The organism is Nitrosovibrio sp. Nv4 (assembly GCF_900215485.1).
Classification (GTDB): Bacteria; Pseudomonadota; Gammaproteobacteria; order Burkholderiales; family Nitrosomonadaceae; genus Nitrosospira.
This window is the reverse complement of record NZ_OCMZ01000001.1, coordinates 288,358-346,028: the sequence shown is the minus strand read 5'-3', so window position 1 is coordinate 346,028 and position 57,671 is coordinate 288,358. Positions and strand designations below refer to the sequence as shown.

General features: G+C 53.4%; 45 protein-coding genes (1 of these 45 running past the window's edge). 37 read left to right on the top strand and 8 right to left on the bottom strand.

What is annotated here, in order from left to right:
* Together CRO05_RS01445 and CRO05_RS01440 are read right to left on the bottom strand one after the other, a co-directional pair.
* On the bottom strand, positions 1-583 hold the beginning of the coding sequence (locus CRO05_RS01445) for a hypothetical protein (protein WP_097065515.1). Its footprint begins 686 nt before the window's first position; the window shows 583 of its 1,269 coding nt (coding positions 1-583); the start codon lies at positions 581-583; its stop codon lies beyond the left edge, outside the window.
* Positions 584-609: 26 nt separating this feature from the next.
* The gene (locus CRO05_RS01440) at positions 610-2,205 is read right to left on the bottom strand and encodes an MBOAT family protein (protein WP_304528812.1); all 1,596 of its coding nucleotides are present in this window, start codon (positions 2,203-2,205) and stop codon (positions 610-612) included.
* A gap of 520 nt (positions 2,206-2,725) precedes the next feature.
* Here CRO05_RS01440 and CRO05_RS01435 point away from each other — a divergent pair.
* The 13 genes from CRO05_RS01435 to CRO05_RS01380 all read left to right on the top strand — a co-directional run bounded on the left by CRO05_RS01435 (position 2,726) and on the right by CRO05_RS01380 (position 17,500).
* Positions 2,726-3,448, top strand: coding sequence for a WbqC family protein (locus CRO05_RS01435; RefSeq protein WP_097065513.1), 723 nt, complete (start codon positions 2,726-2,728; stop codon positions 3,446-3,448).
* Between the two features lie 239 nt (positions 3,449-3,687).
* On the top strand, positions 3,688-4,809 hold the full coding sequence (gene rffA / locus CRO05_RS01430; protein WP_097065512.1) for a dTDP-4-amino-4,6-dideoxygalactose transaminase: 1,122 nt from the start codon (positions 3,688-3,690) through the stop codon (positions 4,807-4,809).
* Between the two features lie 4 nt (positions 4,810-4,813).
* Positions 4,814-6,505, top strand: a complete 1,692-nt coding sequence (locus CRO05_RS01425; protein WP_097065511.1) for a glycosyltransferase family 39 protein — start codon at positions 4,814-4,816, stop codon at positions 6,503-6,505.
* Positions 6,505-7,722: a TIGR04063 family PEP-CTERM/XrtA system glycosyltransferase gene (locus CRO05_RS01420; RefSeq protein ID WP_097065510.1), complete on the top strand. Its 1,218-nt coding sequence runs from the start codon at positions 6,505-6,507 to the stop codon at positions 7,720-7,722. The genes CRO05_RS01425 and CRO05_RS01420 overlap by 1 nt, the downstream gene beginning before the upstream one ends.
* Positions 7,719-8,837 (top strand): glycosyltransferase family 4 protein, encoded by a 1,119-nt coding sequence (locus CRO05_RS01415; RefSeq protein WP_235001241.1) that lies wholly within the window; start codon positions 7,719-7,721, stop codon positions 8,835-8,837. The genes CRO05_RS01420 and CRO05_RS01415 overlap by 4 nt, the downstream gene beginning before the upstream one ends.
* On the top strand, positions 8,834-10,210 hold the full coding sequence (locus CRO05_RS01410) for a phenylacetate--CoA ligase family protein (RefSeq protein WP_097065508.1): 1,377 nt from the start codon (positions 8,834-8,836) through the stop codon (positions 10,208-10,210). The genes CRO05_RS01415 and CRO05_RS01410 overlap by 4 nt, the downstream gene beginning before the upstream one ends.
* A gap of 293 nt (positions 10,211-10,503) precedes the next feature.
* Positions 10,504-11,979: a lipopolysaccharide biosynthesis protein gene (locus CRO05_RS01405; RefSeq protein ID WP_097065507.1), complete on the top strand. Its 1,476-nt coding sequence runs from the start codon at positions 10,504-10,506 to the stop codon at positions 11,977-11,979.
* 763 nt (positions 11,980-12,742) lie between these two features.
* Positions 12,743-13,714, top strand: a complete 972-nt coding sequence (locus tag CRO05_RS01400) for a glycosyltransferase family 2 protein (protein ID WP_097065506.1) — start codon at positions 12,743-12,745, stop codon at positions 13,712-13,714.
* 17 nt (positions 13,715-13,731) lie between these two features.
* Positions 13,732-14,904, top strand: coding sequence for an ATP-grasp domain-containing protein (locus CRO05_RS01395; protein ID WP_143860877.1), 1,173 nt, complete (start codon positions 13,732-13,734; stop codon positions 14,902-14,904).
* Positions 14,905-14,943: 39 nt separating this feature from the next.
* On the top strand, positions 14,944-15,693 hold the full coding sequence (locus CRO05_RS01390; RefSeq protein WP_097065504.1) for a bifunctional 2-polyprenyl-6-hydroxyphenol methylase/3-demethylubiquinol 3-O-methyltransferase UbiG: 750 nt from the start codon (positions 14,944-14,946) through the stop codon (positions 15,691-15,693).
* A 396-nt stretch (positions 15,694-16,089) separates the two neighbouring features.
* Positions 16,090-16,467, top strand: coding sequence for a CapA family protein (locus tag CRO05_RS16075; RefSeq protein ID WP_097065503.1), 378 nt, complete (start codon positions 16,090-16,092; stop codon positions 16,465-16,467).
* Entirely contained in the window at positions 16,410-16,544 is a 135-nt protein-coding gene (locus tag CRO05_RS15985) for a hypothetical protein (RefSeq protein WP_255405849.1), read from the top strand. Before CRO05_RS16075 ends, CRO05_RS15985 begins: the two co-directional genes overlap by 58 nt.
* Positions 16,541-17,500 carry a lysylphosphatidylglycerol synthase transmembrane domain-containing protein gene (locus CRO05_RS01380; protein ID WP_097065502.1) on the top strand — a complete coding sequence of 320 codons (960 nt, stop codon included), beginning with the start codon at positions 16,541-16,543 and terminating at the stop codon, positions 17,498-17,500. The genes CRO05_RS15985 and CRO05_RS01380 overlap by 4 nt, the downstream gene beginning before the upstream one ends.
* Positions 17,501-17,571: 71 nt before the next feature.
* Here the strand turns inward: CRO05_RS01380 and CRO05_RS01375 are convergent, their stop codons facing one another.
* The 3 genes from CRO05_RS01375 to CRO05_RS01365 all read right to left on the bottom strand — a co-directional run bounded on the left by CRO05_RS01375 (position 17,572) and on the right by CRO05_RS01365 (position 20,498).
* Positions 17,572-18,447, bottom strand: coding sequence for a hypothetical protein (locus CRO05_RS01375; protein ID WP_097065501.1), 876 nt, complete (start codon positions 18,445-18,447; stop codon positions 17,572-17,574).
* A 55-nt stretch (positions 18,448-18,502) separates the two neighbouring features.
* Entirely contained in the window at positions 18,503-19,396 is an 894-nt protein-coding gene (locus CRO05_RS01370; RefSeq protein ID WP_097065500.1) for an FkbM family methyltransferase, read from the bottom strand.
* A 73-nt stretch (positions 19,397-19,469) separates the two neighbouring features.
* The gene (locus tag CRO05_RS01365; protein WP_097065499.1) at positions 19,470-20,498 is read right to left on the bottom strand and encodes a glycosyltransferase family 1 protein; all 1,029 of its coding nucleotides are present in this window, start codon (positions 20,496-20,498) and stop codon (positions 19,470-19,472) included.
* Between the two features lie 545 nt (positions 20,499-21,043).
* Between CRO05_RS01365 and CRO05_RS01360 the strand changes: the two genes are divergently transcribed.
* Complete coding sequence (locus tag CRO05_RS01360) at positions 21,044-22,018, top strand: glycosyltransferase (protein ID WP_235001240.1); 975 nt, start codon at positions 21,044-21,046, stop codon at positions 22,016-22,018.
* A 93-nt stretch (positions 22,019-22,111) separates the two neighbouring features.
* On the opposite strand, the gene CRO05_RS01355 is transcribed toward CRO05_RS01360, so the two are convergent.
* Positions 22,112-23,095, bottom strand: a complete 984-nt coding sequence (locus CRO05_RS01355; protein WP_097065497.1) for a sulfotransferase family protein — start codon at positions 23,093-23,095, stop codon at positions 22,112-22,114.
* 691 nt (positions 23,096-23,786) lie between these two features.
* Here CRO05_RS01355 and cysC point away from each other — a divergent pair.
* The 4 genes from cysC to CRO05_RS01335 all read left to right on the top strand — a co-directional run bounded on the left by cysC (position 23,787) and on the right by CRO05_RS01335 (position 27,581).
* Positions 23,787-24,461: an adenylyl-sulfate kinase gene (cysC, locus tag CRO05_RS01350; protein ID WP_097065496.1), complete on the top strand. Its 675-nt coding sequence runs from the start codon at positions 23,787-23,789 to the stop codon at positions 24,459-24,461.
* 125 nt (positions 24,462-24,586) lie between these two features.
* Entirely contained in the window at positions 24,587-25,945 is a 1,359-nt protein-coding gene (locus CRO05_RS01345) for a putative O-glycosylation ligase, exosortase A system-associated (protein WP_097065495.1), read from the top strand.
* A 42-nt stretch (positions 25,946-25,987) separates the two neighbouring features.
* Positions 25,988-27,055 carry a polysaccharide deacetylase family protein gene (locus tag CRO05_RS01340; RefSeq protein WP_235001239.1) on the top strand — a complete coding sequence of 356 codons (1,068 nt, stop codon included), beginning with the start codon at positions 25,988-25,990 and terminating at the stop codon, positions 27,053-27,055.
* 55 nt (positions 27,056-27,110) lie between these two features.
* A complete protein-coding gene (locus tag CRO05_RS01335; protein ID WP_097065493.1) occupies positions 27,111-27,581 on the top strand; it encodes a DUF3565 domain-containing protein in 471 nt (156 codons plus the stop codon).
* Positions 27,582-27,734: 153 nt separating this feature from the next.
* Here the strand turns inward: CRO05_RS01335 and CRO05_RS01330 are convergent, their stop codons facing one another.
* Positions 27,735-28,673: a PEP-CTERM sorting domain-containing protein gene (locus tag CRO05_RS01330; protein WP_097065492.1), complete on the bottom strand. Its 939-nt coding sequence runs from the start codon at positions 28,671-28,673 to the stop codon at positions 27,735-27,737.
* Positions 28,674-28,995: 322 nt separating this feature from the next.
* On the opposite strand from CRO05_RS01330, the gene CRO05_RS01325 reads away from it, so the two are divergent.
* The 15 genes from CRO05_RS01325 (at position 28,996) to CRO05_RS01255 (ending at position 51,671) form a co-directional block, all read left to right on the top strand.
* The gene (locus tag CRO05_RS01325; protein ID WP_097065491.1) at positions 28,996-29,385 is read left to right on the top strand and encodes an ATP synthase subunit I; all 390 of its coding nucleotides are present in this window, start codon (positions 28,996-28,998) and stop codon (positions 29,383-29,385) included.
* Positions 29,386-29,401: 16 nt separating this feature from the next.
* Complete coding sequence (gene atpB / locus CRO05_RS01320) at positions 29,402-30,208, top strand: F0F1 ATP synthase subunit A (RefSeq protein ID WP_097065490.1); 807 nt, start codon at positions 29,402-29,404, stop codon at positions 30,206-30,208.
* A 58-nt stretch (positions 30,209-30,266) separates the two neighbouring features.
* Positions 30,267-30,539: a F0F1 ATP synthase subunit C gene (gene atpE, locus CRO05_RS01315; protein ID WP_074796793.1), complete on the top strand. Its 273-nt coding sequence runs from the start codon at positions 30,267-30,269 to the stop codon at positions 30,537-30,539.
* Positions 30,540-30,576: 37 nt separating this feature from the next.
* A complete protein-coding gene (locus CRO05_RS01310) occupies positions 30,577-31,047 on the top strand; it encodes a F0F1 ATP synthase subunit B (RefSeq protein ID WP_097065489.1) in 471 nt (156 codons plus the stop codon).
* A gap of 3 nt (positions 31,048-31,050) precedes the next feature.
* Positions 31,051-31,587 (top strand): F0F1 ATP synthase subunit delta, encoded by a 537-nt coding sequence (locus tag CRO05_RS01305; RefSeq protein ID WP_097065488.1) that lies wholly within the window; start codon positions 31,051-31,053, stop codon positions 31,585-31,587.
* A 12-nt stretch (positions 31,588-31,599) separates the two neighbouring features.
* On the top strand, positions 31,600-33,141 hold the full coding sequence (gene atpA, locus CRO05_RS01300) for a F0F1 ATP synthase subunit alpha (RefSeq protein ID WP_090882726.1): 1,542 nt from the start codon (positions 31,600-31,602) through the stop codon (positions 33,139-33,141).
* A 3-nt stretch (positions 33,142-33,144) separates the two neighbouring features.
* On the top strand, positions 33,145-34,026 hold the full coding sequence (gene atpG / locus CRO05_RS01295; protein ID WP_090882728.1) for a F0F1 ATP synthase subunit gamma: 882 nt from the start codon (positions 33,145-33,147) through the stop codon (positions 34,024-34,026).
* A gap of 30 nt (positions 34,027-34,056) precedes the next feature.
* The gene (atpD, locus tag CRO05_RS01290) at positions 34,057-35,436 is read left to right on the top strand and encodes a F0F1 ATP synthase subunit beta (protein ID WP_090882730.1); all 1,380 of its coding nucleotides are present in this window, start codon (positions 34,057-34,059) and stop codon (positions 35,434-35,436) included.
* An 88-nt stretch (positions 35,437-35,524) separates the two neighbouring features.
* Positions 35,525-35,944 carry a F0F1 ATP synthase subunit epsilon gene (locus CRO05_RS01285; RefSeq protein ID WP_097065487.1) on the top strand — a complete coding sequence of 140 codons (420 nt, stop codon included), beginning with the start codon at positions 35,525-35,527 and terminating at the stop codon, positions 35,942-35,944.
* Between the two features lie 777 nt (positions 35,945-36,721).
* The gene (glmU, locus tag CRO05_RS01280) at positions 36,722-38,056 is read left to right on the top strand and encodes a bifunctional UDP-N-acetylglucosamine diphosphorylase/glucosamine-1-phosphate N-acetyltransferase GlmU (RefSeq protein ID WP_235001333.1); all 1,335 of its coding nucleotides are present in this window, start codon (positions 36,722-36,724) and stop codon (positions 38,054-38,056) included.
* A 67-nt stretch (positions 38,057-38,123) separates the two neighbouring features.
* Positions 38,124-39,971: a glutamine--fructose-6-phosphate transaminase (isomerizing) gene (glmS, locus tag CRO05_RS01275; RefSeq protein ID WP_090882734.1), complete on the top strand. Its 1,848-nt coding sequence runs from the start codon at positions 38,124-38,126 to the stop codon at positions 39,969-39,971.
* Between the two features lie 406 nt (positions 39,972-40,377).
* Entirely contained in the window at positions 40,378-40,683 is a 306-nt protein-coding gene (locus CRO05_RS15280) for a hypothetical protein (protein WP_143860876.1), read from the top strand.
* A 581-nt stretch (positions 40,684-41,264) separates the two neighbouring features.
* Positions 41,265-44,567: a maltose alpha-D-glucosyltransferase gene (treS, locus tag CRO05_RS01265; protein ID WP_097065485.1), complete on the top strand. Its 3,303-nt coding sequence runs from the start codon at positions 41,265-41,267 to the stop codon at positions 44,565-44,567.
* Between the two features lie 9 nt (positions 44,568-44,576).
* The gene (treZ, locus tag CRO05_RS01260; RefSeq protein ID WP_235001238.1) at positions 44,577-46,472 is read left to right on the top strand and encodes a malto-oligosyltrehalose trehalohydrolase; all 1,896 of its coding nucleotides are present in this window, start codon (positions 44,577-44,579) and stop codon (positions 46,470-46,472) included.
* A 15-nt stretch (positions 46,473-46,487) separates the two neighbouring features.
* Positions 46,488-51,671, top strand: coding sequence for a malto-oligosyltrehalose synthase (locus tag CRO05_RS01255; RefSeq protein ID WP_097065483.1), 5,184 nt, complete (start codon positions 46,488-46,490; stop codon positions 51,669-51,671).
* 105 nt (positions 51,672-51,776) lie between these two features.
* Here CRO05_RS01255 and glgX read toward each other — a convergent pair whose 3' ends face one another.
* Complete coding sequence (glgX, locus tag CRO05_RS01250) at positions 51,777-53,900, bottom strand: glycogen debranching protein GlgX (protein ID WP_235001237.1); 2,124 nt, start codon at positions 53,898-53,900, stop codon at positions 51,777-51,779.
* Between the two features lie 538 nt (positions 53,901-54,438).
* Between glgX and CRO05_RS15980 the strand changes: the two genes are divergently transcribed.
* From CRO05_RS15980 to CRO05_RS01235, 4 genes are all read left to right on the top strand, one after another.
* Positions 54,439-54,570 (top strand): hypothetical protein, encoded by a 132-nt coding sequence (locus tag CRO05_RS15980; RefSeq protein WP_255405848.1) that lies wholly within the window; start codon positions 54,439-54,441, stop codon positions 54,568-54,570.
* 789 nt (positions 54,571-55,359) lie between these two features.
* Positions 55,360-55,599: a hypothetical protein gene (locus tag CRO05_RS01245; protein ID WP_097065482.1), complete on the top strand. Its 240-nt coding sequence runs from the start codon at positions 55,360-55,362 to the stop codon at positions 55,597-55,599.
* Positions 55,600-56,151: 552 nt separating this feature from the next.
* Positions 56,152-57,036 (top strand): choice-of-anchor L family PEP-CTERM protein, encoded by an 885-nt coding sequence (locus tag CRO05_RS01240; protein WP_097065481.1) that lies wholly within the window; start codon positions 56,152-56,154, stop codon positions 57,034-57,036.
* Positions 57,037-57,394: 358 nt separating this feature from the next.
* Entirely contained in the window at positions 57,395-57,643 is a 249-nt protein-coding gene (locus CRO05_RS01235) for a type II toxin-antitoxin system RelE/ParE family toxin (RefSeq protein ID WP_097065480.1), read from the top strand.
* Positions 57,644-57,671: the final 28 nt, after the last annotated feature.

The window sequence follows — 57,671 nt, the reverse complement described above, 5'->3', positions numbered from 1 at the left end:
TCATGATTTCCGCTTCATTATCATTTTGAACGAACAATGTGCGAATGGCGTCCTTTACAGACGCTAGCGAAAAGAGGCTATCAAAATGCCAGAACCAGTGGGTAATCGGATGTCGATCATTGATCGGACGCGGATGCGAGATGGCGGAAGCCGTTTTTTGGGGTGCCTCCATGAAATCCAGGAACTCGACGCCAAGTACCACCACTTTCGGCTTGATGCCGATTTGATCCAGATATTCCACTTGTGCGCGAGCAGTACCGATGCCAGTCCCAGGGATGGCGAGGTTATACGCCGATAAACCCTGCCGGACAAATACCGGCGCCTCCGGATCGAAGCCCACCTCGGCGCGAGAGTGACCCAGGATCAGCGCATCTGCCCGCATTTCAGCAGCCTGGGTAAGCTTGATCTCACTTTGATAGCGTGTTAGCCGAGGCTTGATGAGATTGAACCCGGGGCGAACCACGACGCGGTACTGATTATAAGGGTCCACTATCACGACCAGAGCCACGACGAGCGCAACTCCAGTCAGAATGGAAATCGTGAACCAGCGCATAAAACGCGAGGGCTCGAGCGGTTTCGTCATGGTGGCATCACGGGCTCGTGCGGGTATCAGAACTGGAAGTAAAGAAATTCATTTGGACGATTCAACGACAGCAAACTGATCACTGTCAGAGAACCGAGGAAAACAGCCCAGAGGCGCGATGGCATCCAGGTCAGTCTATATGCCATTCCCCCTTTCGGTGTTTGTGCAGGGGGGGTGAAATCGAGCGCCGGCTCAAAGCGGTGAACAAGCTCTTGCGTATTGGGCAGTAAAAAAGCAATCGCTGCAGCAAATGCAATCCACCCCCACGTTTCAACAAAAAGCGAACCTCCGCCCAGGTAAAAGTTTACGCCCAGGTTCTGGAGAGCCGGTACCAGTATTGCGACCCGATTACCGATGGCATCGGGCAATCCGATACCAAAGCCGCCGGTCATGCCTCGAACGATTTCCCATGAGGTGGCAAGGTCGGGCGAACGAAAAAATACCCAGGCGAAACACACTGCAACAAAGGTTGTTATGGTGGCGGTCAATTTCCATATCGCCAACCCCGAGGGAAAGCCCAGGCGTTTCGATATCACAGCCCAAGCGTGGTGAATTACCAGATAGCAACCATGCAGCCCGCCCCAAATGATAAAATTCCAGCCAGCACCGTGCCACATTCCACCCAATAGCATAACAGACATCAGATTGCGGTAGCGATTGAACAGGCCGGACCGGTTCCCACCCAGCGGAAAATACAGATAGTCACGAAGAAATCGAGACAGAGTCATATGCCATCTTCGCCAGAACTCGCTGATGTTTTCCGCTTTATATGGAGAATTGAAGTTAAGGGGAAGCCGGATCCCAAACAAACGGGACAATCCGATAGCCATATCCGAATAAGCTGAAAAATCGAAATAAAGTTGAAAGCTGTAAGCAAGAACGCCACCCCAGGCGATAAACAGCGAAGGCGAATCCGTATTTTCGAACAATGGACTTGCGTATGGAGACAGGTTGTCCGCAATCAATACTTTCTTGGCGAGGCCAATGGAGAATATGGTGACGCCGACAGCAAAGTTGGTTGCTGAAAGCCTGTACATTCTCCCATCGGCGAACTGGGGCATCATTTCCTTGTGATGGAGAACGGGGCCTGCGATGAGATGCGGAAAATAAGTAACGAATAGAAGGTAATGAACAAAACGGTATTCGCGCACCTTGTCCTGGTACGTATCGACGAGGAAAGCGATTTGCGTGAATGTATAAAATGATATGCCGATTGGCAGAATGATATCCAGCGTCGAAAAGTCTTCATTACTGATGAAGCTCGCTGTATCCAGGAAGAAATTGGCGTATTTGAAATAGGCGAGCAGACTTAAATTGGCTGCTATGGCCAAGACCAGCCAGTGCTTCCGGGAAGGGCGGGCTGCCTGCGAAATATGCAGCCCGCACCAGTAATTAAATCCGATTGAAGCAAGCAGTAGCGGAACGTAGCGATAATCCCAGTACCCATAGAAAAATAGAGACGCGAAAGCAAGCCATCCCGATGCCCATGTGTGGTTCCGGCGGCCCAGCCAGAAAAAGCCTCCAAGTACGACTGGCAGATAGGCAAAAAGGAAAATAAAGGAATTAAACAGCATGCGCCCAGGTAAGACCTGATAGAGGTGACGATTGCGACGGTAAGGCATTATAAAATGCAAAAATGCTTTCGTAGTCGCTTAATCACTATTGAGATAGTGCTCGTCTGGCTTTGGCCCAACAGATCATGCGCATCCAGGCCCTGAGAAATAAAGTAATTTAAATAATTGAACGTGGCGATCAATTGAAGGCAAAGAATAGAGAATATGACAGAGCCAGAAGTAAGATAATGAAGGAATCCGAGGCCAACAAGATGCCCCTGAAGTCAGCATCATCCCTATAATATATCTATCGAAACCACTCGTTGGATGCAAGCCCATTGCCGTCCCTGGCGTAATATTGGGTGAGGACCCGGCATGATTACGGAGTTAACAGAGAGCCAGGGTCTGTGTATTTTGGAATTCCCGCAAAAATAAAGAGCAGGACGCAACGTTTTGGATTGGAGTACGAGCTTCATGCTGCCGGAAGCAAGTAGCTCAGAATGAGGGAGATTAAAAAACTGTTCAAATCAGGAAATATGTCGTTATCGACACATATAAGTCTTATTCGCCCATGAGGCATTAAAGCATAATGAATAAAGATGGGGTAAAAGCGAACTTATCAAAAGTGGATCATTGCGTCGCCATACTGCAGTCCAATTATCTGCCTTGGAGGGGCTACTTCGATCTCATCCATGACGTTGATCTTTTCATTTTTTATGACGACGTGCAATATACCCATTCGGATTGGCGCCACCGAAACAAATTGATGACCCGTGATGGGCCTCGATGGCTGTCGATCCCGGCAGGTCACGATTTGAAGCGTCTGATATGTGAAGTGGAAATTCCCGATCAAAGCTGGAAGCAGCAGCATAGACGCATAATTGAGCAGAATTACCGCAACGCACCTTTTTTTAAGGAATCGGAACCCTTGCTGGATTTCCTCTATGAGAACGCCCTGACAAATCTTTCTGATTACAATCAGCGCGCAATTAAGTATCTCTCCGGTATTCTAGGGATCCACACAAAGTTTAGCGACAGTCGGCTTCTCGCAGTTGATGGCCGGAAAACAGAGAGATTAGTTGGCATTCTTGAGAAGGTTGGTGCGACCAAATACATCAGCGGGCCATCAGCCAGAAGTTATATCGAGGAGCCCATGTTTGCCGAGGCCGGTATTGAATTGGCGTATAAGGAATACCCTGTTTATCCAGCTTATCAGCAATGCTTTTCGCCATTCTCGCCCCTTGTCACAGTGCTCGATCTGCTACTGTGTGTGGGACCGCAAGCGCCTGCTCATATCTGGGGCAAGCCCTAGTGCGATGAAAAGCCGAGGTAAGAAGTAGCAGAGATGCCTACCCTGACTGGCTTTGAATCCCGTTACGCTTATCCTGAGCCCGGCTTTTACCGTTGTCCTGTTTTTCTCTGTACTTTACCTGAACGAGTCACTGACCGGCAGGGCATAATCGAGTACTGTAATGGTAACGAATGTCAACGTGCTTGCTCGCCGATGATATGCCATTTTTTCCGTAGCTCAAATCCAGGCAGATCTCAGCCATGATCCCATTTAATAAACCTTACATGACTGGAAAAGAGCTTTGGTATGTCAGCCAGGCTCATGCCAGCGGACATCTTGCGGGCGACGGAATTTTTACTAAAAAGTGCAATGCATGGCTGGAACAGCGGATTGGATGCCAAAAGGCTCTGCTGACGCATTCCTGTACCGCTGCCCTGGAGATGGCGGCAATTCTTGCTAATATCCAGCCGGGTGATGAAATTATCATGCCTTCATACACTTTCGTCTCGACTGCGAATGCCTTCGCCTTGAGGGGAGGCACGCCAGTATTCGTTGATATCCGGCCTGACACGTTCAATATTGACGAGACGCTGATTGAAGCAGCAATCACGCCAAAAACCAGAGCAATTGTGGCAGTTCACTACGCGGGGGTGAGTTGCGAGATGGATGCCATCATGTCCATTGCGGAAAGGCACAACCTGCTGGTAATCGAAGATGCCGCGCAAGGCATTATGTCCAGCTATAAGGGGCGGCCGCTGGGAAGTATAGGACACCTCGCCGCATTGAGCTTCCACGAGACCAAGAACATCATATCTGGAGAAGGCGGAGCTTTATTAATAAATACCCCTCGTTTTGCCGAACAAGCGGAAATAATCAGGGAAAAAGGCACCAACCGAAGTCTTTTTTTCCGCGGCCAGGTGGATAAGTATACCTGGGTGGATTTTGGCTCATCCTATCTTCCCAGCGAACTCATCGCGGCATTTCTATGGGCTCAAATGGAAGAGGCGGATGCCATCACCAAACGCCGGCTTGATATCTGGGAAGCATACCATGATAGTTTTGAAGCTCTGGAAATGGGGGGGGAAATTCGTCGTCCCATTATCCCTTTAGACTGCACTCACAATGCTCACATGTATTACCTCTTATTATCAGGCCTGGACAAACGTACATCCTTTATCGATGCCCTCCGGCAGAGGGGAATAGGGACAGTGTTTCACTACGTGCCGCTTGACAGTTCCCCGATGGGCGTAAAGTGTGGCCGCAAGTCCGGAGCATTAACCCAAACAAAGCTGCTGAGCGAGCGATTGGTGAGGCTGCCCCTGTGGCTTGGATTGGAAGAGTTCCAGAGCGAAGTCATCCGGCAGGTCATAGCAGAGTTATGAAAGAATGACCACGCCCGGCCCGCAATATTCGGCGCAAACCCCTCCGGCTGATTCCAGCCTTGAACTTCGCCCGCGGCCCAATTCCGGCGATGCCCTATTTCTGCTGGTGCTGTGGTGCAGCGTATGCCTGCTCTTCTGGAAAGCACTTGATGCCGGAGAATTCTGGTGGACGGACGAGTCCCGTCACGCAATGAACGGCGTCTTCTTTCTCGATCTTTGGCAGGATATGCCCTGGAGGGCGCCTTATGAATACGCTCTGCAGTACTTTGCCCAATATCCCGCTCTGGCATTGAACTGGTATCCGCCTTTCTTCCCTGTGGTCGAATCAGTATTTTTTGCCGTGTTTGGTATCAACGAATTTGGAGGGCGGCTCGCAGTTCTAGTATTTGCTCTCATCGGCGCAACTGCCTGGTATGTCTGGGCGCGGCCCATCTGGGGACGCGAAGCCGCTATCTTGTCATGCCTGCTCTATCTTTCGGCTCCCGGAACGCTCCATTGGACCCGTTCCGTTATGTTGGAGGTGCCGGCGGTAGCGATGATTATCGTTTCGATTTGGACATTCGATCGATATCTGAGCCGCCCTAGCCTGAGCCGTGCCGGAATTGCCGGACTTATGCTGGGCTGCATGCTGCTACTCAAGCAGACCACGGTCTTCATTCTGCCTGCTCTGCTGATCTATGCGTTGTGGACTGGATACTGGCGGATGCTATGGCGCAAGGAAGCAGTGTTGGCGTATGTCATCGTGGGCTCGGTCGCGGCATTGCTGATGGTGCACGCGCTAAAGTTCGGTTCGGTACCGACAAGCTCTTTTGTCGATAAGTTCGGATCAAATAGTTCGGTGTTATTTAGTGCCAGCCGTTGGGGAAGTTTTTGGCCTGCATTATTGAGTGCTTGCGAATTGCCGCTTTTGGCGGCTATCTTTATTGGTTTTGTTTTCAGATTATTCAACAAGGGTACGAAGCAGGATGTACTGATATTTCTTTGGATTGTGACCTCGTATATTTTTACGACGATAGTCATAGGGCCAGCGAATGTTCACCGATATACGATTTACGCGCTGCCGCCGCTCGCGTTGCTGGCCTGCATGCCGTTGAGCCAGGCGGCGATGGCAAACCGCAACATCCGTGGAATCGCATTCGTCCTGTTGGCCACACTTGCCGCGTGGAACGTATATTCGGGATCGATCAGGCCGCATAGTTATGTATCAGGATACGAACAAGCAGCTGAGTTTGTCACCGGACAGGAAAATACGGGCTTGATCATGTTTGGCGGGAAACATGATGGCAATTTTATTTTCCATCTGCGGGCGCTTGATCCCGAAAAGAGGAAGGCGGTATTACGAGCCGACAAGATTTTGGTATCCATGGCGGTGCACAAGTCGTTCGGTACTGTCTCATATGTCAAATCTGTAGAGGATGTCATTCAACTGATCGAACGTTTCGGCGTCGGCATAGTTGTGATAGAGAGTCGCGATATAGTCGACCTGCCGGAATTCAAGCTGCTCGCTGAAGCCATGAAGGATCAGCGATTCCAGATGATCAAAGAGATACCGATCCAGACAAATGTGCCGGAATTTGCTGACCTGTCAGTCCAGGTTTACCGATACTTGGAAAAAAAGGAGCAAGCGGACGACCTTGTCATTCCACTGCCGCATATGGGGATGGAAATCAAGTTGAATCCGCAGCGGAAAAATTGATGCGGATACTGCACATTCTTGACCACTCCATTCCCCTTCACAGTGGCTATACATTCCGTACGCTTTCCATTCTCAAGGAACAGCGCGCTCTGGGGTGGGAAACCTTTCATCTGACTGGTTCAAAACAGGAAAATTGCAGCGTATTGGAGGAGGATGTCGAGGGATGGCATTTTTATCGCACCCCGGCTGCGGCAAGTCCAATGGCGCAGCTGCCTGTTCTGAATCAGGCCGCCGTTATCGACAGTCTGACCCGCCGCCTGAGTGAAGTGGTCAAAATTGTCAGGCCGGATATTCTGCACGCCCACTCTCCTGTTCTGAACGCGATACCTGCGCTGCGCGTCGGCCGCAGTTCAGGTATCCCGGTTGTCTATGAAGTCAGGGCATTCTGGGAAGACGCTGCGGTGGATCACGGCACCAGTCGCGAATGGGGCATGCGATACCGCCTCACCCGCAGCCTGGAGAGTTATGCCCTCAGGCGGGTCGATGCGATAACCACTATCTGCGAGGGATTGCGCGGGGATATTCTCGGACGAGGTATCGCGCCAGAAAAGGTAACGGTCATTCCCAATGCCGTGAATATCGAAAATTTCAGCGTGGGTGATAAACGTGATCAGCAACTGGCTGAAGAGCTCGGGTTGGAGGGCAAGTTGCTGGTGGGTTTTATAGGCTCTTTTTATGCCTATGAAGGCTTGAGCATTTTATTGCAGGCACTACCGGAAATGCTGTCCGGCAATCCTGACATTCGTGTTCTGCTAGTCGGCGGCGGTCCGCAAGAAAAAGAATTAAAGGCCATTACGATGCAACTGCACCTGGAAGACAAAGTGATCTTCACTGGCCGCGTACCTCATGCCCAGGTCCAGCGCTATTACAATCTGATCGATGTTCTCGTCTATCCGAGGCTCCGTATGCGGCTCACCGACCTCGTCACCCCACTCAAGCCCCTCGAAGCCATGGCTCAGGGCAGGCTGGTCATGGCCTCCGATGTGGGCGGCCATCTGGAGCTCATTCAGGATGGGGAGACAGGCATCCTTTTCAGGGCCGGCGACCCGCACGCCCTGGCGCTCAAAGTCCTGAGCGTTCTTTCCAGTCCGCATCTTTGGGCTGGCCTGCGTGTCGCTGCTCGCCGCTTTGTGGAAACCCAGCGTAATTGGCCAGCCAGTGTGGCAAGTTACAGGAATGTTTACGCTCCGCTTGTCTCAAAGGAGCGCCATCAGTGAAAAAGCCCGGCTTGCGCGTTGGGTTAGTGGGGCCTTTACCTCCTCCTTCGGGCGGAATGGCAAACCAGACGTTGCAATTGGCCAGGTTATTGCGAGGGGAGGAGGCCGAGGTAGAGCTGATTCAGGTCAATAGCCCCTATCGTCCTGGCTGGATTGGGAAATTCAAGGGTGTAAGGGCCGCATTTCGTCTGTTGCCCTACCTTGCTCACCTCTGGTTTTCCGCGGGCAGGGTTCAGTTATTTCATGTGATGGCCAATTCTGGCTGGTCGTGGCATCTCTTTGCCGCTCCAGCCATCTGGATTGCCAGGATCAGGAGGAAGCCCGTCATTATCAATTATCGGGGAGGCGAAGCGGATACCTTTTTTGATAAGGCCTTTTTCTGGATAAAACCCAGCCTGTACCGGGCAGATGCAATCATCGTTCCTTCAGGTTTCCTTGAAGCTGTATTTGAACAGCGGGGCTTTTCAACCAGCATCGTACCCAACATTATCGACCTTGGCCGCTTCGGCGCAGGAGCACGTTTTGCACCTTCATCGGGGCCGGATTTCCCGCACATCATCGTTACCCGCAACCTTGAGCCGATTTACGACAATGCCACTGCCTTGCGAGCCTTCACTATTGTAAAACACGCGTTTCCCACAGCAAAACTCACTGTGGCCGGCTCCGGTCCCGAGCGCCAGACACTGGAAGAGCTTGCATGCAGATTGGGCGTGGTAGATGCGGTCACATTTACAGGCCGTCTGGACAACGAAGGCATGGCCGCTGTCTACCGGCACGCCGATGTCATGATCAACCCCAGCCTGGCCGACAACATGCCTATCTCTATCCTGGAAGCATTGGCCAGCGGCGTTCCCGTAGTGAGTACCGATGTTGGCGGCATACCCTATCTGGTAGAGCATGGAAAGACCGCTTTGCTTGTGTCCCCAGGGGATCCGGAAGCCATGGCAGATGCTGTTCTTCTATTGCTCAACGATCCTGCCAAGGCAATGCTTCTCAGGCAGGCGGGCGCCGAATCGGTGCAATGCTACACGTGGCCAAATGTACGTGACCGGTTGCTCTGCGTGTATGACCAGGTTTTGACAAAGTCAGACAGATTCGCGGTAAGTAACAAGTGAGGGCCAGTTCACCAGAAGAAAAAGAATGGTACACGTCGTTTATATCGGGCCTTTTTTTCCCTTTTCACGAGCGCATCAAAAACCATGATAGCGTCGCTGTCCGCAAGGAGCTGGAAATCTCCCAATGGTGGGATCCAAAGCGTCTGGAGGCGCTCCAGCTTTCAAAACTGCGCCGGTTGCTCGCCCACGCAGAAGTACACGTACCTTTTTATCGTGCTCTCTTCTCGGATATCTCGTTCAATCCGGAAGGGGTACGCTCTCTGACGGACCTTGCATATCTGCCGCTGCTCGACAAATCGAGAATTCGCGCCAACACTGAAGCGCTCAAGTCGGAGAATGGGCAGAGTCTGGCCCGCTTTAACACTGGTGGTTCCAGCGGCGAACCGTTGATTTTTTACATCGGCAAGGAGCGGGTCAGCCACGACGTTGCCGCGAAATGGCGCGCCACACGGTGGTGGAATGTGGATATCGGCGACCGGGAGATAGTCGTCTGGGGTTCACCCATCGAACTCGGCGCGCAGGACGGCATACGCGGCCTCCGCGACTGGCTGTTCAGGACGAAGCTGATCCCCGCCTTCGAAATGTCGGAACAAAAACTGGACCGGTTCCTGGATGAAATACGCGCAGTGCGCCCAAAAATGCTCTTCGGCTACCCTTCCGCCCTATCGCATATCGCTCGTCACGCCAATGCACGGGGGCAGCGGATGGACGATCTGGGGTTGCGTGTTGCATTCGTTACCTCGGAGCGACTCTACGATGAACAGCGCCGGCAGATCAGTGAAACGTTTGGCTGTCCGGTGGCGAATGGTTATGGAGGCCGCGACGCGGGTTTCATCGCCCACGAGTGTCCCGAGGGCGGTATGCATATCACCGCCGAGGATATTATCGTCGAGATCGTGGATCAACAGGGCATGCCGCTACCCTGCGGTGAGGCAGGCGAAATCATAGTGACCCATCTTGCTACAAAGGATTTCCCTTTCATTCGCTACCGCACCGGCGACATCGGCGTGCTGGACAGCAAGCTCTGCGCTTGCGGACGCGGCCTTCCCCTCCTCAAGGAGGTCCAGGGACGCAGTACGGATTTTCTCATCGCGCAGGACGGCACGGTCATCCACGGCCTGGCTTTGATCTACATCCTGCGCGACGTGACCGGGATAAGCAACTTCAAAATCATCCAGGAAAGTTTGAATCTCACGCGGATATCGGTGGTTCTGGACTCAGAGCTTGGTCCGGAGACAATTGCGAAAATCGAACAGGGATTCAAGGCCAGGTTGGGCCAGACCGTTGATATCGTGATCGAGAAGATGGCCGAGATCCCGCTGGAGAAATCCGGCAAGTTTCGCTACGTGGTGAGCAAGGTTGCAACGGTTTGATCGAAAGAGCCGCGGCTCTCAACGTCTTATTGTGAAATTGCGTCGTTTCCTGCACTGGCTGTCATCGAATCAAGGGAGCAATTTATAACCGCATCACACCGTCGGAAACGTTATGCAATTGCAATAAAGCACCCCGGAGTGGATTTCGGCTAAAGTCCGAATGCTATTCTCACCGGATAAACAGGCAACATTAGAAAACACAGTTAACCTTTCCATGCCTGGCAGGAATGATTACCCGAGTTCCGGGACCGGCAACAACGGCCTGGCTCACGCTTCGCATAAGTGCAAAATTCATGGAAAAGCAACAAGGTCACACGGAAATCATTGACAAAATCCTGTCGGGCGCCCGCTCGGCGGTGATACTTCGACTGATCGGGCAGGCGGTCAGTTGGGCCAGCACCATCATAGTGGTGCGTTTCATCAGTCCAGCGGATTACGGACTCAATGCCATGCTGGAGGCGCCCCTTGAACTGCTCATGCTGGTCAGCGCGTTTGGACTCGACCTTGCTCTGGTTCGATCCAGGAACGTCGAGCACGAGGAGTTGCGTAGCGTCTTTGGCTGGCTTCTGGTCATCAATGGATTGCTTTTTCTGACCTATTTCTTTGGCGGAAGCGTAATGGCGGTATATTTTGATGAGCCCCGTCTCGAGCAGCTGGCACGGGTTCTGGCTTTTGTTTTTCTTCTGGCGCCCTTCCGCGTCATCCCCAACGCGCTTCTGGACCGCAACCTGAAGTTCAAGTTGAGAGCTTTTGCCGAATTTATCGCGAATATCAGTGCCGCCGTCGCAACGCTGGTGCTCGCAATTCTGGGTTGGGGGATCTGGGCGCTGGTAACAGGGATGCTGGTCAACCGGATCCTTCTGGCAATCATATTGATGATCCTGGAGCCATGGGCCATCACTCCCTCTCTGAATTTCTCGGCCGTGCGCGGGATGATGGCTTTTGGCGGGGTCTTGTCTCTGGGAGGGGCGGTGGTGCTCATCACCGACAAGCTCGCGACCTTTATTGCGGGTCCTGTTTTAGGTGCTGAGCTGCTCGGCATTTATGCAGTCGCTTTTCAGTTTGCCCTATTGCCGCTTGCCAAAATAATGCCGGTGATCAACCCGATTATCTTCCCATCGTTTTCAAAATTTCAGGAGCAACGCGATGTCGCCACGTACTACCTGGGCAAAACTCTGGGTATCGTATCGCTGGGCCTGTTTCCCATCATGATAGGCCTTGCCTGCGTTGCCCAGGAGTTTGTGGCAGCGGTGCTTGGCGAGAAATGGTCGCAGGTCGCTGTGCCGCTCGCACTTTTGTCCATTGTCATGCCGTTCAGAATGACCACCTCTTTTTTACGGCCGATACTGGCCAGCATGGGGCGTGCCGACCTGTCGCTGAAGTCTACGATCGTTGCATTGATTATCTTGTTACCCCTGACATTGATTGGCGCGCATTACGGGGTAATCGGCCTTGTATCGGCCTTGATGGCGACCGAACTGATTGTCGCATTTTCAACTGTCGGCATGAGCAAGGCGGTTCTGGAAACGTCTTTCACAAAAATTGCGCTAAGCTTTCGCCCAGCCATTGTTTCGTCCGCTATCATGGCGGCATGCCTGTTAAGCGCGAAGGCCGTATTTGGCCGTGAGGATAGTCTTGGAAGATTGCTTATCGAAATTACCGGCGGCGGACTTATTTATTTCTTAACGCTGTGGATTTTCTATGGAAAATGGCTGGAGGATGCGATAAAGCTATTCCTGGGAAGGCATAAAGCAAATTCCCCCGCCTAGCAGCCGTCGATCTTCTCCTCAATTCCACCCGCAACTTCGAATTGTCGGATCGTTCTGATCGCGTTTTCATTAAACGGATTTTCAGGCGTCCATCAAATTACGTCATGCGGAAACCTCCTGAACATTTGAATCCTGTTTGCAGGGCCTGGGCGCAAGTGTGCTCTTTAATACTATTCATTCACCGGGTCAATAAGCGAACTCCGACCTATACCGTACGGGTATAATCCACGAATCATCAATTTCGACGTTGCCTGAAGCAAATGACGTTCGCCTCGTTGGCCTTAATGGGACGCAGAAATAGGCTCTTCCGGAACCCTACCTCGTAGCGAGCAAAAGCGTTCGTGCGAGGGTGGCACTATCTTAGGACGGAATCGACAGAGTCGTCCCCTCCGCCACAAACTTGGTTCTATGAGGAGCGAATCGATGGGTTGCTTTACTCCGCCTGATCTAACGGGCAGCACGGGCGCCCGGCGGGACAACGATTCTCAGGTTTGGGCTGCCTGGTTGAACGTAAAGTCTGGCGTCGCAAACGGTGAACGCCAGCAACGATATGCTCGGGCACGGGGCACGGGGCGAATCTTGACGATTTGATGGGGGACCATCCGCATATCCCCAAAACAACGGCTACCGGATGCTGGTGCGGTCTCGGATTTCAGCGGCACGGACGGAAAAAAGATCGTCAGTCTCAACTCAATTGGCAGGCTTATGTTAGTGTGCTCCAAACGTCAATCGGCTAGAAATTTGATGTGGATAATCTGGATTCATGACTTCTATGACTTCTTATAGCGTTGTAATACCCGTATATAAATCAAGTCAGTGTTTGCTGGAACTGGCTAACCGGCTTGATACGGTTTTCGGCGAACTGAACTCAGACTATGAGATTATCATGGTTGATGATTGTTCCCCGGACGACAGTTGGAACGTGGTCTCAGAACTGGCGCGAACCCGGCTCCGTTACAAAGGGGTTCAATTACTTACAAACTCTGGCCAGACCAGAGCAACCATGGCTGGGATTAGAGTTGCCAGTGGTGAAATCGTCATCACTATGGATGACGATCTTCAGCACGATCCTCGACTCATTCCGCTATTGTTGGACGAGTTAGAGAAGAAGGGAGATTACGACTGCGTTTTTGCCTATTTCCCCGAGAAAAAACATGCAGGCTATCGCAATATTGGCTCCAAAATCATAAGCGGGATTAACTCGCGCGCGTTTGGATCCAGCGAGAAGATCAAAGTTTCGTCGTTTCGACTGATGCGCGGATACATGGCCCAGGTCATTCGCCAAAACCAATCGGCAAGCGCTACTGTGGGTGGTCTGATTATTGCAAACGCTGCGCGAATAAAATCTGTTCCCATCCCCCACCACGAGCGGTTTTCCGGCAAATCGAATTACACTCTGGCGAAGCAATTCAAGCAAGCTTTTGACAATATATGCAGCGTGAGCATGCTGCCGCTGCGCATGATCTCCGTGGCCGGGCTATTAGCCTCCGTGCTGAGTGGCGGGTTGCTTTGCTATTTCCTGATCAAATACTTTACGGGTGGTATTTCTCAACCTGGTTGGACGAGTCTTGTGATTTTAATCACGTTTTTTGCTGGATTGATTCTCCTGTCGCTTGGAGTCATCGGAGAATATATTGCTCGCATGTTAGGTGAATTGCAAAAATCGAAGGTCACTATGGTCCGTCGGACTATCGGCTTTCCGGAAGATACGGCCGACAAGAGGGAACGTTTTTGACTGACGCGAAGAAAATTATGATTTTGGGGGCCGGCAACACCGTCACTCCTCTGATTGAACAAGCCAAGCGACGCGGGCTTGTTACAATTGTCGTCAGCCCGGACGGTGATTATAAGGGCTTGAGCCTCGCCGACCATCAGATCCATTGTGACTTTCGTGACACCGAAACGATTCTCAAACACGCAAGACATTACGCCATTGACGGTATTGCCTGCACGGGAACTGATGTTGTCGTTCCCACAATCGGCCGTGTGATCGATGAACTTGGCCTGTATGGAACCGGTTATGAATCCGCTGTTGCATGTTCCGACAAGTGGCTAATGAAGCAGGCTTTGATCAGGTGCGGCGTGATGACTGCGCGTGGTGTAGTTTGCGATTTGCCTGATGCTCTAGGTTTGGCAGTGGAAACGGTGGGCTTTCCCTTGATGAGCAAAGCAGTGGATTCATCGGGCAGTCAAGGCGTCTTCAGGGTCGATCGACCGGAAGAACTTCTTGATGCCTGGAACGCTTCAAAGCAAGCTTCCAGTTCAGGGCGAGTCGTTCTGGAGGAGTATCTCGAAGGCCTTGAATATGGGGCCCAGGCTATTGTTGAGGGGAATCGTGTCAAAACCGTGTTTCTCCACAATGATCAACTGACTCCGCCTCCGAATCACGCGCCGGTCGGACACTCGATTCCCTGCACTTTGAGCCGTGATCAGCAAGCCCGTTCATGTATGGAGATCGCGGCTGCGATTGAGGCTTTGGGTATTTGTGACACGGTGTCGAATGTGGACTTGATGCTTGTTGGCGATACGCCCTACATCCTTGAAATCGCCGCTCGCATGGGTGCGACCTGCCTTCCGGAAACAATTTCCATCTATGGCGGCTTCAATGCCTATGATGCAGTGCTGGCTCTAGCTCTGGGCGAGCCGGTTTTAGTGACAGATATATGCAAGGGAATGCCAAACGCATCTCGAATGATTGAAAGCCCGCAGGATGGTGTGGTACTCCAAGTTCGAGTTCCGGAATCGGTGCGTTCGCATCCAAATCTTCATCGGCTGTCGATCTATGCCAAACCCGGCGACACAGTGCGCCGGTTTCAGGTTGGGCCGGATCGCATCGGGGATGTCATTGTCACAGGCTCATCAGTCGTTGAAGCCGAGCAATTAGCCGCTGATTTGACTTCGCTTGTGGAGGTTGTGTTCGTCTAAGTCTCCCACTGATATTTTTCGAATCAACAGGAAAACAAGATGAGTCAAAATGAAAAGGATCGTTTGGAGCAGATTGCCGGGTTTTATCATTCAACTGAAGCGATCGAGGCTGTGGATCATTTTCATCTCTATTTAAGAGATATGGCAATTCCTCGGGAGGGTGGACGTTCCGCCTTGGAATTGGGCTGTGGCAGTGGGCGATGGACCCGGGTGCTTTGTGAACGCTATCAGGAAGTGGATGCGGTTGATGCTGCCGCCGAACTTGTCGAGCAAGTAGTCAACGAGATGAAGAACAAAGGCGCAACCATTCGCGGGCATGTTAATCTGATCGAGGATTTCCTGGAATCGCCAGGACGCACCTGGCACCATGTCTATTTGACCATGTTGCTCGAGCATGTGGAGGACCCCATTGACATACTTGTCAAAGCAAAAAGAGCATGTGACCCGGATGGTTCCATTTTTGTCGCTGTCCCCAATGCTTCGTCCATTCATCGCATCGTAGCAATGCGTGCCGGCCTGATTGGTAAGATCGACGAGCTGTCCAAAAGCGACTTGAAGGTTGGGCACAGAAGAGTTTATACGTTGGACTTGCTGAAACATCATCTGACCGCTGCCGGTTTTTTCATTTCAGAAGTTACACCGGTCGGATTAAAGCCAATTACGCATCAACAGATGCAAATCTTGCCGGACTCTGTTCTTTGGGCTCTCTGCCAATCAGGCGATCTGGCTCCCAACAATCCCGCCTATTTTGTTGTCAGGGCTACAGCCGGAATGCATGCTTTAACCTGAAAGAACCCGCCCACAAGACGAATGCTTGCCTGATCCCTGACGGTGATTGGCTGGTGAGGGGGCGGATCAGTTGGCTGCCGGAATGAAGCCGAAGCGGGTCAGTGTCAATTCCTGACACTCCCAAGAATAGAAAAAAGAACTGCTGCGCAGGGTAGCATAAAGTAAGTAAAACAACACAACCTCATACCCAACCGCTTGCACAACTTGACATACATAACTTAGAGGCCTGCTAACCCTAATAACCATATTGCATTACTCAGGTATACTTACAGGCATGGAAGTTACTCAAGTCCGGTACAAGCGAATCGTACATTGCCTGCAACTCGGGCTGGACATTATGTGCGGCATGTCGTCGGATCTTCAGCGACTGTCGCCCACCGGGAGAACGCTGCCCTGATGTTTCGATACGCTTCCCTGGTCGGCCACTACGCCGACAGCGTGCGGTTTGCGCGGCTGTCCTCCTCCGCGACCACCCTCCACGAGGTTCCGAGGCCGCTCCAGGTATGCAACCTTCGCGCGCCGGCGGAATCACTGGCTCTACTGCAAGGTTTTGCTGCCGTGTCCCTGGCGAATAACCATGTACAGGATTACGGCGGGACGGGCTGTCGGAATACGCTCGCAGCGCTCGGGCGGACAGGCATTGCTCATTTTGGTCTCGGCGACTACCCTATCTGCGCGCCTGTTTCCGGCAAACCCCGGCCATTGCACGGCAAAACGTGCGCATCCGCAAAGAGTATCAGACTGTGGTCACCGGCAGTTGGGCTGACCTCTTGAAGGTCTATCGCAGCTTCAACGGTCAGGACGTGATGAATCGTCTTGCCGCCGCAGTCATCGGCCGCCTGGAGCAATGAAACGCGGTCTGATCAAACTCGCGTTGACGTTGGCTCTGTTGCTAGCGTTGTTCCACTTGTTGGATATCTCCCCTGCCGGCATCCTCGACCGCCTGCGCAATTTTGGCTTTGTGGTTGTCGCGGCCCTGCTGCCGCTGACATTGATCCCATGGTTGGCCGCCAATCGCTGGGGTTATTTGCTGGGTTTAAGTGGTATCAAAGAGCGCATGCCTGTGCTCTGGGGGCTCAACTGGAAGGCAGCCTTTCTCGGTCTCTTCCTACCCGGATCGCAGGGTTTGGATTTTTTCCGCATCCTGTTCATCGAGCGTCGCCACCCCGGTAGTCGCGGCGTGGCGGGGAGCACGGTAGTCATCGAGCGGATGATCGGTTTCCTGCTGCTCGGCCTGTTTGCCCTTCTGGCCCTGTCCTTTGTCTATGATGAGGAGCGGTTCCGCCCGGTTCTGGTTCTGGTGATGGCGATGAACGGCGGGCTGTTCCTGCTGGTACCGGCGGTCTTTCTGGTACGCTGGAAGGCGCCGGAGCCGGGCAGCTCGCGCAACGCCCGGATGTTCGGCCGGGCGTTGCAGTATCTGCATCGCTTGCACCAGGCGGTACAGCGCTTTCCCTACCGTCTGGGCTTGCTCCCCACGGTGCTGTGGATCGCGGCCTTGCAACTGTCGCTGGTCACTGTCGTTCATCTGCTTTTCCTGGCCTTTGATCAACCAGTGCCCTTCGTGCAGAACCTGTTGCTGTACCCGTTGATCGGGATGTTGACGGTGGTGCCCTTGACCTTGAGCGGGTTTGGGGTTCGGGAAGGGGCGTTCGTGTTTTTCTATTCGCTGGTCGGCGTACCAGCGGAGGTGGCAGTGGGCGTCTCCCTGCTGACCTACCTATTGCTCATCGGCATCCCGTCCCTGCTGGGTGGGCTGCTGCTGCTGTTTGATCGCGACGGGCAGACCGGCATTCCGCGCGGATGAGCAGGACAGGCTGCTAGGCTATCTTTTGAATTTCCCCTTGAATTTTTGTCTCCTGTCAGCGAAACGTCCACTCAGGTCGAACGCATTGTCAGCGATTTTGCGAGGGTTTGATAGGAAGGGGGATGCCCCGAGGCATATCCGGATAAATAATAACGTGCAGGTTCGAAATGATTTTCCGCGGTAAAAGGCGCCAGGAATTTATCGGCTACCAGTTCCCTCCTGATAAAAAAGGCATTTGCTCCGGATAAATTGCAACCTACAAGGCAGTATCCCATTTTATGCAGATTGACCTCGAGAAATTTCAGCGAGGCACCAAAGCAATCATCGCCCACCCATGTGTGCTCCGCGGCATAATCCATGCAAAATAGAACGGGCGGCGCAAATTTGGCGTTATATTCAATCATGATCACCCGTGGACTGATGCAGGATATGGCTTGAAGCACATGGTAGTCATTTCCATCGATATCTACTGACAAAAGATCAATTTCGCTCTGTGTGATATCGGATGAAATCAGGTCATTAATATTCGACCTCGTAATAAAGGACTCGGTAACCTTTAATTTTCCGCTTTTTATAATGGGGGAAAAATGATTACGAATATTGGCAATCGCCGTGGAAGAGGCGTCAATCCATAAACCCTGCCAGTCGTCAAACAGAAGGGCGAGCGTGTTGTTTTCCAGCCCATTTCCGATCCCGAATTCCACAAATGTCTTGTTGGTCGTGCCAATCCTGCGGAATATTTCTCGTATGATTCCATCCTCATCATTTTGCGAATATATCTTTCCTCCGAAAGGCATTAGACTTTTAGGCTCCCGATAGCGTATATCGGCTCTCAGACGGTCTATTTCAGCCCGTACCGAAAGCTGATGGGTTCGATCGGCGTTGGCTGTCATATCTCCAAGCGAAACCGCCAAATGACGTGCGAATCTTTTCAGTTCTGTCAGCATGATTGTTCTGCTCTGTTATCGCCAAAAGGCTCGGATGGCCGCCACATCCAATTGATTATGTCAAAAAAGGCCTGCATTCCAGATTCTGATGAAGCCCAAATTCTTTCGAGCTTTTAACAGGTATGGTGTCTCCGGTTACGCGAATGATGGAAACCTGGTAATCCAGGGATTTCCATAGATCGAGCACATCATCTGGCGAGCAGTTGGCTCGTGCCAGATTGTCCAGGTCTAGCTCCATGAAGACAAGCGGGCGGAAGTGCGTGATTGTTTCCCTGGCACCCTCCAGTGCCTTTATTTCAGCTCCCTCAATATCGATTTTGATGACATCCACGTGTTTTAGGGTTCGGTCCCGGACATAGTCGTCCAAACGGATTAATGTTACCGCTTCGGAAACCTGCCGTGTCTCTTCGCCGCGGACAGTATAAAGGCTGGCCGCGCCGCTGTTATTCATCTCCCCAGTCTGGGAAGGCAGGAAAAGAACGGCTTCACCTGGCTGATCGTAGAGTCCTCTCCGGTTGAGAACGATGTTTTCGAAGCCGTTCAATTCAATATTGCGAGCCAGTCGGGCAAAATGATGCGCACTTGGCTCAAACGCATGCACTTGCCCGCGGTAGGCCCGACGGGCTGCTACAAGTGTAAAGCTGCCGATATTGGCGCCCACGTCGATGAAAACCCCGTTTACCGGCAAATGACGTTTGAGAAGCACGATGACGCCTTCATCAGCTTCCTGAAAGCCTTGCCAGAATATCTGAGACTCGATGTGGTCCGAAAGCAAGGTGACGATCCGGATATTGTCATCAAAAGTGGTTTCCAGTTCCAAAGGAGGATCAATCCGGGAGAAGCTTTTCCGGAGCCTCAGTATCAGCCTCCATGCCCAATGCTTTAAAACATCTGATCCCAGTGCATTGCGTACAATAGTTTGCAACAGGCGAGCCCACACTTTTAACATTTGCCGTCGTGACCTCTAAAAAACCATCATGAATAGACCACCGACAGGCCTGACTTTGCGGATCCGCTGCCATTCATCGGCTTTGCCCAACCTGTGCCGCCGCGTATAGCACTTTGGCATGGCATTCAGTGCTCCTTTCCCAGGAAAAGTCGGCTGCTCTGCGCAGTCCGGCGGCGACTTGTTCCGGCCTGAGGCCGGCTTTGCTACAAACAAGCTGCATGGCTTCCAACAATGCTCTTTCATCGCGCGGATCGACAGTCAAAGCCGCCGCTCCGGCAACTTCGGGGCATGCCGAAACATTCGATGTGATAACGGGACATCCAGACGCCATAGCTTCGACGATAGGCATGCCGAAGCCCTCATACAGAGATGGAAAGACGAAAGCGAGCGCACGCCGGTAAAGCCCGGCCACCTCCTCTGTCGTCAGGACATTCGAGAGCACCCGCACACCGTCGATTTTTTCATACCGGCCGGCACTATTTCTTGGAATTTTTAGCACAAGTTCAACATCATGGCTGCGTCTGAGCTGGCGAAACGCCCGCACAACCCGATGGATATTTTTACGTGGCTCGTCATTGGAGATATGAAAGAAATACGTTTCCGGTTCCATTCCGGAGTGAGGCGTGAATATTTTCTCATCCACCCCGTGATGGCAAACATGAATCCTTTCCGCGGGAACGTTCGTGAACCGTATCGCTTCTGCTTTCACAAAAGCAGAAACAGCGATAATACCTGCCACTCCGGTATGAGCCTCATGCCAGAGCGCGCGCTTACGTTTTGCATATCGGTCCGACATGATCAGACCTTTAAAGGTGCGGAAATACTCCCATCCGTTGAGAGCCACGGGCGCGAATCCATGGACCGTCACTACCAAGGGAGGAAGGTGGCTTCCCAGCAGAAATTCCGGAGGGGGATTGCCCCCGCCGGAACGAATATCCCATAGGACATCAACCGATTTTGGAAGGTTTCTCTTATCTGCGAATGGTATGACTATCACGCGGTGCCTGGGCAGGCATCTCTGGACATTCTCGGCATAAACCCTGAAGCTCTGAGGAATTTCAGGCCCCTGATAAACGCCAACGCGCAGCCCGGTATCTGTCATTTGATTAATTTCCCGCCAGGACGTATTTTATTGTCATGCTGAGATTCATGTAGTCCCACGCGTACGTGTTAATACTCACCATCCCGCAGCCCCACTAGGTGCGACCGGGCGCATAGAATCGCAAGGGGAAGGACAGGATCTGGTAGCCGATGGGTACGATCGCTTGTCATTTCGCGATAGAGACCGTTGCTGTAGAACCCTTGCCGCAGCTAACCCTTGCAATCGCGTATCATGGTTCAAAGGGTATTATCCTATGGACAGAAACGGCAATAATTTTTTTCCGAACGATCATCCGTTAATGTGAAAAATAATTTTTATGATTTATCGAAATGCAGAGTATTTGTGTTCCTCATTCTCAAAAGCGAAAAGTGAAAGTCGTGCGATAGTCGCAAATTGCCATAACTTATTCCTGCAGGGTGAATGAGCTATCAGTTTTCTGCAAAAAAGAGCGAGAGTCTCGGAAGCTGTAGATGACTTATAATGTCGCGATCACCTCAACCGCATATACAAAAACTTCCGAATCCTAGAGGTCAAGGTTAAACCTCTTGAGTATACCAATAAGAGAAAACTCTTCCAGCATGGCAGTGTTTGCGCCTACTGTTTCCATCATTATTCCTACCTATAATTGTGAGGCCTATATCGCCGAGACGCTCAACAGCGTACTCAGCCAGACTCTCAGGAATATTGAACTGATCATAGTCGATGATGGCTCCACGGATCGTACACGGGATATCGTGGCCTCCTACGGCTCACCTGTCCGGCTCCTGAGGCAGGCGAATTCAGGCGTATGCGCAGCCCGCAATTACGGAATCCGGGAGGCGTCCGGCCGGTATATCTGCCTGATGGACCATGACGACTACTGGTTTCCCGATAAGCTTGCGCTTCAGGTGGAGCAGATGGAAGCGAATCCGGAAATCGGGTTGGTCTACAGCTCATTTATCTGGTGGCATCCCGACGAAAAAGGCGTGTTTCCCGGTCCTGACAGCTTTGACGCGGCATCATTCCCCGCCGGCATCGACGAGGAATTTTCGGGCTGGATATATCACCAGCTCTTGCTTGATTGCTGGATATTGACCAGTGCAGCGTTGATACGCGCGGAAGTGTTCGATAAGTGCGGAGCATACGACGAATCTCTTCCTTATAGTGAGGATTGGGATCTCTGGCTGCGCATTTCGCGCGAGTATCCGGTTATCAAGTTGAATAAACCCTTGACGCTATATCGTCAGCACCCACAACAGGGAAACCGAATGGCGAGGGATATCGACTATCGGACCGAACTGCTATGCGGTGCAGCCGCAAAATGGGGATTGTGCAGTCGCGATGGCCGTTGCATTACCAAGCGTAAGTTCATACAAAATATCGCGTACTACCAGATGGAATTCGGCCTTAGGCATCTTGCATCGGGCAACCTGAAGATCGCCAATCATTCTTTGGTGAAGGCCTGGCTGAAGCACCCCGTCAAGTTGAAAACACTCGCATATATCCCCGCGGGGTTACTGGGGTGGCGACCGAAGTGGTAAGCAGGTTGCGTAGTGTTTTCGAGCGGTTATAAGCATTCTTGGAGCCATAACCAGGTGGGGCATGCGTATTTTTTGATCGCGGATAAGGCAGTCTCAATACTTGCGTATCCATTTTTCGATTAACCATACGGGCTTGACCAGCAACCAGCTCCAGGAAGTATAAATTCGAAAGAACTTGATCCTGTAGTCAGCGCGCTCTTGATTAAGATAACGGATTTGCTCAAGCAGCTCCACATTCCATTTTTCCCGATAAGCCGAAAAATCAGCCGCGACACTGTCGATCATTTCATACTGATGCTCGTTTTCAACCGTCATTTCCTTGAAAATTCGATATAGCTTGTGAGCCATCAATGACAGTCCTTCGTTTGCACTCCCCGGCATTTCCAGTACATCGGCTTTATGGTGGCGAAGATCAGGAGAAACAAATTCACTGATATTCTCGCTTGCTTCATTTACCGGTATGGGGAAGACAAGATGTGCTTCCCGTTCTATTCTTGACAATACCTCGGCAGGATTCTTGACAATCTGGTCAAAATCAATAAAAACTCGTGGTAGTCCCCTGGAATACAACTCGGCAGACAGCGAGTGGCTTAACCACAAAATCAATGCCTTTTCTCTGGAAAAACCGTCCCGTTTCTGCAAGGATGCAACCACCTCGAACGGGTTTCTGTTCATACAGATAAAAGTTGGTTTAATCTGCCGGGCGTTCAGAAGGGGAAGCCACAATGGCAGCAATCGGCACATGCGGGGATCCTTGAGTGCCCAGATAGAAGTGTCCGAAAAATCGCGTTCCACCAGTTTATCCAGCCGGTCAATAAACGGTTGAATCACTTTAGCCTCCCGCCATTTATCGCCCAAGGGCAACAGGTCATCCCACTGTGAGCCCAGGCCTAATAGTATTTCATCATGTGTATCGACAATATCCTCATGCTCCCAGAATCCTTTTTCGTTAACGCCCTTCTGGGGCGCATACAAACGCCTTCCCATCTTGACGCCCACGTGGCTCAGCAGTCCCGTTAGCAATGAAGTCCCGCTACGGTGCATTCCCAAAATGATCAACGCATTGTTATTGCTCACTCAAACCTCTGTTTATTCAGATCAAGATGCCGTTATTTGTTTAATACGGATGTCGACAAAATTTCCTTAATCGGCAAGAAAATGTTATTCGAAGCGAGCAGAGCCTATGGTGTGCGTATTGCAGCGGGTGTATAGGCGGCGCTCCTGCGTAACCCGCGCCGCCATCTCTGGCGTATGCAATCCCGCCATCCTGTTTACGTGATATGCCTATCCGCTAATAGCCTCGTGCATATAATGGCATACGGCAAAAACCCGTCCCCATTTTAGTCCAACTTGCAATGGCGACGCGAAAGTCGCCCGTAATTCTGTATTGTGCGAGTAGAAGCTTGCTGCCATAATTATTTCAACTCCTTGTTGGTCAATAAAGGCTATACGCTTGATCTTTACGCATAGTCCGGGTAGAGCAATCAGCCATGGAATTTCGTTGAACGCGCCAGGACGAACTCCAGCATTTTCATCGCGTGATGAGCTATCCGATTATCTCACTGGACCTAATATTATTATTGCGTCAGTTTCAGATGCAAGAACTGACAGCAGAACTGACAGCAGAAAATGAAACGTTTCCCACGATCTTGAACCGCAGGGCAAGCTGATTAATTGAATAGATCAAGGGTTGCGCGCCTTTAGCCGTTAGATTGTGTTGATCTGGATATAATTCAGGTCGTAAAAAAGAAGGCTCAAGGCTAAAGACATGAATAAAAGTACCAATACCGTGTGGCACAGTGCCACAATTACCCGCGGCCACCGGGAAAGGTTGAACGTACATCGTTCGGTGGTATTGTGGTTCACCGGTCTTTCCGGCTCGGGTAAATCCACTTTGGCGCATGCGGTGGAGGACAGGCTTTATCAGCTGGGCTGCCGCACGTTTGTGCTGGACGGCGACAATGTGCGGCAGGGTCTATGTTCGGATCTTGGTTTTTCGGTTCAGGATCGATCCGAAAACATCCGCCGTATAAGCGAGGCAGCTAAACTTTTGGTCGAGTCCGGGGTGATCGCGATGACCGCGTTTATTTCGCCGTTCCGAGCTGACCGCCAACGGGCGCGCAGTATTTTTCCACATGGGGATTTCATCGAAATCTTTTGTGAAGCCAGCCTGGATGTGTGTGAACATCGTGATATAAAAGGCCTCTACAAACGGGCCCGGGCTGGCGAGGTAAAGGAGTTTACGGGAATCTCGTCACCATATGAGGCACCCGTTAATCCAGAGCTGACGGTAAGGACGGGGGAACTGCCGCTTGAAGATTGCGTTGCACAGGTGATCGAATATCTGCAGCAACGCAATGTCTTCAGGCAAAGCCCGAATGGCAAAGATGAAAGCAGCGATCAAAAGGGCCGGGCAGAAATCGTTAGCCATAGGGCAGATTGACGGTTTATTTTGATGAAACTCAATCGGATCAGGACATCACAGTTGACGATGATTCTCCGCAATATCCTCTTCTTTGTTTTGTATCGTAAAGAGACGCGAACGGCTCCAAATCCCGGCGTGCCAGCATGAGAGACATTCTCGTCACCCTGATCGTCTTTGGTTGGCTCCCCCTGGTCTTCAAGAAGCCGTATATGGGCGCGTTGATGTGGGTGTGGATCAGTGTCATGAACCCGCATACCCAAGGGTGGGGATTTGCTACGACATTTCCGTTTGCGGCAATTATCGGTGGGGTGACAATAGTTTGCCTTGTGTTCTTGAAGGAGGAAAAAAGGTTCCCCGTCACCCCGGTTACCGGCGTCTTTATCTTTTTCGTATTATGGATGAATGTGACCTCGTTCTTTGCTATTTATCCGGACGAAATATACGACCAGTGGAACAAGGTCATGAAGATCATGCTGATGACTTTTGTAGTGTTCATGCTCATCAAGACAAAAAAACATATTCAGCTTCTCATCTGGACCATAGTCATCTCCCTGGGATACTACGGCGTCAAGGGCGGCATTTTTACGATAGTAGGTGGTGGAGTGAATATGGTCTTAGGGCCCCAAGGAACTTTCATTGGGGGAAATAATGAAATCGCTCTGGCGCTTATCATGACCATTCCCCTGATGCACTATCTGCAAACCATTTCCCCAAACATTTGGGTGCGCCACGGCTTGACGGCCGCCATGTTGCTTTGTGCGCTCGCCGCGCTAGGCTCCTACTCGCGCGGGGCTCTGCTGGCGATTGCAGCGATGGGTGCATTTCTATGGCTTAAAAGTCAGCACAAGGTCCGCATCGGACTGCTGTTGATCCTCGCTATTCCGCCGGCAATCGCGTTCATGCCCGAGCAATGGTCGGAAAGAATGGATTCCATTAATACCTATGAAGAGGACGGCTCCGTTCAGGGGCGTTTCAATGCCTGGTGGATGGCCTATAATCTGGCCAAGGAACGGCCATTGACAGGCGGTGGCTTTGAGGTGATTACGCCTGAGCTGTTTTACCTTTATGCCCCCCATCCAACGGACCTGCATGCTGCCCATAGCGTTTATTTCCAGGCTCTCGGCGAACATGGCTTTGTCGGGCTCGGATTGTACCTGTTACTGGGACTCTTAACATGGCGGACAGGTTCATGGATCATTCGAAATACGAGAAATCTCGAAGAATACAGGTGGGCCTCCAACATGGCGACCATGATCCAGGTGTCGCTCATTGGTTTTGCCACAGGCGGAGCATTTCTCAGCCTGCTCTATTTTGATGTGCCGTACTATCTCATGGGGGTCATGGTGGCGACTCGTGTTCTGGTGGCAAAAGAATTGAAGCAGAAAGGCTCGTCGGTTTCCGATAAAAAAGGCACCGGTTCTACACGTCAATTTGGGCAGATAAATCCGATACAACCCCAGGCCCAGGCCCAGCCCCAGCCGATTGCTCGAGATTCCGGCTAGGCATGGATATCGCTATCGGAAGAACTGGAAGCCGCAGTTCCTTTGCCAATTATCTGGCCGCTCTGGCCGTATTTCCGGGCCTTACCTATGGAAACGCCTGAGCGGGGCTACACGCAAGCTCCTGTTAAGCCTATTCCACCACGGCTCACATCGCCGAGCCGCGCGTTCCTGCAACTATTTTCGCCAGGTGGTTTGCACAGCCGTTTGTCCATATTGATCTATCACCGAGTGCTGTCTCGGCAAGACCCTTTATTTCCAGACGAAAGCGAAGCGGAAGCGTTTGATCGGCAAATAGGGCATCTTGCAGCCTGCTTCAGAATCATACCGCTTGGGGACGCAGTCCAGTGCTTGGGTAAGGGGACGTTGCCGCCGCGTGCCGCCTGTATCACCTTTGATGATGGCTATGCGGATAACGCGGAAATCGCCTTGCCAATTCTGCAAAAACATGGAGTCTCCGCCACTTTTTTTGTTGCGACCAGTTTCCTTGACGGTGGGAGGATGTTTAACGATACGGTGATAGAGTTAATCCGTTATGCGCCGGGAAGCACAGTTGATCTTGACAGTTTAGGCTTGGGAAGGTTTGAGATCGAAACAATTCCTCAACGCCGCCAAGCCATCTCTCACCTATTGAGCAAGCTCAAGTACTTACCTCCCGCATCGAGGCAATCGAAGGTGGAGGCAATGTGTGCGCTCATCCCCGTCGTCCCCGCTACCAATCTCATGATGACCTCGGATCAGGTCAGGATACTGCACGCGGCAGGGATGGAAATTGGCGGGCATACGGCCAGTCATCCTATTCTGGCGCAAATGGAAAATAGCGCAGCTTGCGCCGACATTGCCACTGGCAAAGAGATGCTCGAGGGGATTATCCGCGCGCCGGTGCGGCTTTTTGCTTACCCAAACGGCAAGCCGGGGCAGGACTATTTACCGGATCATGTTAGTATGGTCAAGAATCTTGGCTTTGATGCGGCGGTTTCAACGGCCCATGGAGCAGCCAGAACGGGCAGTGATCTGTTTCAGTTACCGCGATTCACGCCGTGGGACCGCGAGCCGGTACGTTTTACCCTGCGAATGGTTCAAAACCTGCTGAGGGCAGTAGAAACGGTATAGCGGCCATTTCAAGATACGGCATTACGAATTTCTAACGAACCCACTATATTTACTTATGGATAGGCCGATTACGGGTTTCGAGCTCGACAGCGAAGGAGATCCCATAGCGCTTCTCAGTTGCGGGCATATGCAGCATGTTCGGCATAATCCGCCATTTATCAATCGCCCCTGGGTTACTACTGAGGAAGGCCGCAACAGCATGATGGGACAGACGCTCAACTGCGTTCGATGCGATAAATTCGAACTGCCCGATAATTTTATTCCTTACAAGCGGACGGCGGTCTTTACCGAGGAATCTGTTCCCGGCGCATTGAGAAAAGATCACTCCACAAAAACCGGTGTGTGGGGAAAGATTGTCGTGGAAGAAGGAAAACTTCGCTATCGCGTATCCGACCTGGGGGCGGACGTGGAATTATCTCCGGACAACACCGGAATTGTCATTCCGGAAGTTCTGCATAATGTGGAACCGCTGGGCGCAGTCCATTTTTTCGTGGAATTCTATCGGGCGCCGGATAAGGCTACCTAATAATTATAAGGCTGCAGGGATATAAGTAATTGGCATAAATTGCGTGGGTGTTATCGGGTATCCGGACTAATTCCCGGTGTCAGCATGGGTTGATGATTCTTTCCTGAAGCAAACACTGTCATTCTCGGAGTGGATATACCCTGTCTTTGAATGTCATGGGTTCCGCATTTGCGGAAACGGAAAATAAGCAGCACAACCGGTCCCCCGCAACCGGTAGATTTTCGGTTCGGGGAGGGGAGGCGCAACGGATGTGGCAATAGCAACAGCCCAGCCTGATCTTTGACTTGAGTCGACAATTGGCGTGTAGCCTTCGATTGGAAGAAAAAAAGCGTGGAATGACGTGCCCCAGTTTGAAAGCCCCCTGGAACTTAGTCCGCGATTGAGAGGGTGGCTTGCCTGCAACGGATTAATGACCGGGCTTTGCTCCGAACCAGCGTAATCAATGTATCCGTCGAGATCCCTGCGCAGAAAGGAATTTTCATGCGTCCACCAGAAAGATCCGGGATGTTCGCCATCCAGAAACGAAACAATTCCAAGGCCATTGCCACTTCCCGCCCAATTGACAGCGTTTACCAAATGTCCCAGCGCGCCGTCCCAACAATCGGTTGAAGTAAACAGGGGAGCGCATTTGCCATCACCTTTTGAGGAACGCGAATCATCCGGAATATTTCCAGTGTCTCCGCGGATTGTATGAAAATCGGCATCGGCGGCGGTAATAAAGGTTCGATCTCCCCGGGCAGCTTCAATCGCTGCCCTGTTATCCAGAATGCCGCTGTAATCCGGCACTGCTGGCGGTCCATGTGCCGATCCGGTAAGAAAAGCTTCCCCGCTTTCAATTACCAGAACATCAAACGCGGCAAAATCCGGTGCCACGCTGCCTGCATCCCAGTAAGTCAAATTCCAGCCTAAACCGCTGGTTTGAGGAAGAGTATGAACAATTTTGGAGAGTTGTGAAATTTTCTGCCGATATTCGGAGGCCTGGCCAGCATAGGTGTACCACAATACATTGATAGAGGCGCTTTGCGCTGATGAAGTAAAGATGAGGCTCGTGGCCAGCGCCGTAAAAAAAATCCAGGGACGAATGCTTCTCATCGTAACCCCTTGTCAAGTTAAGGGAACAAGCAATAATCGTAGCTTGATATTCGGAAATTACCAACAGGTGACGACATCCTGCCTCCCGCGCTTTTTTTAGAAATTCACAACGCAAGTATGGACTTTCCATTGACTGTCGGGCTCAAGCAGATTAGAATCCGCGTGTTTTGAAAATCAGTCAAGCCAAGCCTTGAAAATCCGGTATGGCCTAAGAAGAACCGAAGAGGGCGCCGGCTGGGAACGAAAATCAGGTCTTCCGAGAACAGATTTGCAACCCGCCTAATGTCACATCAAGCAGTTGCTTTCTGACACGCCAAAAAATATGCCCTGGATACGAAACAAGCCAGTTCGCATTGTCATGCGTTGGCAGTTGATCGTCACTGTGGCGATGGTGCTGGCCCTCGGCCTGGTGCGGGGATTTCACGGCGCAGCTTCGGCATTGTTGGGAGGAGTGGTCAGTATTATTTCCGCTGCCGCTTTTTCGGCAATTATCTCCCGGTACCAGGGGTCCACTGCGGGCGGCGTATTGATTACGGCACTGAAAGCGGAAGCGGTGAAAATCATCGTTATGGTTGTCCTGCTGTGGCTCGTGCTGACACTGTACAAAGATGTTGTCGCGGTCGGATTCATCGGAACATTTGCGCTTACCGTCCTGATTTTCGGAATGGCGTTGTTTGTAACGGATGACGCAAAGGTTGCACGAATAAAATAGTTTGAACGGATAAAAAATGGCATCAGGCGCAGAGCTCACTCCCACTTCATACATGGCGCATCACCTGACGAACCTGACAGGTTCGGTCGGTGAAGGCGCGTTCTGGACAGTGCATATCGACACGCTTGTAATGTCGCTGCTGATCGGTATCGTCAGCTTCGGCTTTCTGTGGTGGGTCGTGCGCGGCGCTACCTCCGGCGTTCCCGGCAAGCGCCAGGCTTTTGTCGAACTGGCCATCGAGTTTATCGACGGCCAGGTCAAAAGCACTTTCCATGGTGACCGGCACGCATTTGTCGCCCCGGCAGCCCTCACTGTGTTTGTGTGGGTGTTCATGATGAATGCAGTCGATTTCCTACCCATAGACATTATGGCGGCGGTATACGAATTGCTGGGCTTGCACAACTGGCGCAGCGTTCCCACCGCCGATGTGAACACCACATTCGCGCTTGCGCTCTCCGTCTGGCTGCTGATGATTTTTTTCAACGTGAAAGTCAAGGGGTTGGGTGGCTGGATACATGAACTGGTCTGCACCCCCTTCGGCAAGAACCCCCTGTTATGGCCGGTCAACATCCTGTTTAACCTGGTCGAATACGTTTCCAAGCCGCTTTCCCACTCCCTGCGTCTTTATGGAAACATCTATGCAGGGGAAATCATTTTCCTGCTGCTGGGCATGTGGGCCGCTACCGGTTTGGCCGGCACCGTATTCGGAACGCTGCTGGGCGCGGGATGGGCCATCTTCCACATTTTAATCGTCACATTACAGGCTTTTATTTTCATGATGCTGACGGTTGTTTATCTTTCCATGGCGCATGAGTCACACTGATTCAACGCTGTCTGTTTATCAAATCACTATTTAACTACCACGACGAGAGGAAAACGAGATGGACAATTTGCAATACTTGGCGATGATTCAGGCCTATACGGGCATTGGTATCGGCCTGATGATCGGCCTCGGCGCAGCGGGTGCCTGTATCGGTATCGGCATCATGTGCAGCAGCTTCCTTGAGGGCGCTGCGCGTCAACCGGAAATGATGCCGACGCTGCAAGGCAAAGTGTTCCTGTTACTCGGATTGATCGATGCGTCGTTTATTATCGGGGTTGGTCTGGCAATGCTCTTTGCGTTCGGCAATCCATTGCTGGCCGTCATCAAATAATAATGCCGGCTCTCGGTACCATTCTCAGAGGCTAGCCATGAATATCAACTTCACGCTCATTTCTCAGGCGATGGCGTTCGCCATATTTATCTGGTTCACAGTCAGGTTCGTCTGGCCTCCACTGATGCGCGCCATCGAAAACCGGCAGAAAAGCATCGCCGACGGACTGGCGGCAGGCGAGCGGGGCAGGAACGAACTGGAATTGGCCAGCCATCGTTCCGCCGATGTGGTGAGGGAAGCCAAACACCGGGCAACCGATATCATTGCCCAGGCAGAAAAACGCGCCGCCGAGATCGTCGAAGAAGCGAAGGCGGCAGCGAAGGATGAAGGCGATCGCATTCTCGTGGGCGCCAAGGCAGAGGTCGAGCAGGAAGTATTTCGTGCAAGGGAAACCCTGAGGCAACAAGTGGCGGATATCGCTCTGGCGGGCGCCACAAAAATTCTGCGCCGGGAAGTGGATGCCAAAGCGCACGCGGATTTGCTTGCATCCATCAAAGCGGAACTCTAAGCGATGGCTGAAGCTCGTACGATTGCACGGCCTTACGCTGAGGCGGTTTTCAAGTTGGCGAAAGCTAATGAAGAGCTGCCTGCATGGTCTGGAATGCTGCAACTTGCCGCGGCAATCGCTGCGGACGGCCAAATTCGGTCGCTCATCGGTAATCCAAAAGTCCCGCCAAGACGCTTGGGCGAACTGCTTCTCGACATATGCGGCGACAACCTCAACGACGAAGGCCGCAATTTCGTTTTGCTGTTGGCGGAAAATGGCAGAATCGAAATATTGCCCGAGGTGAGTGAGCTGTTCGAGCAACTCAAGACCCGCCATGAAGGCGTGTTGAGCGCGAACATTATTTCTGCGTTTGCCGTGAGCGATGCTCAATTGAGAGATCTGGTGACCGATCTGGAAATCAAGTTCAAGCGAAAAATAGAACCCAAGGTAAGTATCGATCCGGAATTGATAGGCGGGGTGAAAGTTGAGATCGGCGATGAAGTGCTCGACGCTTCTGTGCGAGGTAAACTGGAAGCCATGGCTGTTGCACTTAAAAGCTAGGAGCTATTTGAAATGCAGTTAAATCCATCCGAAATCAGTGAACTGATAAAAAGCAGAATTGAAGGACTTGCCGTCTCCGCGGAAGTCCGCACTCAGGGCACTATTGTTTCAGTCACCGACGGTATCGTGCGCATTCACGGCCTTTCCGACGTGATGCAGGGCGAGATGCTGGAATTTCCCGGCAATACTTACGGTCTTGCGCTCAATCTCGAACGCGACTCTGTCGGCGCGGTGATCATGGGCGAATACGAGCACATTACCGAGGGCGATATCGTCAAATGTACTGGCCGTATTCTTGAGGTCCCGGTAGGCGAAGAACTGATAGGCCGGGTAGTTAACTCGCTAGGGCAGCCGATCGATGGCAAAGGCCCGATCAAAACGCAACGTTCCGAGCCGATTGAAAAAATTGCACCGGGTGTGATATGGCGGCAATCGGTGAACCAGCCCGTGCAGACAGGGCTTAAATCCATTGATTCAATGGTCCCGATTGGGCGCGGCCAGCGGGAATTGATCATCGGCGACCGGCAGACAGGCAAGACGGCGGTGGCGATAGATGCGATCATCAATCAGAAGGGCGAGAACATGACGTGCATCTACGTCGCGATCGGACAGAAGGCGTCGTCCATCAACAACGTAGTGCGCAAGCTTGAACAACACGGAGCGATGGAATACACGATCGTGGTGGCTGCCACCGCGTCTGAGTCGGCGGCGCTGCAATTCATTGCGCCTTACTCCGGTTGCACCATGGGCGAGTACTTCCGCGACACCGGTAGAGACGCGCTCATCATTTATGACGATCTGACCAAGCAGGCATGGGCTTACCGGCAGATTTCGCTGTTATTGCGGCGACCGCCCGGACGAGAGGCTTATCCTGGCGACGTGTTTTATTTGCATTCGCGTCTATTGGAACGCGCCGCGCGAGTCAGTGCGGCATATGTGGAAAACGCCACCAATGGCGCAGTCAAGGGAAAAACGGGTTCACTTACGGCGCTTCCGGTCATTGAGACCCAGGCGGGTGACGTCACTGCTTTCGTTCCCACCAACGTTATTTCGATTACCGACGGCCAGATCTTTCTGGAAAGTGATTTGTTCAATGCCGGTATCCGTCCGGCCATCAATGCGGGTGTTTCAGTATCTCGCGTAGGCGGCGCGGCACAGACAAAGGTTATTAAAAAGCTGGGTGGCGGTGTGCGTCTCGCATTGGCCCAATATCGCGAGCTAGCGGCATTTGCGCAATTTGCCTCCGACCTCGACGAAGCTACGCGCCGACAATTGGAACGCGGCAAGATGGTCACGGAATTAATGAAGCAGCCTCAATATGCCACCTTGAGCGTATCCGAGATGGCGATTACCCTGTTCGCCGTCAACAAGGGATATCTGGATGATGTCGACGTGAGGCGTGCACTGGCGTTCGAGTCGGCGCTGAAAGGCCACATCCGCAGTAAATACGGCGCCATCATGGACAAAATAGAGACCACGAAGGATCTCAACGCTGAGACCGAGAAGGAACTCGACGACGCGATTCAGGATTTCAAAAAGAACGGAACGTACTAAGCGATGGCCGGCAGCAGAGAAATACGCAACAAGATCAAAAGCGTAAAAAATACGCAGAAGATCACGCGCGCCATGGAAATGGTGGCGGCTTCCAAAATGCGGAAGGCGCAGGAGCGCATGAAGAAAGCGCGCCCATATGGCGACAAGATCCGTAATGTCGCTGCGCACATGAGCCGTGCCTACACCGAGTACCGGCATCCATTTCTGGTGGACCGCGACACGGTGAAACGGATCGGCATTGTTGTGGTGACGTCTGACAAGGGTTTGTGTGGTGGACTCAACACGAACGTATTGCGTATGGCGGTAAGTAAAATGAAGGCCTGGGAAGCGGAGGGCGAGCAGATCGAAGCGTGCTGCATCGGCAACAAGGGCCTCGGATTCATGAACCGGCTTGGCGCCAATGTCATTTCGCACGTAGTAAGCCTGGGCGATGCGCCGGATCTGGAGAAATTGATTGGCGCCGTAAAAGTCTTGCTGGATGGTTACACCCAGGATCGCTTCGATCGCGTATATATTTTTTACAACCGTTTCATCAATACGATGAAACAGGAACCGGTGATGGAACAGTTGCTCCCGCTTTCCGACGAGCGTCTCAAAGCGGGTGACGGCCCTACCGGTCAGCGCGGCGTATGGGATTATATTTACGAACCTGAAGCCAAGCCAGTGATAGACGACATCATGGTGCGGTATGTCGAGGCGCTGATTTACCAGGCTCTGACAGAAAACATGGCGTCCGAACAATCGGCGCGAATGGTGGCAATGAAAGCCGCGTCGGACAACGCCGGGAATGTGATCAATGAATTGACGCTGATTTACAACAAATCGCGCCAGGCCGCCATTACCAAGGAATTGTCGGAAATTGTCGGGGGCGCGGCAGCCGTTTAAATATTTTGATTTAGCATTTTAGGGAACAACATGAGCCAGGGAAAAATTGTTCAGTGTATCGGCGCGGTGGTCGACGTCGAGTTTGCGCGCGAAGAGATGCCGAAAGTGTATGACGCGCTTGTGCTTGAGGGAACGGAGCTGACGCTCGAAGTACAGCAGCAGTTGGGAGACGGCGTGGTGCGCACGATTGCGCTTGGATCCTCTGATGGGCTGCGCCGCGGCATGATGGTATCGAATACCGGCGACCAGATTCAAGTCCCCGTCGGCACCAAGACTTTGGGTCGGATCATGGACGTCCTCGGCAGGCCGATCGACGAGATGGGGCCTATCGGTGCTGAAAAAACCATGTCGATTCACCGGAAGGCGCCGGCATTCGACGAGCTTTCCGCTTCTACCGAACTGCTGGAAACGGGTATCAAGGTTATCGATCTGGTCTGTCCATTCGCCAAAGGCGGAAAGGTAGGGCTGTTTGGCGGCGCGGGCGTGGGCAAGACAGTCAACATGATGGAACTGATTCGCAATATCGCCATCGAGCATAGCGGGTTTTCCGTGTTTGCCGGCGTGGGCGAGCGGACTCGTGAAGGTAACGATTTCTATCACGAAATGAAAGATTCCAACGTGCTGGACAAGGTCGCGCTGGTTTACGGGCAAATGAACGAGCCGCCTGGCAACCGGTTGCGCGTGGCACTGACTGGTCTGACTATGGCGGAATTTTTCCGTGACGAAGGCCGCGACGTGCTGCTCTTTGTAGACAACATCTATCGTTTCACCCTGGCAGGTACCGAAGTATCGGCCTTGCTGGGCCGGATGCCATCCGCTGTGGGTTACCAGCCGACACTGGCTGAGGAAATGGGCCGCCTTCAGGAACGCATCACATCGACCAAGTCCGGTTCCATCACTTCGATTCAGGCCGTCTATGTGCCGGCCGATGACTTGACCGATCCGTCTCCCGCCACGACTTTCGGTCACCTTGACGCAACCGTCGTGTTATCGCGCGACATCGCTTCACTCGGGATATACCCGGCAGTGGATCCGCTTGATTCCACCTCGCGCCAGCTCGATCCGCTGGTGGTTGGCGAAGAGCACTACACTACCGCACGCGATGTGCAGCAAACCCTGCAGCGTTATAAGGAATTGCGCGACATCATCGCGATTCTGGGAATGGACGAACTTTCACCGGAAGACAAACTGGCTGTGGCGCGGGCGCGCAAGATTCAGCGTTTTCTTTCACAGCCCTTCAACGTTGCGGAAGTATTTACCGGTTCGCCCGGCAAATACGTATCCTTGAAAGAAACCATCAAGGGTTTCAAGGGCATCGTTGCGGGAGAGTACGATCACTTGCCGGAACAGGCGTTCTATATGGTTGGCGGCATAGACGAAGCGGTCGAAAAAGCCAAAACTTTACAATAACGAGATAGCTTCATGAGCCTGGCCTCGCAATGCAACTGTTATCGGCGACAAAAACAGGCCGGACAATAAATGATGAATGGGAACTAAAATGGGTGTGTTTCACGTTGATATCGTCAGTGCGGAGGAATCCATCTATTCCGGCCCTGCCGAGTTCCTGGTGGCGCCGGCCGAAGCGGGAGAAGTAGGCGTTTATCCTCAACATACGCCCATGCTGACCCGGATCAAACCGGGATCGGTGCGCATCAAGGCGCCGCTTCAGGAAGAAGAGTTGGTCTACGTTTCCGGTGGTATGCTCGAGATTCAGCCGGACGTGGTGACCATTCTAGCCGACACTGCAGTGCGCGGGGCCAATCTCGACGAATTGAAAGCGATTGAAGCCAAGAAACGAGCGGAAGAAGCGATGAGAGACCGGTCCTCCTCCATGGACTATGCACGGGCACAGGCTGAACTGGCCGAAGCGATCGCGCAACTGGCAGCGATTCAAAAACTGCGGAAACGCGGGCACTGAACAACCTGGACTCCAATTAAAAAGGGCGGCAACAACCGCCCTTTTTAATTGGATAAAAGTAAACGTTCCCAAAAGCTTCTGGCGCGGCGGAGTAAGCGCACCATATAACTGGTGCAAGCCGGAGTCCACAAAAATACCGCGAACTTCGTCATTCCGGCTTGCGAGCAAGAGGTCATATAACTTCCACTCAACCTCCGCGAACTCATCATTCATCCGCCCCAAAATACCGCAGGTTTCGTCATTCCGGACTTTGACTCGAGGTGCAGCAGGAAGTATTGCAGCGCACGCGTGAGCCAAAATACTGCGTGTTTCGTCATTCCGGGCCTGACCCGGAATCCAGTAATACCGCTATCCCATCATTCAGGCTTGACCCCCGAATCCAGTAATACCGCTATCTCGTCATTCCGGGCTTGACCCGGAATCCAGGGGTCCATACCAACATGAGCAGTTTTGCACGTCACTAAATAACAACTTCCGCCGGTACGACGTCTATACTTCTACTTCCCATATTCGCCCGATCAACAACAATGAGAATAACGCAAGTTCAACTCCATTATTAGTGCGACATCACACTTGGCGTTCAAGTGCGCTATGTGATAAATTAACCCTAGCAAAAACGCTGGCATGAAACCCCTGCCATTCTTTAAATTCAAGCGACATTGATGGCGACTGCATGCCTGGAGTAGGCCCTGTCGCTTGTCCGACATTCCTTACCGTCCTCTCATTGATGTGTCTAAACTGAATATTGTCATTCTCGCTGCCGGACTCGGCAAGCGCATGAACTCCGCACTGCCCAAGGTTTTGCACCCATTGGCGGGCAAGCCCCTGCTGACACACGTGCTCGACACGGCCCGCGCATTGTCGCCGCGGAGAATTTGTGTTGTCTATGGACATGGTGGCGAAGCTGTGCCTCAGGCAATGGGCGACCCGGCGCTTACCTGGGTACAGCAGATGCCCCAACTGGGCACCGGCCATGCATTAATGCAGGCGCTGCCGCACCTGGATAAACATGGTATGACGCTGGTGCTGTACGGCGATGTCCCGCTGACCAGCATCGAAACGTTAAAAAAACTGATCGCAATAGCGGGCGAAAAGACGCTGGGTCTGCTGACTGTGGAACTGGTTGACCCATCCGGCTACGGTAGAATCGTGCGAAATAGTGTAACAACCAAAATCGCCGCCATTGTCGAGGAAAAAGATGCGAGTCCATCGCAGCGCGAAATCCGCGAAATCAATACCGGCATCATGGTGATACCGAATCAATATCTGCACGACTGGCTGCATAAGCTGGAAAACAACAATGTTCAAAAGGAATATTACCTGACCGACATTGTCGCGATGGCGGTCAGGGATGGTGTCCACGTAGAAGCCACACAGCCGGACTATGCCTGGGAAACGGTTGGCGTCAACAGCAAGGCGCAGCTTGCGGCGCTTGAGCACGTCTATCAGAACGAATTCGCAACAAAATTGCTGGAACAGGGCGTGACCCTGGCAGATCCCGGCCGTATTGACGTTCGCGGTCAACTTGTCTGCGGAAGAGATGTCGAAATCGACATCAACTGCATTTTCGAGGGCGACGTGCAGTTGGACGACGGCGTGAAAGTGGGTGCTCACAGTATCCTGAAAAATGTCAAAGTAGCGGCGGGATCGGTGATCGCACCGTTCAGCCTGATCGAAGCTGCTGAAATCGGAAAAAACTGCCGCATTGGCCCCTACGCCCGCATTCGTCCAGGAACCAGGCTGGCCGATGAAGTTCATATAGGCAACTTCGTTGAAGTCAAGAATAGCGCCATTGCCGCCGGCAGCAAGGCAAATCATCTGAGTTACATCGGCGATGCCGTAGTGGGGAAGAATGTCAACGTTGGTGCGGGGACGATTACCTGCAATTATGACGGCGCCAACAAACACCAGACGATTATCGAAGATAATGTTTTTGTGGGCTCCGATACGCAATTCGTCGCGCCGGTAACAGTGGGGCAGGGGTCTACTATCGGCGCAGGCTCGACAATCACCCGAGACACGCCGCCGGAGCAGTTGACATTGTCACGCGCCAGACAGACAACTATCGAGGGATGGCAACGGCCAGTCAAAAAATCGAAAGCCGACAAATGAAACATGGGATGAACGAATTCTCCCAACCTTGTTTTTCCCGGAAAGATAGTCGAGAGGAGAGCTTCAAATGTGTGGAATAGTCGGCGCGGTAGCAAAAAGCAATATTGTTCCCACCCTGCTGGAAGGTTTGCGCCGTCTTGAATACCGCGGTTATGATTCCGCCGGGATTGCGCTTAACAACGGTGGATTGCATAGATTACGTACCACCGGACGGGTTGCGGAATTAAGCAAACTCGCGGACGAGCAACACTTCAGCGGTGAGACCGGCATCGCTCATACCCGCTGGGCCACCCACGGCGCGCCTTCCGAGCGTAATGCCCATCCACATTTTTCTGGTGAGAAATCAAGGGTGGCGGTGGTGCACAACGGCATCATCGAAAATCATGAGGTGCTGCGTCAGCATTTGCAGAACGTCGGATTCACGTTCACTTCCGATACTGACACCGAAGTTATCGCCCACCTTATTTCGTTTCACCTCAGGAAAAACCCCGATCTGTTTGAAGCAGTATGCCGTTCGATAGGCGAGCTGGAGGGTGCTTACGCAATCGCGGTAATGGAAGAGGCGCGGCCGGAACGCATAGTTGTTTGCCGCAACGGGGCGCCGTTGTTGCTGGGATTGGGCGAAAACGGCAACTACGCGGCCTCGGACGCTTCTGCCCTACTGCAGGCCACCCGGCGCATGATCTACCTTGAAGACGGTGACGTAGCCGAATTGCACCGCGATGAATATCGCATTGTTAATTGCCTGCCCGATCATGCACGCAAGGAAGTCACTCGCTCGGTGCAGGAGAGTGAACTGACCAACGAGGCGGTGGAGATGGGTCCCTATGCTCATTTCATGCAGAAGGAAATTTTCGAGCAGCCGGGTGTCGTTGCGAATACGCTGGAAATGGTCATCAACGCTCAATCCATTTCCCCAGGTTTATTTGGCAGCGAGGCTGAGAACGTTTTCAACAATACCGATAGCATTCTTATACTGGCCTGTGGCACCAGCTATCATGCCGGACTCGTCGCCCACTACTGGCTCGAAACCGTGGCGGGGCTCCCCTGCAATGTCGAGATCGCCAGCGAATACCGCTACCGTAACCCGGCAGTTGGCCCCAACACCCTGGTGGTGGGAATCTCCCAGTCCGGTGAAACAGCCGATACCCTGGCTGCTCTGAGCTATGCCAAATCAATGGGGCATCGCTATAGCCTTGCGATTTGTAACGTGGCCGAAAGCGCGCTGGTTCGGCAAACCGACTTGCGCTTCCTCACCCGTGCCGGACCTGAGATCGGCGTAGCCTCTACCAAAGCATTTACGACGCAGTTGGCCGCACTGATGCTGCTCACCATAACACTCGCAAAAATGCGGGGCAGATTAACCGGCGAGGCCGAGCGCGAGATGATCGCCGCCCTGCGTCATCTGCCTGTTGCGCTACAGCATGCGTTGCAGGTCGAACCGCAGGTCAAAGCCTGGGCCGAACGATTCGCCCAAAAAAGCCACGCACTGTTTCTGGGCCGGGGCATGCATTATCCCATCGCCATGGAAGGGGCGCTTAAGCTCAAGGAAATATCATACATCCACGCAGAAGCCTACGCAGCCGGGGAGCTGAAGCATGGCCCGCTCGCGCTGGTGGACAAGGATATGCCGGTAGTCGCCATCGCCCCCAACGACACGCTGCTGGAAAAACTCAAATCCAATCTGCAGGAAGTCCGCGCGCGCGGCGGCGAACTTTATGTTTTTGCCGATGCCGATTCCCGTATTCAGGAGAGTGAAGGCCTGCACGTCATCCGTCTGGCGGAACATGCCGGTCTGCTCAGCCCCATCCTTCATACCATCCCGCTGCAATTACTTGCTTATCACGTTGCGCTGCAAAAAGGTACCGATGTGGATAAGCCGCGGAATCTGGCTAAATCGGTGACCGTAGAATAATTAAATTAATTCGATGCGATAACTTCGACTTAATCTGACAGATGATGTCGCGTCTAAAGGGGAGCAAACGACGCTGATCGATAGTTCGATGGCCGCCCCAGGCGGCCAGTTCGTTTCAATCATTACGACCCTGTCCGTTGTCTTTTGCGATCCTGTCTCTGTGACTGCGCACGCGCGCCACTAATAATTTCCTCTTGGGCCCGGAATTCAAATATGCGCGGTAGCGAATGGAAGCCGCAGATCTACTTGAGTTCTTCACTACAAGCTGATTCTTCTCGTTCTTGACTTGTTTTTCGCTATAGCTTCATCTATAAACAAATGCAGATGGCCTTTTATCGAAGTTCACCTATTTATTCCATAGAGGGCATTCAATCTGAAGGATCAAACCAAGATAAAGGAGAAGATCATGTCAGACATTAATATTTTTACCAGTGGCGATAATACTGAGGAAATGCGTTGCACGTTATCAACATCCAATGGGCAAGCAAGTGCATCGAAATTCTGTCTCGCACAAAATTCAGATAGTTGTTTTCAAACACTAGCGATAACGCTCAGCCGTCTGCCCGGGGTAGGTGCCGAAGAGCCACAAAATCCCGATAGTTTTCTCGCCGAAATCTCGGAACGACGATGTGACGTACCAGAGCCGATGGATAGTGCCGGTTCCATACGTACCCGCTCGAAAAAACGTGCAACGGGAGTCGATGAGCAATAGCTCGCCCAAAGTCCCATCTGAGCTCTGCTGCCGAATCACCCCGGCACCGGCATGGCGCAACCATCGATAGCGAGGTCTAATTCCACGAATCGAAGACAGACCACTGTTCTTGCTGCTTCAGTCGTCCGTGCGACCAAAACTGGGGGTTATCCTCTATTTCATAGCGCAGCTTCCGGTTGTCCGGCGGGTAATAACCACGCCCTGTTTCACCCCTGTCTTCTAATTCTCGGCAGCGGGCCAGCGTCCCGATCACTTGTGTTCCAAGTCCGATTCAGGCATCAACCACTTTGCTCCATCCCGATCGCCACCAATACGAAGACCGAGTCGAAGAGAAAGGAGCGTCCGGCAACACCATTATCTAAAATTGTCGAAAATATCAAAATCTCGCCTATGAAGCATGGTTGAAGGAGGCAGCACGCCGCCGCCCTCTGGCGCCATCTCGAAAGAGCCGCAAAAAAGCGCGCCAAAGATTCGCCAAACCCAAGCAAAATGAGCAACTGCATCTATTCTTAATGAGAATAGCGGGTGTCTGCCAGGCAGGAAGGCGGGGTTCCACAAACCTTGATATAGAAAATCCAACTATGGAACGAGAAGAAGATCCGCTATGGTACAAGGACGCCATCATCTATCAATTGCACGTCAAGACGTTCTTTGATAGCAATGGCGACGGCATCGGAGATTTTCCGGGCTTGATCTCCAAGCTCGATTATCTGCAGGAACTGGGCGTGAACACGCTCTGGCTCCTTCCGTTCTATCCGTCGCCGGGGCGCGACGACGGTTACGATATTGCCGACTACCACAACGTGCATCCGGATGTTGGTGACATGGCGGACTTCCAAAAGTTCATCAACGAAGCGCATCGCCGGGGGCTGCGCGTAATCACCGAACTGGTAATCAACCACACTTCCGATCAGCATCCGTGGTTTCAGGCGGCGCGGCGTGCTCCCAAGGGTTCGATCGAGCGCGACTACTATGTCTGGAGCGACGACGACTCCAAATACAGTGGCGCGCGCAGCATTTTTACCGACATAGGACGGTCCAACTGGGAGTGGGATGAGGTAGCCCAGGCCTATTACTGGCACCGCTTTTTTTCCCACCAACCGGACCTGAATTTCGCCAGTTCCCATGTCTTCAACGCCATCATGCAGGTGATGCGGTTCTGGCTCGATGCAGGGGTTGATGGCATGCGCCTTGATGCGATGCCTTATCTGTGCGAGCGCGAAGGTACCAACTGCGAGAACCTGCCGGAGACCCACGCGGTGATCAAGCGCATGCGGGCCGAACTGGATAAGCACCACCGCAACCGCATGTTTCTGGCAGAAGCGAATCAGTGGCCAGAGGATGTACGCGAGTATTTTGGCGATGGCGACGAATGCCATATGGCCTTTCACTTTCCCCTCATGCCGCGGATGTATATGGCTATTGCGCGCGAGGACCGCCATCCGATCGTGGAGATCATGGAGCAGACGCCCGACATTCCGGACAGCTGTCAGTGGGCGGTGTTTCTGCGCAATCACGATGAACTGACCCTGGAGATGGTTACGGACCGCGAGCGGGACTATCTCCATCAAACGTATGCGGTTGACCCTCAGGCGCGCCTCCACCTCGGCATTCGCCGCCGGCTCGCGCCACTGCTGGACAATGACCGGCACCGAATTGAACTGATGAATCTGCTGCTGATGACCATGCCGGGATCGCCAATTCTCTATTATGGCGACGAGATCGGCATGGGCGACAACCTCCTTCTTGGCGACCGCAACGGTGTGCGGACCCCAATGCAATGGCTGGGAGGACTCAACGGGGGATTTTCCACCGCTGATCCTGGACAGCTGTTTCTATCGCCCATCGTCGATCCCGTATATGGTTTTGCAGCCGTGAATATGGATTCGCAGCGTCGCAACTTATCGTCGCTGCTCAACTGGACGAAACGTCTGATTGCGATGCGAAAGGCACACCACGCCTTCGGACGGGGCACACTCCGCTTTCTGCGACCGGGCAACCGCAAGATTCTCGCCTATCTGCGCGAGCACGAGGATGAAACGATTCTGTGTGTGGCAAATATGTCCCGGACGGCGCAGGCAGTGGAGCTGGATTTGAGTCCGTTCAAGGGCAGGGTACCCGTTGAATTGATGGGTCTCACGGCGTTCCCCCCAGTCGGCGAGTTGCCGTATCTTCTCACCCTGAGTGGGTATGGGTTCTATGCCTTTCGCCTGGCCACGGATGTTGTGGCGCCCCCGTGGCACGAGGAGCGCCAGTTGTCACCGGATCTGCCTGTACTGATACTCGTGGAGACCGGGTGGGACACCTTGTCTGGCCGCAATGAGGACAGCGGAGGCAGGAACCAGTTGATGGCCCGGCGCGCACGGGAGCAGCTTGAGCGGCAGATCCTGCCGCGCTTCTTCCGTTCCCAACCATGGTTCGGAAACAGGAATACGACCGTGGAAAAATTCGAATTCGGCGAGATGCATGAGTGGTTCACCGAATGCGGCAATTGGCTGCTAGCCATCGTTATGTTAACGCTCGGCAGTGGTGAAACGCATCGCTATGCGGTGCCACTCGCCCTGGCGTGGGAGGACGAAGACGAGAGTCTTGTGGGCAAGCTGCTCCCTGCGACCCTGGCAAAGGTGCGGCGGCGCGATCGAATGGGGATGCTGTTCGACGCATTCTGGGATGATGGTTTCTGCCGTGCGGTGATATCGAGCATGGAAGAGGGCTCGACGCTCGCCTTTGATAGAGGGCAGGTTTGCTTCCGGGCAACAAGTGCTTTTCCCGGCCTCGCCCATCCAGGGAATAAGACGGAGGTGACACGAACCGTATCAGAACGCGGTCGCCTGCTGGTAAATCTGGGTGACCGGCTGGTGTTGAAGGGTTATCGCTGGCTGCTCGCGGGTGTACATCCGGAACTGGAAATGTCCCAATTCCTGACGGAGACGGCGAAATTCACCCACATGGCACAACTGGCCGGCACCGTTGAGTACTTGGATGACGAGGGGGACGGTGCAACGCTGGCGATCCTGGAGCGTTACGCGGAAAACCAGGGTAGTGCGTGGGCTTATACACAGAACTATCTGGAGCGGTACCTGGACGAGTGCCGTACACAGCAGAAGCGCCCCATTGATTCGCGGCATGCCGCCTATATGGCTCTTATCAATACGCTGGGCCTGCGCACGGCTGAATTTCACCAGGCACTTGCGCAGCCGGATCCGGCCGCTGCCTTTGGCAGCCAACCGATCACGCACGAAGATGTTGCCGAGTGGGTGAACAATGTTCGAACCCAGATGGACGAAATGTACACATTGCTGGAAGCGCAATTGCCGCAACTGCCCGATGCGGCGAAGCTGATCGGCAACGACCTCCTTGCAGCTCGACCGCGGTTCTACCGGCGCATCACTCGCGCGGCAGCGGTACGCCCCAAGGCGATGAAGGCACGCTGTCACGGCGACTACCATTTGCGTCAGGTGTGGTTGTCAAACAATGATTTTCTGATCACCAATTATGGCAGCGGGCCTGAACGGGCATGGCGGGAGCGCCGCTGGAAACATACCCCGCTGCGCGATGTGGCAGGCATGCTATTTTCGTTTTGGGAGGCAGCCGCAGCCGCGCTGGAGCATGTGACCGCAGAATATCCCGCAGCAGGCGCTGCACTGCAGCAGCATGTGGAAAACTGGCGAGCGCTCGCAACCAGCGATTTCTTCAAAAGCTATCGCAGGGCAATGAAGGGGTACGCCCTGTTTCCTTCCGATGCGTCGGCCGTCGATACGCTGGTCACGCTGTTCATGGTGGAAAAGGCCGTTGCAAGCGTGAGCAGCGCGCTCTCTGAACATTTGAAAACAGCGGACGGGTCCATGCGGCGGTTAATCCAGCTACTGCAACGCAGGAAATAGGATGTACGCGTGCTGACGCGAACCTATGACATGCCCCATGGGGCACAAATCACAGAACAGGGAGTGCGCTTCGGTCTTTGGGCGCCCAGCTGCAAACAGGTGCGGCTGTGCCTGACCGATGGGCGGCAGGAGCAGGTGCTCCCCATGGACGCACGCGGCGGCGGCTGGTTTAAGTTGACGGTACCGGAAGCGGGCGCGGGAACGCGCTACCGGTTCGAGGTGAACGGCGCCCTCCGCGTTCCAGACCCGGCTTCCCGTTTCAATCCAGACGATGTGCATGGCGCAAGCGAGGTGATCGATCCCGCGGCCTTTGCCTGGCGCGACGCGACGTGGCGAGGACGCCCATGGGAAGAGGCCGTGATTTATGAGCTGCACGTCGGTACGTTCTCGCCGGAGGGAACCTTTACCGGAGTGACTCAACGGCTGGACTATCTCGTGGAACTAGGGGTCACGGCCATCGAACTCATGCCGGTGGCTGATTTTCCCGGTTCGCGAAACTGGGGCTATGACGGTGTCCTGCCCTATGCGCCTGATAGCCGCTATGGCCGCCCGGACGATCTAAAGGCATTGGTTCAGGCGGCACATGCACGAGGCCTGATGGTTCTGCTTGATGTGGTCTACAACCACTTCGGGCCGGAGGGGAATTATCTCTACGTTTATGCAAAAGAATTTTTTACCGAGCATCACCACACACCTTGGGGTGCGGCCATCAATTTTGATGGTGCCCACAGCCGGGAGGTGCGGCAGTTCTTCATTCACAACGCGCTATATTGGCTGCAGGAGTATCACCTGGACGGCCTGAGGCTCGATGCGGTGCATGCTATCATCGACGATTCAAATCCACACATTCTCGTCGAACTGGCGGAGCGCGTACATTCCACTATTGGACATGAACGCCACGTTCATCTGATTCTGGAAAATGACGCCAACAATACGCGCTATCTGGGACAGGGGTGGTACGTCGCCCAATGGAATGATGACATTCACCATGCGCTGCATGTCCTCGCAACCGGGGAGAGCGATGGGTACTACATGGACTATGCTGACGATCCCGTGCGACACTTGGGACGCTGTCTGGCGGAAGGATTTGCCTATCAGGGAGAGGTATCAGCCTACCGGGAGCACGCGGCGCGCGGTGAGCCGAGCGCTAACCTGCCACCACAGGCCTTCGTATCCTTTCTGCAATCTCACGACCAGGCAGGCAACCGGGCTTTCGGCGAGCGCATTACGCATATCGGTCACGAGGCCGCGATAGGTGCCGGGGTTGCCGTCTATCTGCTGGCGCCAAGCATTCCCATGCTGTTCATGGGCGAGGAGTTTGCTGCGAAGTCGCCTTTTCAGTTCTTCTGTGACTTCGGGGAGGAACTGCGCAGAGCCGTGACGCAAGGTCGGCGCCGAGAATTCGCCCGGTTTGCGCGCTTTGACGACGCTGCAATGCAGGCCGCCATACCAGATCCCAATGTGGCGCAGACTTTTCTCAACTCAAAAATCGACTGGAATTCCCTCAAGGAGGAGGTGCATATTGGCTGGCTGGACTATTACCGCAACCTGTTGAAGCTTCGGAGGGAAGTCATTACACCCCGCCTGTCCGGAATGAAGGGTCGCTCCGCGCACTTCGAAGTGTTCGCAACAGGTGGCCTGCGAGTGCAATGGCAACTGGGTGACGGCTCGACGTTGCGGCTGCTGGCGAATTTTTCGAGAGAGAGCGTGCACACGGCCGCGCCAGCCGGCCACATCGTATTTGCCTCCTCGCTTGGTGCAGCAAAAAATATGCTTGGTCCTTGCTCCGTCGTGTGGACGCTTGAGCCGGTCCCATTCGCTGGCGGGAGGGAAATATCCCGTTGGGATTTCGGGACAATAAATACTGGGTCATCCCGCCAGTCATCGTCAAAAATCCGAAGCTAAGGGAAAGCTAAAGGCATGAGCAATCCGCTTGATCAATTGTGCGATTTGTATGGCGTGCTGCCCTGGTACAGCGATATCTGGGGAAATATCCACCACACCTCCAAGCCCGCCAAGCGCGCCCTGCTAGGCGCATTGGGGGTGGCAGCAACTACTGAAGATGAGGCTGCCGCATCCTTGTACGCTTTCAAGCGGCGCAAATGGGAGCGCGCGATGCCCCCGGTACAGGTGGTGCGCGAGTCGGCGCGGCCTTACCGCATTACCATCGCTCTCCCTGTTACCGAAGATAAACTGGTCTATCGCTGGTATTTGCGTAGGGAGTCTGGTGCCGAGGACGGCGGAGAATTCACACCCTCAGAGATGGAAGAGATCGAGCGCTCTCGTGTTGACAGTCTCGATAATCTCGACGGGCAGGAATTCGTGCGGCGCGCGCTGGCGCTGGACCTCCCAGTGGAACCAGGCTATCACCGCTTCTCGATCGAACGGGCAGACGGTCGCGGTGTTGCTGGCGAGATGCCGTTCATCGTTGCCCCCGCCGCCTGTTACGAGCCGCTGTCCATTGAGGGCGAGGGGCGCGGGTGGGGGCTTGCCCTCCAGCTCTACGGCATACGCTCCGAGCGAAATTACGGTATCGGAGACTTCGGGGATCTTCGCCGCGCGATCGAAATTTGCGCCGACGCTGGTGGAAGCACGCTGCTGCTCAACCCGCTTCATGCGTTATTTCCAGACGCTCCAGAGCACGCGAGCCCATATAGTCCCTCCAGTCGCACCTGGTTCAACCCGCTTTATCTGGATGTGGAGGCCATCCCCGATTTTCCGGAGTGCGAGGAAGTGCGCTCAATGGTACTTGCGCCACAGTTCCAGGCGCAGCTACGGGCGCTTCGCGCCGCCGAACAGGTGGATTACCGCAGTGTCGCAGAGGTGAAATCGAAAGTTTTCGGTTGCCTGTACCGGTATTTCCGCAGTGTTCACCTGAGCCAAAGTACCGACAGGGCGCGAGCTTTTCGCGCCTTCCAGTCCGAACACGGCGAGAGCCTGCGCAAGCAAGCGTTGTTCGAGGCGCTACAGGAGTATTTCCGTGCACAGGACAGCGCGGTATGGGGCTGGCCTGTCTGGCCGGAAGCCTATCGGGATCCAGATGCGGCGGAGGTGGCAGCGTTCTGCGAGGCCCATCTCGACCGCGTGGAATACTTCGAATACCTGCAGTGGCAGGCTTCGACGCAGTTGGGCGCGGCCAGGACGCAGTCATCGGAAATGGGACTCGGTGTGGGCGTGATGCTCGATCTGGCAATCGGTGTGGCGGAAGGCGGCGCCGCTACTTGGGCGGAGCGCAGCCTTTATGCACTGGACGCGCGTGCAGGCGCCCCGCCGGATGATTTCAACCGTCGCGGCCAGGATTGGGGGCTGCCCCCCTGGATTCCCCATCAACTGACCGCGTCGGCCTACGCGCCTTTCATCGAAACGCTGCGGGCCAATATGCGTGGTTCCGGTGCGTTGCGCATAGACCACATCATGGGACTGCGCCGTCTATTCTGGGTCGTGCGAGGTCTGCCCGCAGCGGAAGGCGCATATGTGCTCTATCCGTTCGAAGATATGCTCGGCATTCTGGCTCTCGAGAGCCAGCGGAACCGTTGTCTGATAGTAGGCGAGGATTTGGGGACAGTGCCGGATGAAGTACGCGAAGCGTTGCAGCCCATGAATGTGATGTCGACACGGCTGTTGTATTTTGAGCGTCGCGACGACGGAAGGCTGAAACCGCCGCAGGAGTATCCTGTGAATGCCGTCGCGGCGGTGACGACTCATGATCTCCCGACCCTGGCTGGATTCTGGCAGGGCCTCGACATTGATCTGCGCGACGTGCAACATCTGTATCCTGATGATGAGTCCCGCAATCGGCAGATCGTTGAGCGCGCGGCAGACCGCGCGCAGCTATTGGTGGCGCTGGAGGGCCAAGGCGTGCTGCCGTCGGGCAGTGGACTACACCAGGTCGGCTTTCCCGAAATGACGGCGGAGCTCGCGGCGGCGGTGTATACCTATCTGGCACAGGCGCCGTCCAAGCTCCTGCTGGTGCAGATGGAAGACGGCTTCGGGGTGCGCGAGCAGCCGAATTTGCCAGGCGCGGTAGAGCCCGCCTACCCTTGCTGGCGGCTCAAGCTCCCGCTCAATCTCGAGGAGTGGCACAAAAGCGCCCATTTACGCGGTATATTGCTTGCGCTGCGGCGGGAACGTCCAGCATCGCAGATGCCGGGTTCCGCCAGTCCGGTAGCCAAACAGGGTATAAAGCTGCGGATTCCGCGGGCAACTTACCGGCTGCAATTGAATCGCGACTTCAACCTGAGACAGGCTGCGGAATTGATTCCGTACCTGGATGAGTTGGGTGTCAGTCACTGCTATCTCTCACCCATTCTCAAGGCGCGTCCAGGCAGTCGCCACGGCTACGACGTCACGGACCATGGCAGTCTCAATCCCGAGGTTGCCAGTGCAGCTGACTTCGAACAGTTCGCCGTTGCCTTAAAGCGGCGCGGAATGGGCCAGATCATGGACTTGGTGCCCAATCATATGTGCATCACGGGTAGTGATAATGGCTGGTGGCTGGACGTGCTGGAAAACGGCCCGGCTTCCTGTTTCGCCCGCTACTTCGATATTGACTGGTATGTTATTGGAGAGCACCTGCCGGGGCGCGTGCTGCTGCCTGTACTCGGCGACCATTACGGCGCAATCCTGGAGAATGGCGAACTCAAACTTGCCTTCGACTCCGAACAGGGTTCGTTCAGCGTCTTCTATTACGAGCATCAATTTCCCGTGGACCCGCGAGAGTATCCACGCATTCTGGGTCACGAGGTGGAACGGCTGCAGATGCGGCTGGGCGGCCAGCACCCGGAGTTTCTGGAACTCCAATCCCTGATCACGGCCTTTAGCCACCTGCCATTGCGCGACAACGTTTTTCCCGAGGCAGTGGCTGAGCGAGCCCGGGACAAAGAAATACACAAGCACCATCTGGCCTCCCTGTCGGCGATGAGCGCGGACGTTGCACAGTTCATCCAGGAGAATGTGTCGGTATTCAACGTGTTCAACGATGGCGCGTCGGATGACACCAGGAATCTTGATCTTCTGCACGAACTGTTGGAGGCCCAGGCCTATCGTCTCGCTTTCTGGCGTGCGGCTGCGGACGAGATCAACTACCGCCGCTTCTTCGACATCAATGATCTGGCGGCGCTACGCATGGACAACCCGAAGGTGTTCGAGAGCACACACCGGCTGGTGCGCGAGTTGCTTGCACGAGGGTATGTCGATGGGTTGCGCATCGATCATCCGGACGGTTTATACGCACCAAAGGAGTACTTGGAGCGCTTGCAGGCAATGGCGGCGGCGCTTTCTCCGGGGCCGGTGAAAGACGACGGCAAGTCGCTGTACATTGTGGTGGAAAAAATACTTGCTTCCCATGAGCATCTTCCGGAGTCTTGGCCGATCCACGGCACGACCGGCTATGACTTTGGCGCCATTTGCACCGGCTTGTTTGTCGACAGCCACTCTGCTGACCGTTTCACCCGTATCTATCAGCGCTTTATTCGGGCACGACCGGACCTGGACGCAATGGTGCGAGCGAACAAGCATCTGATCATGGAAAGCGCCCTCTCGGGCGAACTACAGGTGTTGGCTACACAGTTGGCGCGCATTGCGAAAGGCGATCGCCGCACCTGCGACTATACGTTCAACAGCCAGCGCAGCGCGCTGGCCCAGATCGTGGCAAGCTTTCCGGTTTACCGCACCTATGTCTCCGACTGCGAAAGCTCCGCGGAAGACGCCCGCTATGTGGATTGGGCGGTTGGGGTAGCGAAAAAGCGCAGCCAGGCGACCGATACCAGTATCTTCGATTTCGTGCGGGATGTGCTGCTGGCGCGACAGGCCAAGGGTAAGAGCGACGCATATCGGAACGCGGTTTGTACCTTTGCCATGAAGTTTCAGCAGTACAGCAGTCCTGTGATGGCCAAGGCCATGGAGGACACCACCTTCTATCAGTACAACCGATTGATATCGCTGAATGAAGTCGGCAGCGAACCGCACCGTTTCGGCGTGTCGCTCGCGGCATTCCACAGGGTGAATCAGGAACGCATGGCCTGTTGGCCGCATGCAATGCTGTCCACCTCGAGCCACGACAATAAGCGATCGGAAGATGTGCGAGCGAGAATAAGCGCGCTCTCCGAAATACCCGATCAATGGAACCTCGTCATTTCACGCTGGAGCAAGCTCAACCGCAGCAACCGCCGAAAGCTGGATAAGGATTATGCGCCGAGTCGCAATGATGAGTATCTGCTATATCAGACTCTGCTCGGCATATGGCCCTTTGACACCCTGGACGGGCCAGGCGACGCAGCCGAGTTGGCCCAACTCTCTGATCGCGTCACCGCCTACATGCTCAAGGCTGGACGTGAGGCGAAAGTGAATAGCTCCTGGATCAATCCAAACAGGGAGTATGAGGAAGCGACGCAAGATTTTGTGCGGACACTTCTCTCGCCTCAATCGGTCAATCTGTTCCTGCGTGATTTCCTGCCGTTCCAGCAACGGATTGCGTGGCTGGGCGCGTTCAACAGCTTGTCGCAGTTGTTGCTCAAACTCACATCACCGGGAGTGCCGGACATCTATCAGGGCAACGAAGTATGGGACTTCAGCCTGGTAGACCCGGATAACCGGCGTCGGGTGGACTACAGGGAGCGCTGTGCGGCCCTGCGAGCGATCCGGTCGATGGACGAGGGTGCCAGCACATGTGCTCAACGGCTGATGGAGAACATGCGGGATGGCCGGATCAAGCTCTATTTGACCTGGAAGGCGCTCATATTCCGACGCGAGTGCGAACAGCTTTTCCGGGATGGTGACTACGTGCCTCTAAAAGCGCATGGTCGTCGCGCCGAGCATGTGTGTGCCTTTGCCCGGCATCATGGAAACGAGACCCTGTTGGTCGTTGTACCGCGGCTGTTCGATAAACTCATCCGGGAACACGGCCAATTTCCAGTCGGCGAAGCGTTGTGGGCCGGCACTTGGCTGGAGTTGCCGCCCGACAGCCTGCACGAGAAGTGGACCAACGTATTGACGGGCGAGACTTTCACCGGGCAAAGGCCGAGGGAAGAGCGTGGGCTCGAGTTGGCCCAAATTTTCAGAACATTCCCCTATGCGCTGTTATACGCGCCTGACACCGGAGGCTAACCGAGATTATCGCAGACCTGCGAGCGCTACCATCGCATCTGTATTACAGAGTTGTATTAAAGAGCGGCGGCGGGACTGAATTTCTGGTGGGCAACAAGCCTATTCTTAGGCTTGGCGCTGCAGGATCACCAAAGACCTCGGCGCTACTGCCAGGCTTGCGCCGGCTTCGAGCGGCGATGGGTCATCGACATCCTCATCCTGTAGCCAGCCCTCGTCCGTGTCGAGCACCTTCAGCCAGCGTAATCCCCAGCGGTTCGGAGGCAGGATAAAATCGGTTGCCTCGAAATGGACGTTGAAGATCAGATAAAAGCTGTCATCTGTAACCGGTTCGCCACGGGCATTCGGATTGGGAAAACTTTCTCCATTGATGAAAACCCCCAGGCTCTGGATCACCTCGCCGCCCCATAATTCCTCTCTCGCCTGTTCCCCCATGTGATTGAACCAGGCGATGTCGTCCTGGTCCCCCCCGTGGATGGGCTGACCCTGAAACCACCGGCGGCGGCGGAAGACCGGGTGCTCATGACGGAACTGAATGAGGCGTCGGGTGAATTCCAGCAAACCCGCATCCAGATTGCCCCAATCTATCCAGGAGATCTCGTTGTCCTGGCAGTAGGCGTTGTTGTTCCCCTGCTGGGTGCGCCCGATTTCGTCACCTCCGAGCAACATGGGCACACCCTGTGACAGCATCAGGGTAGTCAGAAAATTGCGCTGCTGCCGGGCGCGAAGGGCGAGCACTTGCGGGTCGTCCGTGGGACCCTCCACACCGCAGTTCCAGGAGCGATTATCGTCGTAGCCGTCCCGGTTGTCCTCGCCGTTGGCCAGATTGTGTTTCTCGTTGTAAGACACCAGATCGCGCAGGGTGAACCCGTCGTGTGCCGAGACAAAATTGATGCTGGCGAACGGACTGCGCGAGTTCCCGCCGTAGAGGTCGGAACTCCCGGTAAAGCGGTAACCGAACTCGCTCAGGGTCTCTTCCTCGCTGCGCCAGAAGTTGCGCAGGCAGTCGCGATACTTGCCGTTCCATTCTGACCAGCCCGACGGGAACTTGCCAATCTGGTAACCGGCTTCGCCCAAGTCCCACGGTTCAGCGATCAACTTGATCTGATTCGTTACCGGATCCTGCTGGATGATGTCGAAAAATGCGCTCAACATCTGCACTTCGTGCAGTTCGCGCGCCAGCGCGGAGGCCAGGTCGAAGCGGAAGCCATCGACGTGCATTTCCAGCACCCAGTAACGAAGCGAATCCATGATCAGTTGCAATACGTGGGGCTGACGCATATTGAGGCAGTTGCCTGTGCCGGTGTAATCTCTGTAATAACGCCGATCCTCCATCAACTGATAGTAATAGGCATTATCGATCCCCCTGAGACACAGTACCGGCCCCAGGTGATTGCCCTCGGCGGTATGGTTGTACACCACGTCTAGGATGACCTCAATGCCGGCCTGATGCATGGCCTTGACCATCTGCTTGAATTCAGCGCCGGCCGCGCCCGGCCGTTTGTCTGCGGCATAGGCGCCATGAGGCGCCAGGTATGAAATCGAGTTATAACCCCAGTAGTTGCACAATCCCCGATCGATAAGGTGTTTATCATGCACAAAATAGTGCACCGGCAACAACTCGACAGCAGTGACGCCAAGCTGTTTCAGATATCCAATCGATGTGGGGTGACCAAGCCCCGCGTAGGTTCCGCGCAATTCGTGTGGTATGTCGGGATGCTGGGCTGTAAAGCCCTTGACATGCAACTCGTAGATGACCGTTTCGTGCCAGGGCCGTTGTATCTGACGATCGCCGGCCCAGTCAAAGAAGGGCTGCTGGACAATGCACCGCGGCATGAAGGGCGCACTGTCCCTGTCATTGGATACGTTGGGATCCGCATCGAAATGGTAGGGGAATACGGCTTCGTCCCAGGTAACGTCGCCGTCGATGCCTTTGGCATAGGGATCGAGCAGGAGTTTGGCAGGGTTGCAGCGATGGCCTTGCTCCGGTGCCCATGGCCCATGTATGCGGAAGCCGTAGCGCTGCCCCGGTTCCACGCCGGGAACATAGCCATGCCAGCAGTGGCCTGTTGCCTCCGGCAGATCTACCCGGGTTTCCCGGTTGAGCTCATCGAAGAGGCACAGCTCGACACGCTCAGCCACTTCAGAAAATAGCGAGAAGTTCGTTCCCGCCCCATCGTAGGTTGCCCCAAGCGGGTACGGGTTTCCTGGCCATACTTTCATCGGAAGCATTGGCCCTCCAGCCACAATAGTCGCATGCACCGTTTACCAAGGAACCTTTGAGCAAGTTCTCCGCGCGGTCGGTTCCAGGCAAAATCGGGATGACCACAAGGCGTGCGATGAAGATCGCAACTTGGACTACGATGCAAGAGACTGCGAGGAAGCAGCGTCTTGCCAAAGCAGGGCCCGAGGAACTCATGAAGCAGGTCGGGAGCATACACGGACACAAAACTTATGTTATATCGGTAAGTTTCCGCTGATTCCCCGCAATTTTATTTTTTCTCGGAAATCAATTTTGTATCATCTCCGGTTTACTTGATTGTTTAAAACGAGGTCAGAAAATACGACTGATAAGGAAACTATAGCAGCAACCGGAATTTTTGCCCGGAATTGGCGACGGCATCTGGTTTTCATGCGTGGCGAAATGAGTAACATAAGCATTTCCCGGAGCCGGCGACGTGATCAGCACTGCCACGCTTAGCCCGGTTGATACCCCGCTTCGATATCCCAAAGTATAGTAGGTGACGAGGTGCTATAGCAGACCATCGGTATGATGCGCCCGGATTCGGCTTACATCCTTCGGACCGAACCGAATATCGCGCGCAGGCGAAACACGAGCGGCGTCGGCAGCTTCTGGAAAATGAGCCTGGCGACGGCTGACTCGATAGCCTTCGATCCATAAATACAGGGACGCTAATGGCCGGATTGTTGGGGAGCAAACGTTGAGCGACCGTCGAAGGGTATATCCTGGTGCAGGGTGCCGGACCGGCGCCGCAACTGACAAGCCATGAGACGGTGCGCATTATGAACGCGGGCGTCGAGGAGGCTAGGGGTGGGAAGGAAGAGGCTTTTTTCTAAGTCTACTACCCTGTAAGGAGGCGGGACCCCGCTGTAAGGCAACAACAACCAGCGCCGGTATGATTATGATGGGTCCAGCCAAGTATGCCTGTTACTTCAAATACCGTTTAAGAAGATTTATTAGGCTCTTCATCCCATATTTGTCGAATTCCATAAAGCACCGTCACGACTGGGACGACAAAAAGAAACGTCTTCAACCACTCAATAAATTCCATTTGATCTTTATCCTCAAAAAAGTATTCAGTCTTAAAAACCTTGCACTTTGCAACCATTCAGCCATCTCCCCTATAACAGACTCGCTCCGCCTTTCCCGTAGGGTTTGGTGTTTGTTTGTGAAATTATTGTTATGTTTATGTGAAGAATATGTGAATAAATAACCTTTGTCAAGTTATGGGAAGTAGTTGAGATTAGCTCCGATAGGCGCAGCAAAGGGTGGTTCACCTGCGCACTTGGGCGTGCTGCCGCCTGCACAGAAGGATGAACCCGGCTCACGCAAGCTGCTATCGTCCGCTGGCGGGCCCTAACAAGGCAACAGTGGCCGCGTCTACAGGCATGTGCTCAACGCTGTTCAAGCCTGCCGCCATCGTGACGCTGGGCTTCTTCCGCCAAGTCGATGGTTAAACATGGTGTACATCAGGTAACCGCGGCTCTTGGGGGGCATTGCGCTAACCGCTATGGGACTTCATTTACTGCTGCTGCGCTAAAGTGGCTTGAGCTTACCGATCAAGCTGCCGTGTTGGCAGTAGCGCGCGATGGTTTCATTTACTGGCTGATCCAAGCCGCCGCGCCTGTACCCTCCGTGCTTACTTATATCCCGGAACACCTGTACCCCAATCATCACTGGACCGGTTAAATAATGCTTTCAGGATAAATCGGAAAAACCAGGGTTCTCGTGTTTGGCCTGGTTCTGGCATCCAGAATTAGAAGCTGAAGAATTCCGTTTTCAGGTAGCGGGAACCGCACACATTCTTCAGTCGGCCGGGCTCTAGGTGTTTAGTCCCGGGCCCTAAAATCCCCATCATCAGGCAACGATGAGTTTTGCAATGCTATTACCGATAAGTAAGGGCGCGAGGGCAGGATTTGGAGTGGCAAATCAAGCCGCACAGGTAGCTACAGCAGATACTCTCCACGGAAATTCAAGTGAATTAGCGGCAAGATCACGCAGGCAATGACAGGCAAGGCGTCGATAATCTTTACATTATCTAGCCGCCTTAAAAAATACAAACAACTAGTTATTTGTTTTATAAGGGAAAAAAATACGGGCACAAAATATGCTTGAGCTCGAGCCTGAGCTTTAGCTCAAGCTCAAACTCAAACTCGAGTAGGTTCTAAGGATTATGAGGCCCTATTTGTGTTGTGGCATTACCTGTTAAAAATATTCCTTATAAATAAAGAGAAAATAACGATGAAAATAAAATATCTGATAACTTGCGCCTTTACTTTTAGCTTTGCCTCAAGCTCTGCATTAGCATTAACCATAAATACAGGTGTCGGTGCGACTCCGGAAACCACGCTATCTTCGGCAGTATTGGGATCGGGTAGCGGAATTACAATAGTGACAGGAAGTGAGACTTACCAAGGCAATGCAGCTGTCGGACAATCCGGAACATTCACTGGCTTCAATCTTGCCCCAAGTTCAGGTTCGACACCCACATTGGTGTTACCGGATGGAGTTTTGCTTACCTCGGGTAGCGCTGATCTTCCCTTTACCAATACAACAAACCAGTTTAACCCTATATTTCCTGCAAGCGGTTCTAACGCACTGCTGTCGACTCTGTCTGGAACCAATACCAATGATGCAAACTTGATCAGCTTCGATTTCACGGTCGATCCGAGCAAAACATCTGTGTCCGCTCAGTTCGTGTTTGGAACAGATGAATTTCCTACTCAGACTGTGACGGATATTTTTGGTTTTTTTGTTGATGGAGTGAACTATGCAAAGTTTGCAAGTGGTGAGTTGATTTCCAATACACCTGGCAATCCGACCAATTTCATCTCAAACCCTGTTGGTTCAGGTTTATATGGAATTGAATATAATGGTTTAACTCCAGTTTTCACGGTAGTAGGTTTGCTCGATATGAGCCTGGCTACCCATAATATTGCGTTTGGCGTTGCTGATACCTCCGATTTAATCTTTGATAGCGGAGTGTTTATCGGAGATTTGATTGCCGGCACGGATACTGGTGGAGGTATTGATCCTGATCCTAATCAAGTACCCGAGCCTGCTTCTATGGCACTTATAGCAGTGGGACTAATAGGTTTTACCTGGAGTCGCCGTAAGAGAATCTAAGGGAGTTCGTTTCTGAGACGCTATAGGAAGTCGGATTTACCATCATCCGCCGGAACTCGTCCCCCTTCCTGTTGAGCATCTATGCAACAGATATGGTCAATCTGCTGAAAAGGGTGAGCGTAACGAAGAAGGCTCATTAGAACCGCTGTTCTCAGAAGTGGTTATCGAAATGGTCTTATTGACTGCTCGATTCATCGACTATGATGGCAATGAACCGTCGAGCCCAACATTGGGTAGAAACAAGCACTCCGCTCACCAGATGCCGTTTCGAGTGAAAGGGTTCCAACCGCATGCTCTGAATTAGTTGGGGCAAACGAACGTTTGCCCCAACTATAACTATATTTACCCTCGATAACGTATCTTATGGTCTAGTGATCCAGCGGCGGCGGCAGAGACGCTTGAATTGATCGAAGAAGCGGTAAATTTATTAATCCGGCACCCTCTTGTCGGTCGGCCTGTGGAGTATGGATTGCGTGAGTTGGTCATATGTCGCAGACGTACGGGTTATATGGCCCTTTATAGCCTGGAGGAAGGTCAGGACGCTGTCCCGATTCTTGCGATTCGTCATCAGTGCGAAGCAGGGTATTTGGGGCAAGAGGCGGATTAGCTGTCGCTGAAACCTATTGCAGCAGCTG

Coding starts and splice junctions, on each gene's coding strand:
- CRO05_RS01440 (WP_304528812.1), bottom strand. CDS start 2,205: ATGCCTTACCGTCGCAATCGTCACCTCTATCAGGTCTTACCTGGGCGC.
- CRO05_RS01435 (WP_097065513.1), top strand. CDS start 2,726: ATGAATAAAGATGGGGTAAAAGCGAACTTATCAAAAGTGGATCATTGC.
- rffA (WP_097065512.1), top strand. CDS start 3,688: ATGATCCCATTTAATAAACCTTACATGACTGGAAAAGAGCTTTGGTAT.
- CRO05_RS01425 (WP_097065511.1), top strand. CDS start 4,814: ATGACCACGCCCGGCCCGCAATATTCGGCGCAAACCCCTCCGGCTGAT.
- CRO05_RS01420 (WP_097065510.1), top strand. CDS start 6,505: ATGCGGATACTGCACATTCTTGACCACTCCATTCCCCTTCACAGTGGC.
- CRO05_RS01405 (WP_097065507.1), top strand. CDS start 10,504: ATGGAAAAGCAACAAGGTCACACGGAAATCATTGACAAAATCCTGTCG.
- CRO05_RS01400 (WP_097065506.1), top strand. CDS start 12,743: ATGACTTCTATGACTTCTTATAGCGTTGTAATACCCGTATATAAATCA.
- CRO05_RS01395 (WP_143860877.1), top strand. CDS start 13,732: ATGATTTTGGGGGCCGGCAACACCGTCACTCCTCTGATTGAACAAGCC.
- CRO05_RS01390 (WP_097065504.1), top strand. CDS start 14,944: ATGAGTCAAAATGAAAAGGATCGTTTGGAGCAGATTGCCGGGTTTTAT.
- CRO05_RS16075 (WP_097065503.1), top strand. CDS start 16,090: ATGTTTCGATACGCTTCCCTGGTCGGCCACTACGCCGACAGCGTGCGG.
- CRO05_RS01380 (WP_097065502.1), top strand. CDS start 16,541: ATGAAACGCGGTCTGATCAAACTCGCGTTGACGTTGGCTCTGTTGCTA.
- CRO05_RS01375 (WP_097065501.1), bottom strand. CDS start 18,447: ATGCTGACAGAACTGAAAAGATTCGCACGTCATTTGGCGGTTTCGCTT.
- CRO05_RS01370 (WP_097065500.1), bottom strand. CDS start 19,396: ATGTTAAAAGTGTGGGCTCGCCTGTTGCAAACTATTGTACGCAATGCA.
- CRO05_RS01365 (WP_097065499.1), bottom strand. CDS start 20,498: ATGACAGATACCGGGCTGCGCGTTGGCGTTTATCAGGGGCCTGAAATT.
- cysC (WP_097065496.1), top strand. CDS start 23,787: ATGAATAAAAGTACCAATACCGTGTGGCACAGTGCCACAATTACCCGC.
- CRO05_RS01345 (WP_097065495.1), top strand. CDS start 24,587: ATGAGAGACATTCTCGTCACCCTGATCGTCTTTGGTTGGCTCCCCCTG.
- CRO05_RS01335 (WP_097065493.1), top strand. CDS start 27,111: ATGGATAGGCCGATTACGGGTTTCGAGCTCGACAGCGAAGGAGATCCC.
- CRO05_RS01330 (WP_097065492.1), bottom strand. CDS start 28,673: ATGAGAAGCATTCGTCCCTGGATTTTTTTTACGGCGCTGGCCACGAGC.
- CRO05_RS01325 (WP_097065491.1), top strand. CDS start 28,996: ATGCCCTGGATACGAAACAAGCCAGTTCGCATTGTCATGCGTTGGCAG.
- atpB (WP_097065490.1), top strand. CDS start 29,402: ATGGCATCAGGCGCAGAGCTCACTCCCACTTCATACATGGCGCATCAC.
- atpE (WP_074796793.1), top strand. CDS start 30,267: ATGGACAATTTGCAATACTTGGCGATGATTCAGGCCTATACGGGCATT.
- CRO05_RS01310 (WP_097065489.1), top strand. CDS start 30,577: ATGAATATCAACTTCACGCTCATTTCTCAGGCGATGGCGTTCGCCATA.
- CRO05_RS01305 (WP_097065488.1), top strand. CDS start 31,051: ATGGCTGAAGCTCGTACGATTGCACGGCCTTACGCTGAGGCGGTTTTC.
- atpA (WP_090882726.1), top strand. CDS start 31,600: ATGCAGTTAAATCCATCCGAAATCAGTGAACTGATAAAAAGCAGAATT.
- atpG (WP_090882728.1), top strand. CDS start 33,145: ATGGCCGGCAGCAGAGAAATACGCAACAAGATCAAAAGCGTAAAAAAT.
- atpD (WP_090882730.1), top strand. CDS start 34,057: ATGAGCCAGGGAAAAATTGTTCAGTGTATCGGCGCGGTGGTCGACGTC.
- CRO05_RS01285 (WP_097065487.1), top strand. CDS start 35,525: ATGGGTGTGTTTCACGTTGATATCGTCAGTGCGGAGGAATCCATCTAT.
- glmU (WP_235001333.1), top strand. CDS start 36,722: ATGAACTCCGCACTGCCCAAGGTTTTGCACCCATTGGCGGGCAAGCCC.
- glmS (WP_090882734.1), top strand. CDS start 38,124: ATGTGTGGAATAGTCGGCGCGGTAGCAAAAAGCAATATTGTTCCCACC.
- CRO05_RS15280 (WP_143860876.1), top strand. CDS start 40,378: ATGTCAGACATTAATATTTTTACCAGTGGCGATAATACTGAGGAAATG.
- treS (WP_097065485.1), top strand. CDS start 41,265: ATGGAACGAGAAGAAGATCCGCTATGGTACAAGGACGCCATCATCTAT.
- CRO05_RS01255 (WP_097065483.1), top strand. CDS start 46,488: ATGAGCAATCCGCTTGATCAATTGTGCGATTTGTATGGCGTGCTGCCC.
- glgX (WP_235001237.1), bottom strand. CDS start 53,900: ATGCTTCCGATGAAAGTATGGCCAGGAAACCCGTACCCGCTTGGGGCA.
- CRO05_RS15980 (WP_255405848.1), top strand. CDS start 54,439: ATGATGCGCCCGGATTCGGCTTACATCCTTCGGACCGAACCGAATATC.
- CRO05_RS01245 (WP_097065482.1), top strand. CDS start 55,360: ATGGTTAAACATGGTGTACATCAGGTAACCGCGGCTCTTGGGGGGCAT.
- CRO05_RS01240 (WP_097065481.1), top strand. CDS start 56,152: ATGAAAATAAAATATCTGATAACTTGCGCCTTTACTTTTAGCTTTGCC.